The sequence below is a fragment of the Arthrobacter rhombi genome, from assembly GCF_039526245.1.
In the GTDB taxonomy this organism is placed as follows: domain Bacteria; phylum Actinomycetota; class Actinomycetes; order Actinomycetales; family Micrococcaceae; genus Arthrobacter_H; species Arthrobacter_H rhombi.
Map to the genome: position 1 here is coordinate 112,655 of NZ_BAAAIV010000005.1, position 57,671 is coordinate 170,325.

Here is a 57,671-nt window from a genome sequence, read left to right on the forward strand (position 1 = left end):
TCCACTCGGTGGCCAGGCCGGGAGTGGGCGCTCCGGTATCCGGGTCCACTCCCACCAGCGATTCGAAGACCTGCCGGGTGATGCGGAACGACTCGTTGTCCGCGGCGAGTGCAGGGTCCAGGGTGGCCGGGGCGGCGGGGGTCCCGAAGCGGAATTCCAGGTCCTTGACGATGGTGGCCGACGGTGCCGCGCTGCTGGGAAGATCCTCGGGTGTCGTGGCCTTCGTGCAGCCCGCCAACCCGGCAACGGCCAGTGAACCGAGCCCCAGGACGGTCCGTCGCGACGGACGGGTGGTTCCCTCGAGGCCCGAAGGTCCCTGGGCCCGGCGGCCTACGGTGTCCTGGGGGACATCGGTGGACTCCACGCTGGTGTGCTCCTTGCCTGCGGGGCTCCCGCGGGATCTTGCGGGTCGGCCATGGTTTGTGCAACGTGCAGACCTGCTGCGTGCGTCGTCTGCTGGCCCCATCACATCGTGCGAGCGGGGGGACTTGAACCCCCACGTCCGAAGACACTGGAACCTAAATCCAGCGCGTCTACCAATTCCGCCACGCTCGCTAGCACCATCCGCGCACGGAAGGCCTCAACCAGTGTAGCGGAACGGGTTGCACGTTCCGTGGAACCGGTGGCGCGGAATTACGCGGCGTCAAGCCCCAGATCGCGGCGCAGCTTGGCGACGTGGCCGGTGGCACGCACGTTGTACTGGGCCAGTTCGACGGTCCCGTCCTCGCCGACCACGATCGTGGAGCGGATGAGCCCCTCGTAGGTGCGTCCATAGTTCTTCTTCTCGCCCCATGCCCCGTAGACGGCGGCGACCGAGTGGTCCTCGTCGGCCAGCAGCGGGAAGGTCAGTTCTTCCTTGTCGGTGAACTTGGCCAGTTTTGCCGGGGCGTCGGGGGACAAACCCAGCACCTGGTAGCCGGCGGCGGCCAAGGAGCCGAGCGAGTCGCGGAAATCGCACGCCTGCTTGGTGCAGCCCGGGGTCATCGCTGCGGGGTAGAAGTAGACGACCACTTTGCGGCCGGCGTAGTCGGAGAGCGAGACGCTGCTGCCATCGGCGGCCGTGAGCGTGAATGCGGGGGCGGTGTCGCCGACGGCGAGTCGCTGGGCAGTGGTGGTCATGGCTTCCTCCAGGTGTCCGGATATACAGAAGGAGGCCAGCCTTGCGGCCGGCCTCCTTCATCTGATGTGCACCCCCCGGGACTTGAACCCGGAACCTACTGATTAAGAGTCAGTTGCTCTGCCAATTGAGCTAGAGGTGCATTGTTGTTTCCATCCGATCCCTTGCGGGACCGTGCTTTGCAACGACATGAAACATTACCAGCACTTTTCCGACCGCGCAAAACAGGATCCGCGATTGCGGTTGACGTCACATTTCCAGCGGTTTCCGCGCCGGATTCGCCGAGGCGCCGGCAGGGAATCCTAAGCTGGGGGAATGGAGCCCATCACCGCATTCACCGTCCCTGACCAGTCACTTCTCGATGCCTGCTCGCCACTGCCCGACGGCGTGCGGTGCGGCATCTGGGATCTGGAGGGTGACCCGCAGGGAATCGGCCTCGACGAGATCCAGGCCGTGGTCCTGCCCTACGCGATGCACTCTCAGGATGTACTGCCCCGGGTGCGCCGTGCGTCGAACCTCCGGCTGGTCCACACCCAGTCAACGGGGTACGACGGCGTCCGCGAGCGGGTGGGCGATGACATCGCCATTGCCTCTGCCCACGGAGTGCACGCCGCCGCGACAGCCGAACTTGCCGTCGGGCTCGCCCTGGGCGCCCTGCGCGGCATGGGCCAGGCCGCGCAAAACCAACTGACCGGCACCTGGGACTCGAAGCGTTGGCCCGGTCTGGCCGACCGCCGGGTCGGCCTGCTCGGTGTGGGCGGCATCGGCGAGGAGATCCGTCGCCGGTTGGATCCGTTTGAGATCGACCTGGTGCGTATCGGCACCCGCGCCCGCACCGATGAGCATGGTGAGGTCCACGGCATGGACGAGCTGATGGACTTGGCGCCGGGGCTCGAAGTTGTCATCGCCATCGTGCCGCTCAACGATTCCACCCGCCACATCATCGGCCAGGAATTCCTGACTGCACTGCCCGATGGCGCAGTCGTCGTGAATGTGGCGCGCGGTCCCGTCGTCGACACCGACGCGCTGACGGCCGAAGTCGCATCCGGCAGGCTGTACTGCGCGTTGGACGTCACCGATCCGGAGCCGCTGCCAAGCGACCACCCGCTGTGGCGTCTGCCCAATGCGTTGATCACCCCGCACGTCGGCGGCAATACGGAGGCGTTCCCGCCCCGTATCGCGAAGCTCGTTCGTGAGCAGTTCGCCACGATGGCAGCGGGGGAGAAGCCGAAGAACCTGGTTCACGAGGGAGAGCGGCTTCTCTGAGGGAGCCGTTCACGTCTCCGGGGACGGCCTGCGGTGTGGGCAGACTGATTCCTACTTCGACGTGGACTTCTCCTTGAGGAACGGTGAATCGCAGGCAGGTCCGTCTGGGTTCTCCACACAGTTCCGGTCAACCAGCAGCTTCTTGGTCCGCCAAACGCTCATCGGCATCGGCTCGCTGGGTACATTCGCGGTACCCAGAACTGGTTGCCAAGGGGCGCCATCGACGGAGTACTCGCCTAGGTAAACGGTGCTGAGCCGGATTTGGTAGTCGCCTGTTTTCGAATAGACGTGGCTAGTGTCCGTGACTTGGTCAAACGTGTGGTTCGGCATGGGCTTCCCGGGGCTCACCGTACGCTTGCTCTGCCCATCGCCGTAGTTCCAGACATACGATGCAGGCGTCGCGCGAATTCTGACGGGCTCCTCATAGATGTCTACATCGAAAGTCTGCGGGTTCGGCACCGCATACATGTGCGCGTTGCCATTTCGAAGCGAAAACCCCTTCGGCTGGCTTAGGACCTTAGATGGCTGAATGGGAAAGCTCTGGAAATCTGCAGGAGATACCTCGATGACCTTTTGCATCTGTATGGCCCGAACGATGTCGGCAGGATTCCCGGTTGAGTTTTGGGGCAGTTCAGGTGATGGCTCGATGCTGCAGAACGCGTCCCGCGCGACTAGTTTGCCTGACAGCGTCCGTATGGTCCGGACTCGGAGCGGGTCATTGTTCGGGCAAGGGGGTTCATCGAATGTGAAGCAGTTTCCTTTGCCGTTGGTAGTAGCAACGCAAGTCGTGGAGTAGGAGACCTTATATTTTGAAACCAACTTTTTGATTTTTTGTTCTCGCCGATGTACTCCGGCTGCCTCTTTGTGCTTTGCCTCAAGGGCTTTCCTTTGTCCTTTCGTGCCATGCCGGGGCGGTTGCGCGTTTTTGGAAGCTGCAGCCCGAACAGCTTCGACTTTTCTAGCGTTGAGGCCGACATCTTGAGTTGCGCCGGCATCCTTTTTTTCGGATGGCAAAGCCAACGCCTGGGGTGAGGACCCGATTGAGAGCATTACAAGTATCGCGCCCGTCGAAGCAAATTTTGATAAATCGGAAAGTTTGAACATGGCATTCTCAGCTACGTGGTCGCAAGCTCGACTGAATTTACTTGCCACCCGTGGTTCCATTCCAAGTAGAACGAACCGACTACGGGGTCTGAAGTCTCGTGCAAGATCCGGTTGAGAACCTTGTCGGGGTCATACACGCGACTCTCGTCTTGGAGATACTTAAACGAGACCCATACTTCTTTGGTGCCTTCCTTTTGGGCGGAGCTAATACTGGGGTGGAATTTCCCGCCAGTGATCCAACCGCCATTCTTCGCATTTTCGATGGCGGGCTTAATGATGTCGTTTTGGCATAAGTCGCAATCGGATGACGATACTTTCCGGATTGGTGCGGATTCATTTGTGACGGAAGTGTATTCAATGAGCTCAAAGTAATATTCGGAAAACGCTCCGGCGCCTTTGAGCGTGTGCTTCTTGGCGGCCTCCGGCATTTTGGGCACGGGCCAATTCTTTGCGGGGCCCTTTGAACTGGCAGGAATCGGCGTCGGGGACGCGCTCTTCGATGTGGGGGCCGGGGAACTTCCACCGGCTACCGCAGACGATGATGCCGCAAGTGTTCCGGAGCCCGAAGAACTCGGCCCATCAGAACCGTTCGAGGGGGAGCACGCGCTTAAAGCCAGGGCGAGAACTCCGGCGATGGCGAGACCGGCACGGGTTCTGCGAGTGATCGTGACCGGCATGTTGCCTCCGGATTCGACGGTGAATAGTGGGCGTTCGAACACCCTAACCCGAAAATCAACTCGTTTGAATAGTTATCCACAAGCCGTGCTGTCGGAGGATTTCAAGCCCCAAACGCTATTCGGGAGCAGTCTCTTCTGTATCCCCGAAGCCGGAAACCAAGGTCAGGAATTCGTCGAAGAAGTCGGAGAAGTCCGCCGCGTCATCATGTTGGTTCAGGCGGACGCGCGTCTCAGGATGGCTGGTCGCCGACGGCGGTGCGTCGATAGTCGTCTCCGGGGCCACCTCGAACCTGAAGACCCGACCGGTGCTGGTTCCGACCTCGTGGCCTCCGGCGCGGTCCTCTGCCAAATGACTGAGATTGGTGAGGTTGATGGCGGTTGCCGGCTCGAGCGATGCCAACGTCCAGGCGTGCAGCGGGGCGACGATGATTTCCATCGGCTGGCGGCGATATCCCACGACGTACTTGCCACCTTCGCCGGCGCGACCCGTCGCATAGACCAGGTTGTAGCTGCCGAAATTGGGGATCTGGTGGTCGAAGGCGTGGTGTAGGTGGGCTTTTAGCGTGCCGTCTTCTTCGGGCATGCTGGCGCCGTTGTCTGCTATCCCCATGTTTTTCAGTCTAGGGGGAGGGCCCTGATAGTTCGGCACAAATGTTTCATCAGCAGGTCACGGGTTCGTTGCGGTTGGTGTGGAGTTCTAGACTCGGATCTATGAGCCAGGACAGCACCATTGACATCAAGCCACGCAGCCGCGCCGTCACCGACGGCATCCACGCCGCCCCGGCCCGCGGCATGTTCCGCGCGGTCGGCATGGGGGACGACGACTTCGCGAAGCCGCAGATCGGCGTCGCCAGCTCGTGGAACGAAATCACCCCTTGCAACCTTTCCCTGAACCGGTTGGCCCAGGCCTCCAAGGAGGGCGTCCACGCCGGCGGCGGTTTCCCGATGCAGTTCGGGACCATCTCCGTCTCGGACGGCATCTCCATGGGCCACGAGGGCATGCACTTCTCGCTGGTTTCCCGCGAGGTCATCGCCGACTCCGTGGAGACCGTCATGATGGCCGAGCGCATCGACGGCTCCGTGCTCCTGGCCGGTTGCGACAAGTCGCTGCCCGGCATGCTGATGGCCGCGGCCCGCTTGGATCTCGCCAGCGTGTTCGTCTACGCCGGTTCGATCATGCCGGGCACCGCCAAGCTCGAGGACGGCACCGAAAAGGAAGTCACCCTCATCGACGCCTTCGAGGCAGTCGGGGCCTGCGCAGCCGGCAAGATGAGCGAGAAGGACCTGGACACCATCGAGCGGGCCATCTGCCCGGGCGAAGGCGCCTGTGGCGGCATGTACACCGCCAACACCATGGCCTGCATCGGCGAGGCCCTGGGCATGTCACTGCCGGGCTCCGCAGCCCCGCCCTCCGCTGACCGCCGCCGCGACATGTTCGCCCGCAAGTCCGGCGAAGCAGTGGTGGAGATGCTGCGCAAGGGCATCACCGCCCGAGACATCATGACCCGCAAGGCCTTCGAGAACGCCATTGCCGTCACCATGGCCTTCGGCGGTTCCACCAACGCCGTCCTGCACCTGCTGGCCATCGCCCGCGAGGCGAACGTCGACCTCAAGCTCGAGGACTTCAACCGCATCGGCGACAAGATCCCGCACCTGGGTGACCTCAAGCCCTTCGGCGACTACGTCATGTACGACGTCGACAAGATCGGCGGCGTGCCGGTGGTCATGAAGGCCCTGCTCGACGCCGGCCTCATCCACGGCGACTGCCTCACCGTCACCGGCAAGACCGTGGCCGAGAACCTCGCGGACATCAACCCTCCGGAACTGGACGGCAAGGTCGTGCGCAAGCTGGACAACCCGATCCACGCCACCGGCGGCATCACCGTCCTCACCGGCTCCATGGCCCCCGAGGGCGCCGTCGTGAAGAGCGCCGGCTTCGACGCCGACGTCTTCGAGGGCACTGCCCGTGTCTTCGAGCGCGAGCAGGGCGCACTGGACGCGCTGGACAACGGCGCCATCCACGCCGGCGACGTCGTCGTCATCCGGTATGAAGGCCCCAAGGGTGGACCGGGCATGCGCGAAATGCTCGCCATCACCGGCGCCATCAAGGGTGCGGGACTGGGCAAGGACGTCCTGCTGCTCACCGACGGCCGCTTCTCCGGAGGCACCACCGGCTTGTGCATCGGCCACGTGGCACCAGAGGCCGTCGACGGCGGCCCGATTGCCTTCGTGAAGGACGGCGACCGGATCCGCGTGGACATCGCCGCCCGTTCCTTCGACCTGCTGGTCGACGAGGAGGAGCTGGCGTCCCGCCGGGAGGGCTGGGAGCCGCTGCCGGCCAAGTTCACTACCGGTGTGCTCGGCAAGTACGCCAAGCTCGTCAACTCCGCGAGCACGGGAGCCTACTGTGGCTAGCTAATACGGCAGGACACGGCGTCCAACGAGGCAGAGATGTCCAAGAGTTGGACGCCGTGTCCATATGCTGAGACGGCCAGTGTGGTCCGTTGACAGTCCCCCCGCCTCCGGGGAAACTGAAGACATGCAGATCCGAACCGAAGTCCTACTAGTTACACAGCGCGGAGCCTAGCCCTCGTTTGTAGGACACGGTGACGCGCGAACCCCACTGAAGCCACGAGGCCAGCGGGGTATTTTTATGCGCAGAACTAGAGAAGAGAAGGATTATCCGATGAGTAACGGAACACCCATCAGCCCGTCGCTGGTGGCCGCCAAGGCCGCCGGCCGTGCCAAGGATCAAGCTCCTGTCTCTTCCAACGTGGATGCCTCGAGCCCGGTACAGGGTCCGAACAACACCGTGGCACCCACAGAGATGACTGGCTCACAAGCCATCGTCCGCTCGCTGGAAGAACTGGGCGTCACAGACGTCTTCGGGTTGCCTGGAGGGGCCATCCTGCCCCTCTACGACCCACTGATGGACTCGACCAAGATCAACCACATCCTGGTCCGCCATGAACAGGGCTCCGGCCACGCAGCACAGGGCTACGCCATGGTCACCGGACAGGTCGGGGTGTGCATCGCCACCTCCGGCCCCGGGGCCACCAACCTGGTCACCGCCATTGCCGATGCCCACATGGACTCGGTTCCCCTGGTGGCCATCACCGGCCAGGTCCACTCGGCCTTCATTGGCAGCGACGCCTTCCAGGAAGCAGACATCGTCGGCATCACCATGCCGATCACCAAGCACTCCTTCCTGGTCACCAACCCGGACGACATCCCGCGGGTCATGGCCGAGGCCTTCCACATTGCAGGTACCGGCCGGCCCGGCCCGGTCCTGGTGGACATCACCAAGGACGCCCAGCAGGGCACGGGCAGCTTCGCCTGGCCGCCGAAGATCGACCTTCCCGGGTATCGCACCGTCACGCGTGGCCACGCCAAGCAGGTCCGCGAGGCGGCCAAGCTCATCGCTGCGGCCCAACGCCCGGTCTTCTACGTCGGTGGCGGCGTCATCAAGGGACACGCGTCAGTGGAACTGATGGAACTGGCCGAACTTGTCGGTGCCCCCGTCGCCACGACGCTCCAGGCCCGCGGCGCGTTCCCGGACTCGCACGAGCAGCATGTGGGCATGCCCGGCATGCACGGTGCCGTCTCAGCGGTCACCGCGCTGCAGCAGTCGGACCTGCTGATCACCCTCGGCGCCCGTTTCGATGACCGGGTCACCGGCGTGCTCTCCACGTTCGCGCCGAACGCCAAGGTCATCCACGCCGATATCGATCCGGCCGAGATCTCCAAGAACCGCACGGCAGATGTGCCGATCGTCGGTTCGGTCAAGGAGATCCTGCCCGAACTCACCGAGGCCTGCAGGGCCCGGTTCGCCGAGGACGGCCGCCCGGATCTGGCTCCGTGGTGGTCCACCCTGAACCGCCTGCGCGAGACCTACCCGATCGGCTACACCGAAACCGAGGACGGCCTCACCGCCCCGCAGCGCGTCATCGAACGCATCGGTGCCCTGACCGGGCCCGAGGGCGTCTACGTTGCCGGCGTCGGCCAGCACCAGATGTGGGCCGCCCAGTTCGTGAAGTACGAGCGCCCCCACCAGTGGCTGAACTCCGGCGGCCTGGGCACCATGGGCTACTCCGTCCCGGCGGCCATGGGCGCGAAGGTCGGCAACCCCGACCGCGTGGTCTGGGCCATTGACGGCGACGGCTGCTTCCAGATGACCAACCAGGAACTCGCGACCTGCGTGATCAACAAGATCCCGATCAAGGTCGCGATCATCAACAACTCCTCGCTCGGCATGGTGCGGCAGTGGCAGACGCTGTTCTACGACTCCCGCTATTCCAACACCGACCTGAACACCGGCCACGGAACCGCACGCGTGCCGGACTTCGTGAAGCTCGCCGATGCGTACGGCTGCGCCGGACTGCGTTGCGAACGCGACGAGGACATCGACGCCACCATCCAGCAGGCGCTCGACATCAACGACCGCCCGGTCGTGATCGACTTCGTCGTCAGCCGCGACGCGATGGTGTGGCCCATGGTCCCCTCCGGCGTGAGCAACGACGCGATCCAGATCGCCCGCGGCATGACCCCTGAATGGGAAGAGGAGGACTAGGACCATGGCACGCCATACCCTTTCCGTGCTCGTGGAGGACGTCCCCGGCGTCCTGACCCGCGTGTCCGGCCTGTTCGCCCGCAGGGCGTTCAACATCGATTCACTCGCCGTCGGTCCCACCGAAGTCCCCGGGATGTCCCGGGTGACCGTGGTGGTCGACGCCGAAGGAGACTTGCTGGAACAGGTGACCAAGCAGCTCAACAAGCTCATCAACGTCATCAAGATCGTGGAATTGACCCCCGATACGTCCGTGCAGCGCGACCACATCCTGGTCAAGGTCCGCGCGGACGCGGCAACCCGTCTGCAGGTCACCCAGGCCGCCGACCTTTTCCGGGCCTCGGTGGTGGATGTTTCCACCGATTCACTGATCATCGAGGCCACCGGAACCGCCGAAAAGCTGGACGCGCTGCTCGCCGTCCTCGAGCCTTTCGGCGTCCGGGAAATCGTCCAGTCCGGAACCCTGGCCGTCGGCCGTGGTTCCAAGTCGATGTCGGACCGCGCGCTGCGATCCGCCTCCGCCTGACCTGCACCCACCAGACCCAACACACCTCACACACGAAAACCAAGGAGTTATCACCGTGACCGATATGTACTACGACGACGACGCAGACCTCTCGATCATCCAGGGCCGCAAGGTAGCCGTCATCGGCTACGGCTCCCAGGGCCACGCCCACGCGCTGAGCCTGCGCGATTCCGGCGTCGACGTCCGCATCGGCCTCAAGGAGGGCTCGAAGTCCCGCGCCAAGGCCGAGGCCGAGGGCCTGCGCGTCGTCTCCGTGGCCGATGCCGCCGAGGAAGCCGACGTCATCATGATCCTGACCCCGGACCAGGTCCAGGCCAAGGTCTACCAGGACGAGATCGCCTCCCACCTGAAGGCCGGCGACGCCCTGTTCTTCGGCCACGGCTTCAACATCCGCTTCGGCTACATCCAGCCGCCGGCAGATGTCGACGTCGCCATGGTCGCCCCCAAGGGCCCGGGCCACATCGTCCGCCGCGAATTCGAAGCAGGCCGTGGCGTTCCCGACCTGATCGCCGTGGAGCAGAACCCCTCCGGCACGGCCAAGGAGCTCGCACTGTCCTACGCCAAGGGCATCGGCGGCACCCGCGCCGGCGTCATCGAGACCACCTTTACCGAAGAGACCGAAACCGACCTCTTCGGCGAGCAGGCTGTCCTCTGCGGCGGCGCTTCGCAGCTGGTGCAGTACGGCTTCGAGACCCTGACCGAAGCCGGCTACAAGCCGGAGATCGCCTACTTCGAGGTCCTGCACGAGCTCAAGCTCATCGTCGACCTCATGGTCGAGGGCGGCATCGCCAAGCAGCGCTGGTCCGTCTCCGACACCGCAGAGTACGGCGACTACGTCTCCGGCCCGCGCGTGATCACCCCGGACGTCAAGGAGAACATGAAGGCCGTTCTCGCCGACATCCAGTCCGGTGCGTTCGCCAAGCGCTTCATGGACGACCAGGCCAACGGCGCCAAGGAATTCCTCGAGCTGCGCAAGAAGGGCGAGGACCACCCGATCGAGTCGACCGGCCGCGAACTGCGCAAGCTGTTCTCCTGGATCGAGAACAACGACGACTACACCGAGGGCGTCACCGCGCGCTAACCCGCACGCAGACGTTCCGGGGGAATCCCCACCGAGTACGACGGCGATGGCCTGCACTGTTTCGACGGTGCAGGCCATCGCCGTGTCCGGGAGGGGCGGCAGCTGGACGTGTTGATCAGACCCTGCTGATGCCTGCCATGGTCCATTGGCATTCCTGCTGCTACTGTCGGTCAAATATCGGGGTACCGGAGCGGGGGAGCTGTGGAACAAGATCCAGAAGCGTCAGCTGAACTAGAGGAATTCACTGTCCTGACGGACGCATCCTCCATTGAACTGGCGCCGGAGCATGAGGGTACTAACGCCTCGCGCTTCGCGATCATGGCAACGCTTGGAGCCGGTGCCCACCGGGGGCTCGACGGTGAACTGGCAGGTGTGACTCCGTCCAATTTGGAGCGTTTCGGCATCGATCCGGAGGTGGCCTACAGGGGTGAAGGGCGTGGAGGCTATGAAGCCTCCTTCGCTGAGGCGGTGTACCTGCTGGAGGCCTTTGCGAGTGGTTGGAGTCCGGAAGAGGTTCGCTACCGCGCGTTCAGGGCACTCAATGAGGATCAGCAGACCGCGGCGCGTCTTCCGTTGCTGGCAGCTGGATTGAGCAGCCCACTGGAACGGGAATCAGCCATCGCCGCATCGGCGCTCATGAATTCGGTGTCGCCGTTCCCGGAAGACACTGAGGTGTCGGGCGAATGGCGAGGCTGGCCGTTCCGTTTCATGGACCGCAGGATCGATACGTATCGTCTGGGAGGTCCCGCACTACTCCGTCCGGTCGATGACGAAGACGGTACACCGGGCACGCCGTTGCCGTGGGTGGGTGACGAATGGCGGAATTACTGCACCTACTGGCTACGCGACGTCTTCTCCGAGGGGAATCCGACGTCCGTTCTTGCGGCCCTTCACTTCCTTGCGGCCGTTCGGGTGGACCTGGCACTGCGCTCGGCCGATCCCATCGTGCGCGAGTTGGGGCGGGCCGCCTCCTTCAGTGGGACGGACGACGGGGACAGTGATCCCCGGGATGGATCAGCGGGGCCCCTGGATGGGGATCGTGAACGTGTTTCGACCATGGTCCACGGCACGTGGGGATGGAAGGGAAGCTGGTGGTACCCCGGTGGCGACTTCCATGGATATGTACAGCAAGGTCACCGGCCCGGCCTGTACGACGAAGGCCAGGAGTTCTCCTGGTCGGGGGCCTATAGCAAGACGCAGCGGCGCCTCGGTGGTCGACGATTTGAGCGTTGGGCTCGCTCTGCCGGCGGCGCCAGCGGCCTCGAGACCGTCTTTGGCCACAGCTACGGCGGTGAAATCGTCGCCCATGCCGTGAACGCCGGCACCCTGATCGACGAGGTCGTGTTGCTCAGTGCGCCCATCCACGCAGCTCACCGGCAGATGGTTGGCCAGGTACGCCAAGTCCTTGACGTTCGTCTCGATTTCGACATCGTCCTGACCGCAGCACGTGCGGCCCAGTGCCTGCCACTGGCGCCAAATGTCGTCGAGCACCGAATCCTCAGTTCGTTCTGGAGCCACTCGGCCACGCACAACCCCACCGTCTGGAATAGCGAAGGCATCGCCGTGGCTATTGGCTTGTAGGTGGTGGCGTGGCCGTTCCTGTTCGAGAGGTAGGTGGGATAGGGCGCGCGCCGAGGCGTACCCGCCCGTAATATCCGTACGCCAACAGGCGGGACCCGGCCTCGGGGCGATATTCTGGCGGCTGGGGGCCGGAGAAACCCCGGCCCCGAACCAGCATCCGTCAATCGCAAAGGTGCCACCTCAGTGTCAGAAACCAAGCCCGTTGTTCTCCTCGCCGAGGAACTTTCGCCAGCTACCGTCCAGGCGTTGGGTCCTGACTTCGAGATCCGCAGCACCGATGGTTCCGACCGTGCCCAGCTGCTCGCAGCCATCGCCGACGTGGACGCCATCCTGGTCCGCTCGGCCACGAAGGTCGACGAGGAAGCCATCGCAGCGGCCAAGAACCTGAAGATCATCGCCCGTGCCGGCGTCGGTCTGGACAACGTCGACATCAAGGCCGCCACCCAGGCCGGTGTCATGGTCGTGAACGCCCCGACCTCGAACATCATCTCCGCCGCCGAGCTGACCGTGGGGCACATCGTTTCCCTGGCCCGCCGCATTCCTGCTGCCAATGCCTCCCTGAAGGGTGGCGCCTGGAAGCGCTCGTCCTACACCGGCGTCGAACTCTTCGAAAAGACAGCGGGCATCATCGGCCTGGGACGCATCGGCGCCCTGGTTGCCGCCCGCCTGCAGGGGTTCGGGATGGACGTCGTCGCGTACGACCCGTACGTCACCAGCGCCCGCGCGCAGCAGATGGGCGTGCGCCTGCTCGAGCTCGACGAGCTGTTGGCCACCTCTGACTTCATCACCATCCACATGCCCAAGACCCCGGAGACCCTGGGCATGCTCGGGGCCGAGGCGTTCGAGAAGATGAAGGACAGCGCCTACGTCATCAACGTCGCCCGCGGCGGACTGGTCGACGAGGACGCCCTCTACACCGCGCTGAAGGAGCAGAAGATCGCCGGCGCCGGCATCGACGTGTACGTCACCGAACCGAGCACCGACCTGCCATTCTTCGAATTCGAGAACGTCACCGTCACCCCGCACCTGGGTGCCTCCACCGATGAGGCGCAGGAGAAGGCCGGCGTGTCCGTCGCCAAGTCGGTGCGCCTGGCGCTGTCCGGCGAGCTGGTCCCCGACGCGGTGAACGTTGCCGGTGGGGTCATCGACGAGTCCGTCCGTCCGGGCATCCCGCTGATCGAGAAGCTGGGCCGCATCTTCACCGCCCTGACCGTCGATTCGCTGACCTCACTGGACGTCGAGATCGCCGGGGAGATCGCCGAGCTGGACGTGAAGGTCCTGGAGCTCTCCGCGCTGAAGGGTGTCTTCCGCGACATCGTCTCCGACCAGGTCTCCTACGTGAACGCCCCGGTGCTCGCCGAGCAGCGGGGGATTACCACCCGCCTGGTCACCACCGCCGAATCACCGGAGTACCGCAACGCCTTGACGCTGAAGGGTGCGTTGTCCGACGGGCAGCAGATCTCCGTCACCGGTACGCTGACTGGCCCGAAGCAGATCGAGAAGCTGGTGGGCATCGGCGGCTACGAACTCGAGATCCCGATCGCCGAGCACATGATCGTCCTGGTCTACCAGGACCGCGCCGGCGTCATCGGCACCCTCGGCAGCACGTTGGGGGAGCACGACGTCAACATCGCGGCCATGCAGGTGGCCCGCAATGAAGAAGGCGGCCCGGCCCTGGCAGTCCTCGCCGTCGACACCGCCCTGCCGGTCGGCGTCCTGGATGCCGTGCGCGATGCCATCGGTGCCACCACCGCTCGCGAGGTCAACCTGGCCGACTGATCGCCGTGCCGAGAGGGCGTGGGGCCGGTATCCGCCGGCCCCACGCCCTCTCGCCATGTGTGGGTGGTTCCTGGCGCGGGGCTGAGGGGGACCTGTTGGAGCGGAGTCCTCGGGTCTAGTATCGGCACATGCAGCGTAGGCGGGGAATTCGCCGGGGGACCGTGGCCGTCGGCATCGCCGCGACCCTGTTGGCTGCCGGGTGCTCCGCAGCGGATCCCGGTGTCGTGTCCTCATCCGGCGCCGCAGCAACCAGCCTCCGCCCGAGCTCCCCGGGCTCCCTTCCGGCGGCTACGGCACGGGCGGCCGTGGGACACATCGTGATCATCGTCGAGGAGAACCACTCGGTGTCCACCATCCTGGGCGATGCCGCCGCCCCGTATATCAATTCACTGGCCGACAGGTATTCGTTGGCCACGAACTACCACGCCATCGCACATCCGAGCCTGCCCAACTATCTGGCCTTGATGGCCGGGACCACTGCGGGAATCACCACGGACTGCACGCCGGGCCCCCACTGCGTGGCCGGAGTCCCGAACATCACCGATGCCCTCGAACGATCCGGGCGGACCTGGAAGATGTACGCCGAGGGCATGCCGGCCCCCTGCACGGCCGCCAACTCCGGCCGTTACGCCGTCAGGCACAACCCCTTCATGTACTTCCCGGGTGTCACCTCCGACCCGGCGGCGTGTGCGCAGCATGTGGTTCCGTTCACCCAGCTCGCCCGGGACCTGAAAACCGCTGCGAGCCTGCCCGATTTCGTCTTCATCAGCCCAGACACCTGCAACGACATGCACGACTGTCCAGTGGCCACCGGCGATGCCTGGCTCGCCCGCGAAGTCCCGAAGATCCTGGACTCGCCCGCCTTCACCCGCCAGAACTCCCTTCTGGTGCTCACCTGGGATGAAGATGACCACACGGACCGGAACACGGTCGCCACGCTCTTTGCCGGTCCGGCCGCCCGCCGGGGCGCCACCTTCTCCCGGCTGTATGACCACTACTCACTGCTGCATACGGTGGAGGATTTGTGGGACCTGCCCCCACTGACGGCGAACGATCGGGATGCGCCGGTCATGGGTGACCTGCTGCGATGACTTCGGGCTCCCGTCGGGCCCACGGTGGGGCACTGACCGTGGGGACAGAGGTGGTGCAACTCCGCGCGAGGGGTGCTGTTTCGCTACCCGGATGGGCGGCGGAGGCCCGGGGTGCGGTAGATTTCTCGGGTGACTTCATCCCAGGACCAGACCCCGTTTTACATCACCACCGCCATCTCGTATCCGAATGGCCTGCCGCACATCGGGCATGCCTACGAGTTCATTGCCACGGACGCGATGGCCCGTTTCAAGCGCCTGGACGGTGGTGACGTCTTCTTCCTGACCGGCACGGATGAGCACGGCCAGAAGATGCTGCAGACTGCCGAGAAGGAGGGCATCACGCCCCGCCAGCTCGCGCAGCGCAACTCGGACGTGTTCCAGGAGGCCCAGGACGAACTGGGCATCAGCTACGACCGCTTCATCCGCACCACCGACGCGGATCACCACGATGCGGCCCAGGCCATCTGGCAGCGGATGGAAGCCAACGGCGACATCTACCTCGACAAGTACGCCGGCTGGTACTCCGTGCGCGATGAGGCCTTCTACGGCGAGGACGAGACCGAGGTCCGCGAGGACGGGGTACGCTACTCCACCGACTCGGACACCGAGGTGACCTGGACGGAGGAGGAATCCTACTTCTTCCGGCTTTCCGCCTACCAGGACAAGCTGCTGGAGCTCTACCGCAACGAGCCCGAATTCGGTGCGCCGCGGTCCCGCTTCAACGAGGTCATCCGTTTCGTCGAGGGCGGCCTGAACGACCTGTCGATCTCCCGCACCAGCTTCGACTGGGGCATCCCGGTTCCGGGCAACCCGAAGCACGTGATGTACGTGTGGGTCGACGCGCTGACCAACTACCTCACCGGCGTCGGATTCCCGGACATGAACTCGGCATCCTTCCGCAAGTACTGGCCCGCCGACGTGCACGTGATCGGCAAGGACATCTCGCGGTTCCATGCCATCTACTGGCCGGCGTTCCTGATGTCCGCAGGGCTTGAATTGCCGCGCCGCGTCATGATCCACGGACACCTGCACAACAACGGCGTGAAAATGTCCAAGTCCCTGGGCAACACCGTCTCGCCGGCCGATTGGGTGGAAGGCTACGGCCTGGACCAGACCCGCTACTTCCTGCTGCGCGAGGTCCCCTTCGGTGCCGACGGGAACTACAGCCACGAGGCGATCGTGGGGCGCATGAACTCCGACCTCGCCAACAATCTGGGCAACCTGGCCCAGCGGTCGTTGTCGATGGTGGCCAAGAACTGCGAGGGCAAGGTCCCGACTCCTGGGGAGTTCACGGACACGGACCGCGCGCTGTTGGACGACGCCGCTGCATTGTTGGACCATTCGCGGGCGGCCTATGACCGCCAGGAGTTCAGCAAGGCGCTGGAGGCCATCTGGCACGTCCTGGGCGACACCAACGCCTACTTTGCCGAGCAGGCGCCCTGGGTGCTGCGCAAGACGGACACGGCGCGCATGGAGACGGTGCTGTACGTGACGCTCGAGGTGCTGCGTCGCGTCGCACTGCTGGTGCAGCCGATCATGCCGACCGCTGCCAGCCAGCTGCTGGATGTCCTGGGCCAGGAAGGGGGAGCGGCGCGCACGTTCGCCGCTTTCGACTCGCCGATCGAGACCGGACACGAACTGCCGACGCCGACGCCGATCTTCCCGAAGTACGAGGAACCGGCAGAGGCCTAGCCGCGGTGCCGTCCGCCGCCGGCGTGATTTCCGTCGATTCTCGGCGGATTACTAGCACGACGTAGCGGGCGGCACGGCGGATCATGTGGTGAGTCAGGGCACGGAGGCGTGCGATTTCCGTCACGCCATCTCAGGGAGTGCACAGGTGTGCCCCAGCTGGACCACAGGCGGGAATTTGCCCCGCAGTGCGCCGCCGGGCGGTCTTGGGGGCCGGCCGGAAATACACATCGACGGCAGGTGGCCTCGGCCAACTCCACGTTGACAGGCCCCGAGCCGCCAGTAAAGTGAATCCCCGAACCGATCTGTCCCCGATTGTGTGATTAAGGACTTTCATGAGCACCCCACCGGCAACAAGCGGTGAGCAAAAAACCGCGGAACCACAGGTTCCCCGAACGTCAGGCAAAACGCCCATCATCCCGGCCCCGCGTGTTTTCTGGCCGGCGCTGACGGTCATCGTCGCCCTTGTGGTGATCGCCATGGTCGCCCCCGAAGGCACATCCAAGGTGTTCACCAACCTGCAGAATGGTGTCGTCAAGGGCCTGGCACCGTACTACATGCTGGTCGTCGGCGCCTTTGTCGTCTTTGCGATCTGGATGGGTATCAGCCGCTACGGAAACATCACCCTGGGAGCGGATGACGAAAAGCCCGAGTTTTCCCTGCTCTCCTGGTTCGCCATGCTCTTCGCCGCAGGTATGGGCATCGGCTTGGTCTTCTGGGGCGCCGCCGAACCTTTGACCTTTTTCGTGAACCCCAAGCCCGGAGTCACCGGGGACCAGGCCCAGATCGCGCAGGCCGCGATGGGCCAGACCTTCATGCACTGGGGCCTGCACGCCTGGGCCATCTACGCCGTCGTCGGCCTGTCCATGGCCTACGCCATTCACCGCCGCGGTCGCCCCATCTCTATCCGCTGGGCGCTTGAACCCCTGTTGGGGGACCGGGTGAAGGGCGGATTGGGCGACACCATTGACGTCATCGCCGTCGTTGGCACCCTGTTCGGTGTGGCGACCTCGCTGGGGCTGGGTGTGCAGCAGATCTCTGCCGGCCTGGCACACATGCATGTCGTCGGCGAAGTCAACAACGTGTTGCTGGTCGTGCTGATCATCATCATCACGCTGATTGCCCTGTTGTCAGCCGTGAGTGGCGTCGGCAAGGGCATCAAGTGGCTCTCCAACATCAACTTGGGCATGGCCGGGGTCTTCATGATCTCGATCCTCCTGCTTGGCCCGACCCTGTACATCTTCCGTGATCTGGTCTCCTCGCTGGGCTACTACCTCCAGAACATCCTGGGCATGACGCTCGACACCGCCACCTACACCGGTGCCGATGGTCTGAGCTGGCTGGGCGACTGGACCATCTTCTACTGGGGCTGGTGGATGTCATGGGCACCGTTCGTCGGCGTCTTCATCGCCCGGATTTCCCGCGGACGTACGGTGCGCGAGTTCGTCATGGGTGTTCTGGCGGTGCCGACCATCGTCAGTTTCATCTGGTTCGCCATCATGGGCGGAACGGCCATCCACGCCGCGTGGGGCGACATGAACGGTGGCCTATTCGACGCGAAGGAAGGCATCGTCTCGGAAAACGTCCTGTTCAACATGCTGGCCCAGCTGCCCTTGGGCGGCGTGCTGTCCGTCATCGCCGTGCTGCTGGTCACGATCTTCTTCGTGACCTCCTCCGACTCCGGATCCCTGGTCATCGATATGATCGCCTCCGGTGGCGACACCAACCCGCCCAAGTGGAGCCGCATGCTGTGGGCCTCGTTGGAGGGCGTCGTGGCCATCGCACTGCTCCTGGCCGGCGGGCTGGGTACCTTGCAGACCGCATCGATCCTCACCGCCTTGCCGGTCAGCATCGTGATCATCGGCATGTGCATCGCCACCTACAAGGCGCTGCACGCAGAGCACCAGGTGCTGTTGCGGGCAGAACGTCGTCAACGACGTGCAGAATTGGCGATGGAAGTCGAAGAGGGCATCACTGACCACCTGGCGGAGAACTTCGACCAGCACTTCGGTGAACAAGTCGATGACCGCATCGCCACGGCACTGCCCGACAACGTCAAGACGTCGCCGCGCCCTTGGTTGCCGCGGCCCAAGAAGCGCCGCTGAGCGCTGACGCGGCCGAGCGCACCGACGCCCGCTGAACACCGGGCAAAAAACAGCAGGGATCCGATCCGGATCCCTGCTGTTCTTTTGCCGTTGCGGTTGCCAGCGCCGGGCGGTCGGTGAAACGGGCTATTCGGTGGCCAGTCCCTCCACGGGGGAGAGTCGTGCCGCGCGGCGGGCCGGGACGATCGAGGCGGCCAGGGCCGCGAGGACGCTGACTCCCAGGACCAGCAGCAGCTGGCCCCACGGCAGCGAGAGCGTCACCGTGGCGAAGGAACCCACCGCGGACTGGGCACCGAGTGCCCCATAGGTGGTGCCCAGCACGATGCCCAGCAGGGCGGCGACCCCGGCGATCAGCACGGCCTCGAGCGCGAGCATGCCGCGTAGCTGTCCGCGGGTCAGGCCCAGTGCCCGGAGCAGCGCCGATTCGCGGGTGCGTTCGAGCACCGAGAGGCTCAGCGTGTTCGCCACGCCGATGAGCGCGATGAACACGGCGACGGCGAGCAGGCCGGAGACGACCAGCAGCAGCGTGTCGATCACCTGGGTGAACAGTGCCTTCTCCATCGCCCCGCCGGCGACCTGGTAGTCGGAGACCCGCAGGTCGGACGCCAGCGACTTGCCCAGGTCCTGCAGCGCGGCGCTGTCCAGCCCGGGGGCCGCCTTGATCCACAGGGTCGGGTAGGCGGCCATCTCATACGATCCGGCTTCGGTGCTGGTGTTGGCGACCGAACCTGCCCCGGTGTAGCCCGGCAGCTGCTGTGCGGTCGCCGTGGTCATGATCGCCATGGCGGCGTCGGACTGCGACCGCTTCACGGCCAGCGTGCTGGTGTCCTTGCTGCCCAGGGCGTGGACCGTGAGCTTCTTGGACTTCTCGGACTGTCCGGCGAGCACCTCGCCGTCGGCGGGCACCAGCGAGGGGTCGTTAAGGACCTGGGCGAGCACGTCGGGATCCGCGGCGTAGAGCGTGGCTCCCTGGGCGTCCTGCGCCACAGGCTTCAACAGGGCGACGGCGGACACCCCGTCGACCGCGCCGGCCGCCTTGGCCTGGGAGGCGCCGAGCTGGGCCGCATCAGGGGCCGGGGTGGAGCTGCCGGATCCGCCCGAGCCCTCCGGCAGCGGGGCGCCGCCGAAGGCCTCCCCGTAGGCTGCGGGGGAGTCGACGGTGAAGTCCACCAGGAAGTTCCGTCCGAGTTCGTCGCCGAAGGACTGCTTGGTGGTCTGCGCGCCGACCATCATCATCGTCACCAGGGTGACCCCGATGAGCAGCGCGGTGGCCGTCGCCGTGGTGCGGCCCGGGTTGCGGACCGCGTTCAGCGACGCCAGCTTCGCCGGCACGCCGGTCCCGCCGAAGAGCCGGCCCACGGCCCGCACGGCGCCGGGCAGGAACAGCGAGGCGAGCATCAGGATCCCGATGAAGGAGAGCAGCCCGCCGGTGAAGCCGATGAGCAGCTGGTGCGCGACGGCACCGAACACCAGCAGTGCGCCGCCGCCGACGGTCAGCAGCGCCCCGAACACCAGGCGCAGCTTGCCGATGCGGTTGTGCACCGAGGCGTCGTCCGCCGGGCGCAGGGCGGCCAGCGGGGCCACCGACATGGCGCGCCGGGCCGGAGCCCAGGCGGCGAGCAGCGTCATGAGCGTGCCCACGCCCAATCCGGCGATGACCGAGATCGGCGAGATGGCCAGCACCGCGAAGGATGCCGAGGGCAACGTGGACACGTAGCCCACCAACCCGGCCATGACACCGATGGCCAACAGCACGCCCAAGGCCGAGGACACCACGCCGATGACCAGCGCCTCCACCAGCACGGAGCGGCGCAGTTGGGCGCGCATCGCGCCAAGGGTGCGCAGCAGGGCGAGTTCACGGGTGCGCTGGGCGACCAGCACGGCGAACGTGTTCATGACCACCAGCCCGGTCACCACCAGGGCGATGAGGGCGAAGACCAGCAGGATGACGGTGAACTGGTCCTGCCCGCCGGTGTAGCCGGACAGCTCGGTGACCGTGCGTTCCTGCGAGGTCATGACCGAGGGGTTGGTGATCCCGTGGGACTTCAGGGCGTCGGCCGCGGCGGTGGTGACCGTTGCCGCGTCGGCGCCGTCATCCAGGCGGAGCTTCAGCGACTGGTAGGAGGGGGCGGATCCGGCGAAGGCGCCGTACTTCTTCGGTGAGACGGCCACCTGCAGGTTCGAGCCCAGGAACGGGCTGTTCGAGGAGGCGGTGATGCCGGTGATGCGTGCCTCGTAGTCCAGTGCCGACCCGTCGGGGGAGGTGCCGGTCACCCCGACGATGTCGCCGGTGTGCAGGCCGTAGCGTTCGGCGTGGTCGGCATCCACGGTGAGCTCGGACCCGCCGGTGGGGGCGTTGCCGGACACCAGGGTGGTGGTGCGCAGTTGCGCGTCGGCGGCGTAGGGCTGGACCACTGCCGTGTAGTCGCCGCTGCCGGTTCCGATCCGTGCCCCGGAGGTGGTCTGGGGTTCGACGGCGGCTACCCCGGGGACCGCTGCCACGGCGGCGAGCTGCTGCGCGCCGAGCACCTCCTCCTCGGGGACGGGCTGGTTCAGGTCGATGCCGGCGACCAGGTCGGCGTTCTGGTAGGCCTCGCCGATGCTGCGCTCCAGCGACGCGGTGGCCGAGGAGTTGACCATCAGGGTGGCGGAGAGGAAGGCGGTGCCGATCATGACCGCCAGGGTGACGGCGATGAAGCGGCGCGCATAGGTGCGGATGTTGGCCAGGGCGAGTGAGAGCATGTCAGGCCCCCAGTGAGGCCAGCGCCGCGGTGACGGCTTCCGGCGTCGGATCGGAGAGCTGGCCCACCAGTTCGCCGTCGCGCATCAGCAGCACCTCGTCGGCGTAGCTGGCGGCGACCGGGTCGTGGGTGACCATGATGATGGTCTGGCCCATCTCCTTCACCGAGGAGCGCATCAGCGAGAGGACCTCGGCGCCGGTGCGGGTGTCCAGGTTGCCGGTGGGCTCGTCACCGAACACGACGGCGGGGCGGGTGAGCAGGGCGCGGGCCACCGCCACGCGCTGCTGCTGGCCGCCGGAGAGCTCGTGCGGCTTGTGGCGCAGCCGGTCCCCGAGGGACAGGGTGGAGACCACCTGGGCCAGCCAGTCGGCGTCGTGCTTGGCGCCCGCGAGTTGCAGCGGGAGCAGGATGTTCTGCTCGGCGGTGAGCGTGGGGACCAAGTTGAAGGACTGGAACACGAAGCCGATCTTCTCGCGGCGCAGCCGGGTGAGGTCGTTGTCGTTCAGTGCGGTGATGTCCTGCCCCGCAATGGTGATGGAGCCGGAGGTGGCCGAATCCAGGCCGGCCAGGCAATGCATCAGGGTGGATTTGCCGGAGCCGGAGGGGCCCATGATGGCGGTGAAGCGTCCAGCGGTGAAGGACACGTCGACGCCGGCCAGGGCGTGGACCGCGGTGGGGCCGGAGCCGTAGACCTTGGTCAGGCCCCGGGCTGAAACGGCCTGGGTGGTGGAGTGGGTGTCGGTGATCGTCATGCTCATCAATCTATGGCGTGGGTGTCCTGTGGGGGATCAGCCCGGCGGAGGGTCTTTGCGCGGGGTGGGGTCATACCGGGGTATGACCTCGGTTGTGGCGGGCGTCGGGAAGGGTGTGGCGGTCGCGGGGCGCGGGGGCGGCGGGCGTCACAATGGACGCATGACCCTTCGCCCGAGAACCGCAGCCGCCGTGCTCGCCCCCGTGTTGACCCTGGCCCTGCTCACCGGCTGTTCCAAGCCGGCCGAACCCGCACCGAGCCAGGCACCGACCAGCGCAGCGTCGACCTCGGCTGCGCCGAAGCCGGCCATCAAGACCGCGGGTCTCTCCAAGGAGCTGACCTCGTTCGCGACGGCGCTCTACACCGGGAAAACGGTGCCCACCAGTGGCCCGGCCACCGCGGCGCTGAAGCACGTGAAGGCGGCCGACGGCACCCCGGAGGTCAAGGGCACCGCGGGCACCTGGAATAAGGAGCACTTTGCCGTGCTCACCAGCGGCAAGGACGTGACCCTGGCGGTGAAGCACCAGGGCAAGTGGACCGCCGTCGGCGGCTGGTGGCCGTCGCTGGGCATCCAGGACGCCGCCCTGGGCGGCAAGCGCCATGTGCTGCTGATGGGATCGGACGCCCGGGAGAAGAAGGGGCAGAAGGTCGATGGCAGCCACGCCGACGCGCTGCAGGTGGTCGGGGTCGACGGCCACGGTGGTGGCGGCGTGCTGGGCATCCCGCGCGACCTCTGGGTCACCCAGCCCGGCGGCGGGAAGGCCAAGATCAACGACGCCATGGAAAAGCACGGTCCCGAGGCGGAAGCCAAGCTGGTCGCCCAGGTCACCGACCTGCCGCTCGAGGGCTACGTGCTGACCGGCTTCACCGGCTTCCAGAAGATGATCGACGAGCTCGGCGGCATCACCGTCAACGCTCCCATGAAGGTTCGCGCCGTGGAGAAGGGCAAACACCACGTCGACGGGTACGACGCCTTCTGGTTCTCCCGCGAACGCAAGACCCTGCCGAAGGGCGACTTCGACCGCAGCTTCAACCAGGGCCTCACGCTGACCGGCATCGGTGCCTACGCCATCGCGAAGGGCCCCGCCGGGCTGGCCACGGTGCTGGATGTGGCCAACAAGCACTCGACCACCAACCTCTCGGCCGAACAAGCGCTGACCTTCGGCGCCTGGGCCTACCAGGCCGACCTGAAGAAGGTGGGACACCAGGTCCCGACCGCCACCTACGGGTGGAGCGCCGACCGGCAATCGATCTTGAACATCACCGACGAAACGCGCTCGGTCTTCAAGGATTTCAAGGACGGAAACCTGCCCAGATAGCACGACGGCGGTGCCTCACCGAGGCCCGGACGATGCCGGATCGTGACTCTTTCGTTATGATGGGATGAGTGCCACCCGGCACCCGGACGCCCCGAGGAGGCAGATGCGCCACGTAGCACGGCATTCCACGCAGCGCACTGCCCTGCGGTGCGCCGCTGTGCTCGGCACCGTCCTGGTCGTCGGTTCGCTCGGTGTTTCCGGGGCAAGCGCGGCGTCCGCCGCGCCGGTCGAAGGATCCTCCCAGGGGCCCATCGAACGCACCGCCACCGTCGTCGGTGACGTCGTGGGTGCCACGAGTTCCATCATCGCCGACGGACCAGCGCCGCCCGGTTCCACGCCATCACCCGGAACGAGCGCGCCCGGTACTGGCTCCTCGGCCCCCACCGAGCCGGCTTCGACGACTGATCCGGCCGTCCCCACCGATCCGTCGCCCACTGAGCCGACGGATCCCACATCGCCCGGATCCTCGGAGCCGGCGGGCCCCAGCGAACCCCCCACGGATCCGCCGACGCCGCCGACCGATCCCACACCGACGCCCACGCCGACTCCGACGCCGACCAAGTCCTCGGATCCTGCACCGGCGCCGTCGACCGAACCCACGCGCCAGCCCACCAGGCCCTCGACGCATCCGCAGCCCTCGCGTCCCCGGACGGCCCACGCACGCCCCTCGACGGGCGGCGCCGCCTCCGGCAACGGAGGAGCGGGTTCCGGTCGGGACTGGTCCTCGGCATCGGGTGGCCGGCAATACAGCAACAACGGCCCCCGGGCCATCCAGCAAGGCGGGAAGCGGGACGCCCGGACCGGATTCCAGGTGGATCCTGCCACCGGCTTTGCGATCCACCCCGGGACCGGCCTGCTGATCGACCCCTCGACCGGCCGGATGCTCACGCGCGGTTCGCTGGAATCGAGCGATTTCGCCTACGACTTCGCCACCGGTGAGATCCGGCTGGCCACGGCGCACAACGCCGGCGGCGTCGATGAGGCCGATCCCACCGCTTCGTCCTCCGCGGCGAAAGCCACCGGCTCGGAGCACTCCACCGCGGCGGCCGGCTACACCGGAGACGGCCCACGGGCCGAACCCGCGGATTCGTCGCCCACGGCGAACATCGGGATGTCCCCGTCCATGATGACCATGGTCTTCGGCGCGCTGATCGTGTTCGGCGGGCTCTGGTACTTCTTCGTCTTCGTCAGGAGTCCCGGGCCGAAGCCGCAGCACCGCGACTGAGGCGTGGCGCCGGACTACGGCGTGACCACACCGGTGGCGTAGGCAATCACCACGGCCTGGACGCGGTCGCGGGCCTGTAGCTTGGCCAGGATGCGTCCCACGTGGGTCTTGACGGTCGCCTCCGAGAGGAACAGCCCGGCGGCGATCTCCGGGTTGGACCGGCCCAGGGCAATCAGTTCGAAGACCTCCCGTTCGCGCGCCGTCAGCGAGGCCACTGCCTGTTCGTGCACCGAGGCATCCTGGGCCGGGCGGCGGAGCATCGGGGCCACATGGTCCAGCAACCGGCGCGTGGTCGACGGGGCGATCACGGCGTCACCGCGGTGCACGGTGCGGATGGCCTCGAGCAGCTCCTCTGGCGGCGCGTCCTTGAGCAGGAAACCGCTGGCCCCGGCCTGGATGGCGGACAGGGCGTACTCGTCCAGATCGAATGTGGTGAGCACGATGATGCGCGGACCGCCGCAGGGCTGGCCCTCCAGGAGCTTCCCGGTGGTTTCGATCCCGTCCATTTCCGGCATGCGCACATCCATGAGGACGACGTCGGCGTGGGCCAATGCGGGGGAGGCCAGGGCCTCGCGCCCGTTGGTTGCCTCGGCCACCACCTCGAGGTCGGGTTGGGAGTTGATCAGCATCCGGAAGCCGCTGCGGACCAGGAGCTGGTCGTCGACCAGGGCGACGGTGATCGGGTTGGTGCTCTCGGTGTCCACTTAGTCCTCGGTGTAGGGGATGAAGATGCTGGCGGAGAAGCCGCCATGGGGTCGGGGCCCGGTGCTGATACGTCCATCGTAGAGGGCGACCCGTTCGGCCATGCCGACCAGCCCCTGCTGTGCCCCGACGTTGTCGTCGGTCGCGCCGGCGCCGCGCCCATCGTCGGTGACCTCGAGCTCCAAGCCGGAGCTCGTCCACGTCAGCCGGACGTCGGCCCGGGCCGCCGGGCCGGCGTGCTTGATCGTGTTGGTGAGCGCCTCCTGGACGGCCCGGTAGCCGGTGAGCTCCGCTCCGGGCGGCAGGTCACGCCGGGGCGCACCCTGGACCTCGTAGCGGACCTCCAGTCCCGCTGTCCGCGTGGCTTCGAGCAGTTCGGGGATATCCTCCAGCGTGGGGAGGGGGCGCGTGGAGGCCTGCTCATCGCCGCGCAACACGCCCAAGAGCCGACGCATTTCCCGCAGGGACTTCCGTCCGGTTTCCGAGATGGTGGCCAGGGTCTCGCGGGCGATCTCCGGATCCTTTTCGCTGGCGTACCGTGCGCCGTCGGACTGGGTGATGATGACGGAGAGCGAATGGGCCACGATGTCGTGCATCTCCCGGGCAATCCGCCCCCGTTCATCCGACGCGGCCAGTTCGCGTTCCTGCTGCCGCTCCACCTCGAGGCGGGTCGCGCGGTCTTCCAGTGCCTGGACGGCCAACCGGCGGGTGCGTGCCAGGTCCCCGAAGGTCCAGCAAACCAGCACGAGCAGGACCAGGCCGACAAAGCTGGGAAGCAGGTGCAGCCCGATGGCCTGCCCTTCAACGATGCCATAGCGCAGCGTCGCCAGTACCGCGCCGACCATGCCCGCGCACAGCCCGGCCATGGACTGCCAACGACGGGCGTACTTGGCCAGACCGTAGACCGTGATCAAGACGGCAACCTGCGAACCGAGGTACGTCGGGACGAAGGCCACCTGCAGCAGGCACCCGAGGACGACGACGGCGGCGCTGCGCCCCGGGTGCGTCCGACGCCAGATCAAGGGCAGGAGTTGCAGGGAAACGCAGACGAGCTCAATCGGGCCGTGGCCGAATCCGGCGAGGACCACCGGCACGACGCCGAAGAGCAGCCAAGCAGCCAAGCCGGTGATCAGGTCGACCTTGCGGGGGTTTTCCCGCAGCCAATGGTCAATGGCACGGTGCGGAGTCATGATTCCACTCTACTTTTCGGCGGTGGTACCCCGCGTCATACCAGGGGCGGGGATGGATCCGTGCCGGAGAGTTGTTCAGCGGATGCTGAGGTTCCCGTAACCGGTCAAGAGCGGCAGGAGGCCCGCGCTGTTGTTGATGCCCAGCCGGGCGGACCTCCGGACGGGCCCATGGTCGATGCGCACGTGGAAGTCCACCGGCTTATCGGCAGGGAAGGAGTTCCGCAGGGACGGCGGGATGTCGAAGGACCACGTCTGCGGACTTTGGCCACTGGAAGGGACGTCCAGCGTTGCGGCGCCGACGGGTGCCTGCCGGCCCTTGAGAATCAAGGCCACGGTCGCTTCGGCGGGTACTCCCCGACCACGCAGGGTGAGGTTGATCCCTCCGTCGTCCGCGAAAGCCAGGGCACCGACTGAGAAGGCGGCCTCGGCGATTTGTTGGCGTCGAGGCGCTTCGGCCCGGGCCGTTTCGAGCTCGCGGGTCCATTCCCTGAAGATCATGGGGCCCGTGTACGACTGTGCCTCCTCGAACGCGGCACGGGACATGCGCTCATGGAGGGATTCGTCGGCCAGGAACTCGGCCATGCCGGCGGACATGGCGTCCAGATCGTCGTAGTCGGCCAAGACACCGGAGACACCAGGCGTGATGACATCGCGGGGGCCGAAGCTGATGTCGAAGGCCACGGGAACGCAGCCGTGGGCCTTGGCCTCCAGCAGCGCCAAGGGCTGGCCCTCGAACTTGCTGCAGAGGATCACCGATCCCGCCTCGTCGAGTCGGCGCGGAACATCGGATACGTATCCGGTGAAGTGGACATGATCCTGGAGGCCCAATTCCCCGGCCAGAGCTTCAAGTTCGTCACGTTTGGGCCCGTCCCCGATGATGTCCAGGGTTGCGGGTGTGCCGGCCCTCACCAGGGAATCGAGGACGCGGATGGCCTTGTCGACGTGCTTGTCGGGTGCCAAGCGGCCGACAAACAGCATCTTGTACCGGTCGCGCTCTTCCCACGAGGGATAGGAGGTAGGGCCGTCCACAGGATTGCTGATGACCGTGATGTTCGAGTTGTCCCCGAGGCGCTCCCGGAATGCTTCGGCCTGCCCGTGGGTCAAGAGGACCATCCGGTCCCAGTCATCTCGATGGTCGACGATTCCCTGCTGGTTTTTGTTCAGCGGCCCGGTCATCAGGTCATGGCCGGCCTTCACATGGGTGCTGTGCAGGACGGCACTCTTGGTCGCTCCTGGGTGGTTCCAGCGCCACAACATGGAGGCCATGAACTTGCTGTCGATGACGACGTCCACCTCAAGGTCTCCGACGATTTCGGAGAGCCAATGGCGATAGAAGACCCCAGCACCCTTGAACTCGCGCGCAGGACGACCGTCGCTGCCGATCAGTTGGAGGACCCGTCGTGCCGCGCCGGCCGGGGTCGTAGACGGCAACTGGCAGTCCAGCAGGTAAAGGGATCCGTCCTCGCGGTAGTACTCACGACGACGAAGCGTCTCGGTGGCGACGTCTGTGAACTCCCGGACGGACAACGATGGCGTGTTTGCGCCGCTCGATTCGGAGACAAGGGTCCACTCCAGCTGATCGGTGGCCGTGGCCGTGAAACCGGATGTGCGGGGTTCTCCGTTGCGACTGGAGTAGTAGAAGTGCACGTTTGCGCTGTCCACCTCGCGCGAGAGCTTGCCGGCGTGCACGGCTGCGGCGACGTGGGCTTCCTGGTCAGGGTCGAAGTGGAAGGTCACTACTGCACTCGGCGTGCCCTGGTCCTGGAAAATCGACGCGCGTTTCAGGCACATCGTCGTCATGCCACCGAAGCTCTCTTCGACTGCCCACGTGACCATGAGTGCCGGGCGAGGTGAACTTGCAGCTGTGGCCGCGGGGAGATTCCAATGTTTGGCGAGCGGTTCGTTCACAGCATTCGTCATGGTGTACGTATTATCCTTACGACGCTCGTTGCCTGCTTTCTCGTTCAGCAGTCTAACTGAGACGTTCATGTGAAGACCTACCAATAGAGGACGGTATCCCTTGCCGAGTAGCGACGAACTCAAGGCCGCGCTGAGACGTAGGACGCGTCAGGCCGTGGGCAAGGCCAGCCGCCGCCCACAGGTCAAGAAGGCCCTCGTGTGGACGGGCCTGCGGTCCGGCCGAGCGAATGACAATGAAATGGCCGGAGTCCCGGTCCCGGCGCGAGTGGTGGCGTATTTCGGTGACGGACCCGACAAGCTCTACCAGCTCATCCAATGGCTGCCCGTCCTGGAAAACCTGAACCGTGTGGAACCCGTCGTCGTGGTTTTCCGCAAGATGGAATCCTTCCGTGCCGCCAAGAAGCTGACCACCCTGCCGCGGGTCTTCATCCGGAGATTCTCGGGGCTGATGGGTCTGTATGAGGGCAACGACTTCGAATTGATCCTGTACGTCAACAACGCGATGTCCAACTTCCAATCGTTGGAGGACCCGAGGCCGGTTCATGTCCACATCAACCACGGCGAAAGCGACAAGCTCTCCATGGTTTCCAACCGGGCCAAGGCCTACGACTTCGTGTTCGTGGCCGGCCCCGCGGCAGTTGAGCGCCATCAGGCCAGGTTGATCGACTTCAACCTCGACAAGTTGATCACCACGGGTCGCCCGCAGCTGGATATCGACTTCGCGTCGGAACTGCCATCGAGTGGGTTGCGGACCGTCATGTATGCGCCAACCTGGGAAGGCGAGAACGACGAGAACAACTACACGTCGGTCGACGTCTACGGGGTCCAGATCGTGGAGAACCTGTTGGCGCTTCCCCAGACCCGCGTGATCTACAAGCCGCACCCCCGCGTCCAGGGGTCGCAGGAACCCGCGATGGCGGCCGCGCACACGCGGATCTGCGAGTTGATCGAGGAGGCCGGTGCCGAGCACCAGGTACTGATCGAGGGGAACATTCTCGCCATGTTCGAGAATGTCGACGTGCTCGTGACCGATATTTCGAGCGTGGGATTGGATTTCCTCTACCTGCACCCCGAAAAGCCGCTGGTTCTGACTGATCGGCGCACGGACCCGGAGGGGCGGGCCATCGACGCTCCGATTTCGCGGTCGTGCCAGGTCATCGACGAAACCAACGTCGGGTTCTTGGGCCAGGTGCTGGAGTCATGGTTCGCCGATGCCGAGGGTGTGGTCGACCGCCAAGTCGCGCGTGAACTGTACTTCGACGGCATCCGCCGCGGGGAGTCGACCGAGCGATTCCTCTCCCAAGTTTCGTTCCTCATCGAGGACCGGCGGAGCCGACTGTCGAATTACCGTGCGTGGCGGTCCGCCGATGACGGTGGCGAAGAGGTTTAGCCACTTTTCGGATGCCGGACACTGTCTCATATGTCGAGACGGTTTGTCCGGCATCCGGACGCGGTCCTAATCTGGAAAGCATGAACAATGTGATCGATTTGGCCGTCATCCCGGGCGACGGCATTGGACCGGAAGTCATTGCAGAGGCCATCAAGGTCCTGAAGAAGGCCACGGACGGCGGTGACCGCTCGTTGCGCATCACCGACTACCATCTGGGTGCGCAACATTGGCTGGAAACGGGGGAGGCGCTCACCGAGGAAACGCTGGCGTCACTGCGCCAGCACGACGTCATTCTCTTCGGCGCCGTCGGAGCTGCTCCCGGCGATACGCGCATTCCCTCGGGCCTGATCGAGCGCGAGCTGCTGCTCAAGCTGCGTTTCAGCCTCGATCACTACATCAACCTCCGGCCCGCGAAACTCTACGAAGGAGTTCCGAGTCCCTTGGCGGCTCCCGGGGACATCGACTTCGTCGTCGTCCGTGAAGGCACCGAGGGCCCGTACGTCGGCAACGGTGGTGCCTTGCGGGTGGGCACCGAACACGAGATCGCCACCGAGGTTTCGGTGAACACCGCCTACGGCGTCGAGCGTGTGGTGCGTGAGGCCTTCCGCCGCGCCGCCGAGCGTCCGCGCCGTCACGTGACCTTGGTCCACAAGCACAACGTGCTGGTGTATGCCGGCCACCTGTGGCGCCGCACCGTGGAAGCGGTGGCAGTGGACTTCCCCGACGTCACCCATGACTACATGCACGTGGACGCCGCCACGATCTACATGACCACAGACCCGGCCCGCTTTGACGTCATCGTCACCGACAACTTGTTCGGCGATATCCTGACCGACTTGGCAGGAGCCGTCACCGGAGGCATCGGACTGGCCGCCTCGGGAAACATCAACATGGCAGGCACCGGCCCGTCCATGTTCGAACCCGTCCACGGGTCTGCCCCCGACATCGCCGGGCAGCAGAAAGCCGACCCCACGGCGGCCATCCTCTCGGCAGCACTCCTGCTTGACCACGTGGGCCTGGCCGACGCCGCGCGTCGTGTCGAGGCCGCCGTGGCGAAGGACATCGATTCCCGTGCCGAGCTCACCGATTCCCGCACGACGGCGGAGATCGGCGATGCGATCACGCTGGCCCTGTCATAAGCTGGGGCTGATAGATCGCCGCACGTGACGAGCGGCACGAAAACTTTGCAGAGGAAGTGCGCAGGCACCATGGAATTCTCCCAACAGCTCTCCACCACCCCCAAGAGCGCCGAAGAGCGCGCCAAGGTCCTGGCAGATCCCGGGTTTGGCGACTACTTCACCGACCACACCGCAGTCGTGGACTGGACCCAGGACGCTTCGGGCAAGGGCACCTGGCACGACGCGCGCATCGAGCCCTATGGCCCGATCATGATGGACCCGGCCGCCGCGGTACTGCACTACGGCCAGGAGATCTTCGAGGGGCTCAAGGCCTACCGCCACGCCGACGGCAGCGTCTGGACCTTCCGCCCCGAAGCCAATGCCGCCCGGTTCAACGCCTCCGCCCGCCGGCTGGCCCTGCCGGAACTACCGACCGATGTCTTCATCGATTCCCTCAAGAAGCTGGTCGCGGTCGATGAAGCGTGGGTGCCCTCCGGCGACGGGGAAGCGCTCTACCTGCGCCCCTTCATGATCGCCACGGAGGCGTTCCTTGGGGTCCGCCCGTCGCGCGAAGTGTCCTACCGGGTCATTGCTTCACCCGCCGGCAACTACTTTGGTGGCGAGCTGAAGCCCGTGTCCATCTGGTTGTCCACGAACTACGCACGCGCCGGCCACGGCGGCACGGGTGAAGCCAAGTGCGGTGGCAACTACGCCGCATCCCTGGCGGCCCAGATCGAGGCCGAGGCCAACGATTGCAAGCAGGTCCTGTTCCTGGATCCGACCAATGACAATGCCGTGGACGAACTGGGCGGCATGAACGTCTTCTTCGTCTTCAAGGACGGAACGCTCGTCACCCCCGAGCTCAACGGGAACATCCTCCGCGGCGTGACGCGCTCGTCGGTCCTCGAACTGGCCCGAGAGCGCGGACTGACGGTCCAGGAGCGGAAGATCACGATCGATGAGTGGCGCCAAGCGGCCCAGGACGGTTCCCTCTCCGAGGTCTTCGCCTGCGGTACCGCGGCGGTCATCACCCCCATCGGCGAGCTGAAGACCGCAGAGGAATCGATCACTACCCCGGAGGCGCCGGCCGACTCGGTGGCCATGGGGATCCGTACGCAGTTGCTGGGAATCCAGACCGGTGCCGTCGAGGACTCTCGCGGCTGGCTGACGCGGCTGGTCTAACACCGACCGAATCACTGGCGCTGGCCGGCTTGCCTTCACGGCGGGCCGGCCAGCGCCATCTCCGCAACCGGATGCGGCATTTGGGCCCGGACATCCTAAAGTTGTGACCATGCGCATTCTTGTGACCGGCGGTGCCGGATATATCGGATCCCACACCGTCCTCCTGCTCCTGGAAGAGGGACACGAGGTCCACGTCCTGGACAACTACTCGAACTCCTCGCCCGAGTCGCTCCGCCGAGTTGCCGAGCTGACTGGAAAACACGCCACCGTCCATGTTGCCGACCTCTTGGACGAGGCCGCGCTCGGCCGTGCCCTGGACGCGAGCGGTGCCGAAGCCGTGATCCACTTCGCGGGGCTCAAGGCCGTGGGGGAGTCGGTGGCGCAGCCACTGGCCTACTACCGCAACAACGTGGTGGGTACGCTGAACCTGCTCGAAGCCATGGACGCGCGTGGAATTCGCACGCTGGTGTTCAGCTCCTCGGCCACCGTCTACGGCGATAGCCAGAAGCTGCCCTTGACCGAGGACCAGCCGCTGTCGGCCACCAACCCGTATGGGCAGACCAAACTTCAAATCGAACTCATCCTCGATGATCTAGCCGCCTCGGACGCACGATGGAACATCGCCAAGCTGCGCTATTTCAACCCTGTCGGTGCCCACGAATCCGGCCGCATTGGCGAAGACCCGCAGGGCATCCCCAACAACCTCATGCCCTTCGTTGCGCAGGTGGCCGTGGGGCGCCGGGAAAAGGTCAACGTCTTCGGCGACGACTACAACACGCCGGACGGGACCGGCGTCCGCGACTACATCCATGTTCTCGATCTGGGGGCCGGGCACCTGGCAGCCCTGGAGTACCTTCTGGACCACGGCGGCCTCCACGCATGGAACCTGGGGACCGGGAACGGTTCCTCCGTTCTGGAGGTCATTGCTGCCTTTGAACGTGCGGCCGGCAAGCCCATCGCCCACGAAATCGTCGACCGTCGCCCGGGTGACGTCGCGGCCTCCTATGCCGATCCGACCCGGGCCCGCGAGGACATCGGTTGGAAGGCCGAACGAGGGTTGGAGGAAATGGTGACCGATATGTGGCGCTGGCAGTCCAATAACCCGCAGGGGTTCCCGGAGGAGCCAGAGGCAACGCAGCCGGTCGAGGACGAGGATCTGCCGGGCGCTGAGGAGCGAGGCGCGGTGAATGCATCGAATCAGCGCGAACGGGAAGCCGACGGTCGCAGGACGCGGTAGCCGCCGACCGATCGCGGGGCGAGCAGTTCGTCTACTAGGCTGTAGCCCATGCGTATTGCTCGGTTTGTTCTAGACAATGACCCCATGTATGGCGTAGTTGACGGCGAGGAGGTTGCCGTGATCTCCGGTGATCCCTTCTTCCAGGGGATCCAGCCCACGGGGGCGCGCCACCGGCTCGAGGATGTCCGCCTGCTGGCGCCCATCATCCCGCGGTCCAAGGTCGTGTGCTTCGGACGCACCTATGCCGAACATGCCAAGGAACTCGGTAACGAGGTCCCGGTGGCGCCATTGATGTTCCTGAAGCCCAACACGGCGGTGGTGGGGCCGGGGGATCCGATCACCCTCCCGGCGTTCTCCGAGGAGATCTCCTACGAAGCGGAACTCGCAGTTGTCATCGGACGTATCTGCAAGGACGTTCCTGCGGAAAAGGCAGGCGACGTTATCTTCGGCTACACGTGTGCCAATGACCTGACGGCACGGGACGCGCAACGGACGGACAACCAGTGGGCCCGGGCCAAGGGCTGGGATGGCTCCTGCCCCATCGGCCCGTGGATCGAAACCGAGCTGGACGTCGAGGACGTACGAATCCAAGGACGCCTGGACGGCGAGACGGTCCAGGATGGCGACACGTCGCTGATGGTCTGGAGCGTCGCGGAACTGGTGTCCTACGCGTCCCAGGCCTTTACCCTGCTTCCCGGTGATGTCTTGCTGACCGGTACCCCTGCAGGTGTCGGACTGCTTCGGGAAGGGCAGCGCTACGACGTCGAAATCGAGGGCATCGGGACCCTGACGAACACTTTCCGACGTTAGGACCGGCGTGTACGGAAAGCGCCGGGTTGGACGCACGATGCGCGAGGCCATGACCGATGTCCAGCGCACCAGGGCCGCCCGGCCCCGATGGCAGAAGCGGCTGACCACCCTGTGGGGCATTGCCTGGGCGCTGGCCATTTGCTCGCGGATTTCCTACCGCATGCACTGGCCGGTTCCGATGACTGCCACCTTGCTCGCGGTGGCCATCATTCTGGCCGTCGCCTTGCTCGTCCGTCGCATTGTGGCTGCCGTGCGCGGACAGCGGAAGAGCAACGCAGACTGACCGTAACGACGGGCGTATTAGGATGGGAGTCATCATGACTGAGCCATCCCCCTTTCCCACTGTGACCGACGAAACCCCTGTCCGCGTCCGCTTCTGCCCGTCTCCGACGGGTACGCCGCACGTTGGCCTCATCCGTACCGCGCTGTTCAACTGGGCGTATGCCCGGCACACCGGCGGAAAGATGGTCTTCCGCATCGAGGACACCGACGCCAAACGCGATTCCGAAGAAAGCTATGAGCAGTTGCTTGACGCGCTCGACTGGCTGGGCATCACGTGGGACGAAGGCGTGGCCGTGGGCGGACCGCACGAGCCCTACCGCCAATCCGAGCGTGCCGATATCTACCAGGATGCGATCGCCAAGCTGCGGGGTGCTGGTCATCTGTACGAGTCGTTCTCCACGCCGGAGGAAGTCGAAGCGCGCCATCGGGCGGCTGGACAGGACCCCAAACTCGGGTACGACAATTTTGATCGCCATCTGACCGACGAGCAGGTTGCGACCTTCCGTGCCGAGGGACGTGAACCGGTGCTTCGGCTCCGCATGCCGGACGAGGACCTGACCTTCACGGACCTGGTCCGCGGTGAAATCACATTCAAGGCGGGAACCGTTCCGGACTTCGCTGTCGTCCGAGCCAACGGCAAACCCCTGTATACGCTGGTCAACCCCGTGGACGACGCATTGATGGGCATCACCCATGTCCTGAGAGGCGAGGATCTCCTCTCGTCCACACCCCGGCAAATCGCCCTCTACCGGGCCATGATCGACGTGGGCATCGCCCAGTACATGCCCCTCTTCGGGCATTTGCCCTATGTCATGGGTGCGGGCAACAAAAAGCTCTCCAAGCGTGACCCGGAATCCAGCCTGTTCCTGCACCGTGACCGCGGGTTCATCCCCGAGGGGCTGCTGAACTACCTGGCGTTGCTCGGGTGGAGCCTGTCCGCGGACGAGGACATCTTCAGCCGCGAGCAGCTGGTGGAGGCCTTTGACGTCCACGACGTGCTGGCCAACCCGGCGCGCTTCGACTTGAAGAAGGCAGAGGCCATCAACGGCACCCATGTGCGCCTGCTTGAGGCACAGGACTTCCGCGATCGACTGGTTCCCTACTTGAACCGTGCAGGGTTGACAGGCGCCACATTGACCGACGATGAGGCCCGCATTCTCGACGAGGCGGCGCCTCTGGTCCAGGAACGCATCACCTTGTTGGGTGAGGCTCCCGACATGATCGAGTTCCTCTTCCGTGGCGATGATGAAATCGTCATCCACCAGGATGCCTTGAAGGGCATGCCCGGTAACGCCGACGAAGTGCTGGACACCGCTGTTGGCGCGTTGGTTGGACTGGACGCCTGGGATGCCGAGTCGATCCAGGGTGTGCTCCGCTCGGCACTGATCGAGGGAATGGGCATCAAACCTCGCCTTGCCTTCGGTCCGTTGCGCACCGCAGTCTCGGGAAAGCGCGTATCACCGCCACTGTTCGAGTCCATGGTGATCCTGGGCAAGGAATCCTCGCTTGCCCGGCTGAAGGCCTTCAAGGAAACGCTGGTCTGACGTCCGCCGCGGCGGTGGCCGTAGACGATTTTGGTTTTGCCGGGACCCTCGGGTAAAGTAATTACTCGTGCTGAGGCACCGGGAACAGCCCGAAAGGGCAGGGAACGGGTCCCGGCAAACCATTGGGATATGGTGTAATTGGCAACACATCGGTTTCTGGTACCGACATTCTAGGTTCGAGTCCTGGTATCCCAGCGCTACAGCCGGAGCAGATACTGCGCCGGCTGGCATTGTCCGGGGAGTATGCCGGGCAAGCTATGGCCCCATCGTATAGCGGCCTAGTACGCTGCCCTCTCACGGCGGTAACGCGGGTTCGAATCCCGCTGGGGTCACGTTCGCAAGAACAGGGAAGCATCGCCCCGTAGTGGATGCAAGCTATGCGGCCCCATCGTATAGCGGCCTAGTACGCTGCCCTCTCACGGCGGTAACGCGGGTTCGAATCCCGCTGGGGTCACGTGAGTGAAATCGCAGCACGCCTTCTCGGTGTGCTGCGATTTCTGTTTTTCGACACCGGGTTATGTCATCGCCCCGTGTCATTGCAGCGCCTGCCAGACTGATCTTCACCGGTTTGGCATGATGTACCTGTGAATACCGACGAGAGTGCTGGCCACGCTGCTGAAGCAGCTGTGGGTCTTTTGCAGGATTGCCTGGACGTTCTGCATGACGTCCGCCTTCCGTTGGAGCTTCCGGGCGCGGTCGAAGTACGGCAGGCGTTGTCTTCCGCGGTGGTGCAACTCGACGATTACATCCTGCCCCGGTATCGGAGCCTCGAGGCTCCGCTGTTGGCTGTCGTCGGCGGGTCCACGGGGGCCGGGAAGTCGACGTTGGTGAATGCGTTGGTCGGCCACCCCGTCACGCGCTCCGGTGCCATCCGGCCCACCACACGCCAACCAATTCTTCTGCACCATCCTCACGATAGGGGCTGGTTCGAGGGCGACCGCATCCTACCGGGCCTGCCGCGGATTACCGGCTCCGTGGTACCCGGTGGTGCACTGCCTGGAGCCGACGACGGCGCGATCTCGGATCCGGGCGGCCAGGAACGGATCGGCGGACAATCTCTGGTGTTGGTGGGCCAGGGGTCGGTGCCACAGGGCATCGCCTTGCTAGATGCGCCCGACATCGATTCGGTATCCGACGCCAACCGGCAGTTGGCCGGGCAATTGCTCGCCGCGGCCGATTTGTGGCTTTTCGTCACCACCGCCAACCGTTACGCAGATGCCGTTCCGTGGCGGGTGTTGGCCGAGGCTGCCTCCCGGGAGATCACGTTGGCCATCATCCTGGACCGCGTCCCGTCGGGGGTCGGGGACGAAGTCGCTGCGGATCTCCGCTCCATGTTGGATCGGCAGGGCCTGGCTGATGCAGTGCTCTTCACCGTTCCCGAGTCAGATCTCGACGCCGTGGACATGCTGTCCACGGACGCCGTGGAGCCGATTCGCGCCTGGCTGACGGCCATCGCTGCAGACAGCAGCGGCCGGGCCGCCATTGCCCGGAAGACCCTGACCGGTGCTGTAGCGCAACTGGGGCAGCAGATGTCGGAGATTGCCAGCGCCGAACGTGAACAACGCGACGTTGGAAGGGAACTGAGCAGACGGGTCGCCGAGGCCTACGACGCGGCCTCCCAGCGCATCGGGGTAGCGACCACGGAAGGCACGCTGCTCCGGGGTGAAGTGTTGGCCCGGTGGCAGGATTTCGTGGGGACCGGAGAATTCTTCAGGTCACTGGAAACAGGGATCGGAAAACTCCGGGACCGTATCGGTGCCTTCTTCACCGGTCGTCCGCAACCCGTAGAGAACGTGGAACAAGCCATCGAAACCGGCCTCCATGCGGTCGTCGTCGACGAAGCCGCCAAGGCAGCAGAACAAGCAGAGGCCTTCTGGCGATCGGATCCTGCAGGGCGCACTTTGGTTGCCCATGCGGACCTGGGAACTACGTCTCCGCATTTCGATACCCGAGTTGCGGCAGAGATCCGCGATTGGCAGGGCGAGGTCCTGGGCCTCATCCGTGCCGAGGGCGCGGGTAAACGATTCACCGCCAGGATGGTGTCCTTCGGTGTCAACGGCGTCGCCGTGGCCCTGATGGTTGTTGTCTTCGCCTCCACGGCTGGACTGACCGGGCTGGAAGTCGGCATTGCCGGCGGAACCGCGGTGGTAGGCCAGAAGCTCCTGGAATCCATCTTCGGTGAAGACGCCGTCCGCCGCCTTGCCAAGGAAGCCAGGGCCGGGCTCAACAAGCGCGTGGCAACTCTGTTGGCAGGGGAGGCCGAGCGCTTTCTGGCCACCTTGGAAGACGTCCCCTCGTCAGACGACATTGACGAGGTCGAATCAGTGGCCGGACGGCTGTCCCAGCTGGCACGGCGGAGCCGGGAGGCGACGGCATGACCCGGTCGAACAAGGCCGCGGATTCCATCTCATTGGCCGAACGCATCGAAGCGCTCCGGGAAGCGACCGATCTTGGCCAGGACCGTGTATCCAATAACGCCGTCGTGCAGGCAGAGCATGTTCTGGAACAGGTGGGCACCCGCAGGTCGTTGTCCGCGGAACACACCGTCGTCGGGTTCTTCGGTGCAACGGGCAGCGGTAAGTCCTCGCTGTTCAACGCAGTCACCGGCCGGGAGCTTGCCCGCGCGGCTCCCACCCGTCCGACGACCAGCCATACGTTGGCCGGGGTCTGGCAAGCCGAGGGAAGTGGCGACCTCCTGGACTGGCTGCAAGTCACGGAACGCCACCAGCTGGATACGCCGTTCCAGTCGGCCACGACCGGAGTCTGGCGGCGACGGAGCGAGGAAGCCAGCGGACTGATCCTCCTTGACCTGCCGGACTTCGACTCGACAGCCACGGCGAACCGTGAAACCGCAGAACGGTTGGCAGGACAGGTCGACGTATTGGTCTGGGTCCTCGACCCGCAAAAATATGCCGACGCCGCGGTCCATCATGACTTCATCCGGCCGCTCGCGGCGTACGCCGGCATTACCCTGGTCGTCCTCAACCAGATCGACCGCCTGCGCGCAGATACTCGCGCTCCCGTCTTGGAATCGCTGCGGGGAATCCTCGCAGCCGATGGGCTACGACGTCCTCGTCTTCACGCGGTTTCAGCAACGACCGGTGAGGGCATCGATGATTTGCGCGAAGCCATCGCCGGCTTCGCGGTGGCAAGGGCCGCTGCTACCGATCGAGCACTGCAAGACGTCTCCGCGGCGGCGCGCGGGTTGTCTGACGACGCTGGTGGCCAGGACGACTCGCCAGCGCTGGGACACGGCCTGTCAGAGCCCCGAGCCACCGATGTAACGCGCCTGGCCGGCGAGCTGGCACAAGCCTCGGGCGTGGAAACCGTCGTGAATGCAACCCGGAAGTCCTACAGATTGCATGCGACGGCCAGGACCGGGTGGCCCGTCACGCGCTGGATTGGACGACTGCGACCAGACCCGTTGCGGCGCTTGAACCTGAGGCGTCGCGACATCAATCCGGAAATGAACCGGACATCGCTTCCCGTGCCCGGCGCCGCCCAACGTGCCCAGGCCGATTCGGCAGTACGTGCCTTCGCGGACGGCATCAGTGTCGGAGCACCCGATACCTGGCGGGGATCGATCAGACGAGCGGCCCGTTCCAGCTCGCGGGAGCTGCCCGACGCACTGGACCAGGCCATTGCATCCACTGACATTTCGGCTGGCCGTGGTTCCTGGTGGTGGCCCGTCATCGGCATCGTCCAGTGGCTGGCCTTGGCTGTTGCCGTAGGTGGAGCCGGGTGGCTGGGAGCATTGGCGTTGATGGGTTACCTTCAACTCGACGTTCCGGCAGCTCCCCGAGTCGAAGGTTTTCCGGTCCCGACGATCATGCTCATCGGAGGGCTGCTTTTGGGTGTTCTGCTGGGCCTGACGGCCGGCTTCCTCGCCCGCGCCGCTGCCGCCGGGCGGGCACGTACAGCACGGAAGAAGCTCAGGACTTCGATTGCGTCAGTGGCGGAGCGTTCCGTGGTCGCCCCCGTCCGTGATGAGGTCCGGCGTTTCAATGAGTTCACATCTGCAGTCGCGAGGGCACGTGGATAGGCCGCAGACGTCACCGGGCATCACCGTCGCGGGAATCGGGGAGTCAGGACTGCTGGAACGGATCCTCCCTCGATTGCAAGGCGCGCCACCGTTGCTGGGGCCAGGTGATGATGCAGCGGTCATTGCAGCGCCCGGAGGCCGCTTCGTCTTTACCATCGACACCATGGTCCAAAATCAGGATTTCCGCTTGAACTGGCCCAGCGGCCATGGTTCGACAGGCTTCGATGTGGGTTGGAAATCTGCGGCGCAGAACCTTTCTGATGTCAACGCCATGGGCGCCATCGCCACCTCCGCTGTCATCAGCCTCACGATTCCCTCCACGACCGAGGTCCGATGGGTTGAGGATTTTGCCGACGGATTCAGCGCGGCAGTCCGCGAATTGGGCGCCGGCGAGTGCGTCATTGCCGGCGGCGACTTGAGCCGGGGTGGTGAGCTCTCCGTGACAACTGCAGTGACGGGGCGGATCGTCACGACAGATCCAGTGCTGCGCAGTGGTGCACAAGTAGGTGACGTGGTGGCCGTCGGCGGAATGCTGGGTGCAGCAGCGGCGGGATTCGAGCTCTTGGAGTCCAGCGAACCGGAGGGCCCCGAGCCAAATGACTCGCATCTCTTCATCGCCGGGCAGATGCGCCCTCGACCCGATTTGTCCGCCGGCCCGGAGGCAGCGAGGCACGGCGCTACGGCGATGATGGATATTTCTGATGGACTCCTTCGCGATCTTCCCCGCCTGGCCCACGCCAGTGGCGTGGCCATCGATGTGGTCCGGAATCAGCTGGTCGATGCGGCAGCAGGGGGCGTCATGGACTGGGCGCGCCGTGCGGGCCGTAATCCTGAGGAATTCGTCCTCCAAGCCGGGGAGGACTTTGCGCTGCTGGCGACTTTCCCGCCCTCGACATCGATACCCGGCGTCTTCACCCCGATTGGGCGTGTAGTGCAGCGGACGTCGGGTGGATTCCTGTTTCTCGATGGAGCACGGGTGGACGCCACTGGATGGGATCACTTCGAATAGCCACGCGTTGGTGCGCAGACGCCTGGCGACCCGGGCCTTCTGCTCTATGAGCGCAAGCGGCGGGCATCTCGAGAGGAAGGCCCAACGACGATCTCCAGCAGTACGTCGCCGCCCCCCCCGGCAGAAGTTTCAGCATGGAGGACGCAGTGCATACCAAGAGGGTGCTGACCGCGCTGATCACCGTGGCACCGGAACGGGCTAGGCGGTGGGTTTCTTCAGCGCCTCACTGAGTTGCGCTGCAATCGCGCAGACAATCCCTGAGTGTGCCTTGCCCGGTTGACGAGTCAGCCGCTCGATGGGACCGGAGATCGACACGGCCGCGATCACCCGGCCGGACGGCCCGCGAACCGGTGCCGAAACCGAGGCGACGCCTTGCTCGCGTTCCCCGAGTGACTGCGCCCAACCGCGACGGCGAACACCGGCCAGGATCGTGGGGGAGAAACGTGCATGGTTCAGACCGTGGAGCAAGCGCTCGTGGTCCTCCCACGCCAGGAGCACCTGTGCGGCGGAGCCGGCCTTCATGGACAGCTGTGTTCCCACCGGAATGGTGTCGCGCAGGCCCACCGGTCGTTCGGCCGAGGCCACGCAGACGCGGTGATCGCCCTGGCGCCGGAATACCTGTGAACTTTCCCCTGTCGCGTCGCGCAGCTGGATCAGGAGCGGTCCGGCCGCGGCGATGAGTCGATCCTCGCCGGCAGCGGAGGCCAGCTCCACGAGGCGGCTGCCCAACATGAACCGTCCGTGGATGTCCTTGGCCGCTAACCGGTGATGAACCAGGGCCTGGGCGAGCCGGTGCACCGTGGGACGTGACAAGCCGGTCGCCGCCACCAGTTGGGCGAGGCTGATGGGGCCCGCTTCGAGCGAGTCGAGCACGAGCGCTGCCTTGTCGATGACTCCGACTCCGCTGGGTGTGTCCATGATCTGATACTACCGTCTCAGCATTTGAGATGCACGCCGAAGTGCTGGCACGCCATGCAAGCGCGGTGGTTTCCTTGTATGGAGGCAAGATTTCAGGAGGAAAACCGATATGTCGTCACCGCAGGTATCCGTCGGAACGTCCCAGACGTTGGCCGAAAAGGTATGGAACGCCCACGTGGTCCAGGAAGGTGGCGGAGAAGGCGAGGCCAAGCGGCCGGACCTCATCTACATCGACCTTCACTTGATTCACGAGGTGACCTCTCCTCAGGCGTTTGAGGGACTGCGGTTGGCGGGACGACCGCTGCGTCGGCCTGATCTGACGATCGCCACCGAGGACCACAACACACCCACGCTGGATATCGACAAGCCGATCGCCGATCTGACGTCCCGTACTCAGATCGAAACCCTGCGCACCAACTGTGCCGAGTTCGGCGTCCGCCTGCACTCACTGGGCGACAAGGAGCAGGGTATCGTCCACGTGGTCGGGCCCCAGCTCGGTCTGACCCAGCCGGGCGTCACCGTCGTCTGCGGCGATTCGCACACCTCCACGCATGGCGCCTTTGGTGCGTTGGCTTTCGGCATCGGCACGTCCGAGGTCGAGCATGTCATGGCCACGCAGACGCTCTCGCTCAAGCCGTTCAAGACCATGGCGATCAACGTCGAGGGGGCGCTGAGGCCCGGGGTGACCTCCAAGGACATCATCTTGGCCGTCATCGCCAAGATCGGCACCGGCGGCGGGCAGGGCTACGTGCTCGAATATCGCGGTTCTGCCATCCGCGCACTTTCCATGGAAGCACGTATGACCATCTGCAACATGTCCATCGAGGCAGGGGCCCGTGCGGGCATGGTCGCGCCCGATCAAACCACCTTTGATTACCTCGAAGGGCGTCCTCACGCGCCGCAAGGCGAGGACTGGACTGCCGCGGTCGAGTACTGGAAGACGCTGCGCACCGACGACGATGCCGCATTCGACGCCGAGGTTAACATCAATGCCGACGAGCTCGAACCCTTTGTTACTTGGGGGACCAACCCGGGACAGGGCGTTTCGCTGTCCCGTCCGGTCCCTGCCCCGGAGGACTTCGAGGACGAGAACGCCCGCGCCGCCTGCGAGCGTGCCCTGGACTACATGGGCCTGACCGCAGGAACGCCGATGAAGGACATCCGCGTGGACACCGTATTCCTGGGCTCCTGCACGAACTCCCGCATGGAGGATCTGCGCACCGCCGCGGACATCATCCGAGGCCGGCAGAAGGACCCGGATATCCGCATGATCGTCGTTCCCGGTTCCGCCCGGGTCCGGCTGGAGGCCGAAGCCGAGGGGTTGGACCAGGTCTTCAAGGACTTCGGCGCCGAATGGCGATTCGCCGGATGCTCCATGTGCTTGGGGATGAACCCCGATCAGCTGGCGGAGGGCGAGCGCTGCGCGTCCACCTCCAATCGCAACTTCGAGGGCCGCCAGGGCAAGGGCGGGCGCACCCACTTGGTTTCCCCGCTGGTCGCCGCCGCCACCGCGGTCCGCGGCACGCTCAGCTCACCCTCCGACTTGGACCCGATCGACGGCGCTGCCGCCGCCACGGCCGCGTAAGGACACCCGAACATGGAAAAGATCACCACCCACACCGGCGTCGGCGTACCGCTGCGGCAGTCCGACATCGATACCGACCAGATCATCCCCGCCGTCTACCTCAAGCGGATCACTCGGACGGGCTTCGACGATGCGCTCTTCGCCCGCTGGCGCAAGGACCCGGAGTTCGTGCTGAACCAGGAAGCTTATTCAGCCGGCTCGGTGCTGGTCGCCGGTCCTGACTTCGGCACTGGTTCCTCCCGCGAACATGCGGTCTGGGCGCTGAAGGACTATGGGTTCCGTGCCGTGCTTTCTTCCCGGTTCGGTGACATTTTCCGGGGAAACTCCGGCAAGCAGGGGCTCGTTGCCGCGCAGGTTGCCCAAGGCGATATCGAGCTCATCTGGAAGGAGCTGGACAACCACCCTGGCACCCAGGTCACCGTGGATCTCGCATCGCGGACCGTGACGTGCGGATCCATCGTGGCCCCCTTCCAAATCGACGACTACACGCGGTGGCGCCTGATGGAGGGGCTGGATGACATCGGGCTGACCCTCCAGCAGGAATCCAGCATCACTGCCTACGAGGAGACACGGCCGGGCTGGAAGCCCCGGACGCTGCCCGCGCAATACTCCTGAGGGTCGCCGGCCACTTCCGCCGACAGCGAATCGCGGCGCGGGCACGGCCCGTTGTGCCGGGGGCGCGGGGGGTGGTGGCTGTATGCTTACCGGGAACCTTCGGAGATCTCGAAGAACCCAAACAAGTGTGAGGTTTTGATACATGGGCAAGGTCCTGACTATCCACGGCGGAGTGCCGCTGAAGGGGAGAGTAAAGGTCAGGGGGGCCAAGAACCTGGTACCGAAGGCGATGGTCGCCGCGTTGCTCGGAAATACGCCGTCAGTACTGCGCAACGTCCCGGAAATCAAGGACGTCGAGGTCGTTACCAGCCTGCTGAAGATCCACGGCGTCAAGGTCAGCAAGGACCCGGAGACCGGCGACCTGACCATGGACCCCCAGGGTGCCAAGACGGCCCCGTCAAACGAGATCGACGCCCATGCCGGTGACTCTCGCATTCCCATCTTGTTCTGCGGACCACTGATCCATAGCATCGGTGAAGCCTTCATTCCAGATCTGGGCGGCTGCCGGATCGGCGACCGGCCCATTGACTTCCACTTGGAAGTCCTGCGCAACTTCGGCGCCGTGGTGGATAAGCGGCCGAATGGCATTGCCATCAGCGCCCCGCATGGGCTCAAGGGCGCCAAGGTCTCCTTGCCCTACCCGAGTGTCGGCGCCACGGAGCAGGTCTTGCTCACGGCAGTCCGCGCCGAGGGCATCACCGAGCTCGTCGGCGCAGCCGTCGAACCGGAAATCATGGACCTCATCGCCTTGTTGCAGAAGATGGGCGCCATCATCACCGTGCAGACCGATCGGGTCATCCGCATCGAGGGTGTCGACCAGTTGCATGGCTACAACCACAAGGCCATCCCTGACCGCAACGAGGGCGCCTCATGGGCTTCCGCGGCGCTGGTCACCCGTGGTGACATCTACGTGGAAGGCGCCGACCAACAGGATCTCACCTCCTTCCTGAACACCTACCGCAAGGTCGGCGGCGACTTCGAGGTCCACGACGACGGCATCCGCTTCTTCCACCCCGGCGGTGAACTTAAGCCGTTGGTCCTGGAAACCGACGTGCACCCCGGTTTCATGACCGACTGGCAGCAGCCGTTGGTAGTGGCGCTGACCCAGGCCCACGGGGTGTCGATCGTCCACGAAACCGTGTATGAGAATCGCTTCGGGTTCACCGACGCGCTGGTGCGCATGGGGGCAACCATCCAGCTGCACCGCGAATGCCTCGGCGCGGTTCCCTGCCGCTTTGGCCAGCGCAACTTCCAGCACTCGGCGGTCATCACCGGGCCGGTGCAGCTTGTCGGCCGGGATATTGACATCCCCGACCTGCGCGGCGGTTTCTCGCACCTGATTGCGGCCCTGGCCGCCGACGGGACCAGCCACGTGACGGGCATCGAGTTGATCAGCCGCGGCTACGAGAAGTTCCTGGAGAAGCTCCATGGCCTGGGTGCCCGCGTCGAAATCGGCGAAATCGCCTAGGCACTGATGAAAGGACAACCGGGGCAACGCCTGGTCTTCGCTGTGATGGCGGGTATCGCCAGACCACTGATGAACCTGCTGCTGGCCAAGACGTGGCACGGGTTCGAGAGCCTACCTGAGGGTGGGTTCATCGCCTGCCCGAATCACGTGACGGAAATCGATCCAGTCGTCGTCGGGCACGCCTTCTACAGCAACGGGCGACTGCCGCGGTATCTTGCCAAGGAATCGCTGTTCAAGGTGCCGGTTGTTGGCCGTGCACTGCGCGCTTCGCGCCAGATCCCGGTGACCCGGTCAACAGCCAACGCCAACCGATCCCTGGCAGTCGCCCGGGAAGTGCTCGATGCTGGTGACGTCATCATCATCTATCCAGAAGGAACGCTGACTCGGGACCCGGACGAATGGCCGATGCGCGGGCGTACCGGCGCTGCCCGTCTGGCCTTGCAGACCGGGGCTCCCGTGGTCCCGATCGCCCATTGGGGCGCGCAGCAGGTGTTGCCCCGCTATGGCAAGTCATTGAAGATCTTCCCCCGCAAACGCGTCCACGTCCTGGTGGGCGAACCGGTAGACTTAGCCGACCTTCGAGAGCGGCCGCTGACCCGAACTGTTCTGGACGAGGCAACCACCCGGATCATGAAGGCGCTCACTGAGCAGGTCGCCATCCTGCGCGGCGAAACGCCGCCGCCCACTTTATGGGACCCTAGCGCCCATGGACAGGCCGCCACCGGCCGGATGGCACTAGACGGCAAACACGCTGATGACGAACAGGGAGGAACTCGTTGAGGCCCGCACCACGCAAGATCGCCGTTCTGGGCGCCGGAAGTTGGGGAACGACGTTCGCCAAGGTCCTGGCCGATTCCTGCGCCAACGATGGGACAGTGGTCCAGCTGTGGGCTCGTCGCCCCGAGGTCGCCAACGAGATCACCACTCGGCACACGAATGCGACCTATCTCAAGGAAACCCGACTCCCGGAGAACATCACTGCCTCCACGGATGCCGCCGTCGTCCTAGAAAACGCGGAAATGGTGGTTCTGGCAGTCCCGGCGCAGCAGCTCCGCGGACAACTGCGGGAGATCGGGAACCTGATCCCCGCCGGTGCCGTGATCGTTTCGCTGATGAAGGGGCTCGAGCGCGAGACCGACGCGCGGATGACCGAAGTAATCGCCGAGGAGCTCGACTGGCCACAGAATGCGATCGCCGTGGTATCCGGTCCCAACTTGGCGATGGAAATCGCCCGGCAGGAGCCGACGGCCTCGGTCGTGGCGTGTCCCGACGAGGACACGGCCGCTTGGATTGCCAATGCGTGCTCACCGGATTACTTCCGGCCGTACACGAACACCGACCTCATCGGTGTGGAAATCGGCGGCATCGTCAAAAACGTCATTGCCCTTGCCGTGGGCATCTGCGACGGCCGCGGCATGGGTGACAACACCAAAGCCTCCGTCATCACCCGCGGTCTGGCGGAAACCACCCGGCTGGCGCTGGCCATTGGCGGAAAACTTGAAACCATGTCAGGGCTGGCCGGATTGGGCGACCTTGTTGCCACCTGTTCATCGCCCCTGTCACGCAATCGGACGGCCGGCCGCCACCTGGGGAGCGGGCTCAGCCTCGATGAGGTCAACGAGGTGATGACCCAGACGGCTGAAGGCATCAAGTCCGCACGTGCTGTCCTGGATCGGGCCCGCAGCGTCGATGTGGAGATGCCCATCACCGAAGCGGTTGTCATGGTCCTCGAGGGCCAGCTGACAGTCTCCGATATGGCAGAGCGCCTTCTGGGACGGGAACTGAAATCCGAAGGAGAAGCCTCATGAACCAGGAGAACGAAACCAGGACGCGAGTGGCGCTGCTCTTCGGCGGTCGCTCACCAGAACACGCCGTCAGCTGCGTCACGGCTGCCGGCATCCTGCGTGTACTGGATGACTCGAAATATGATGTCCTGCCGATTGGGATCACCCGGCAGGGCCAGTGGACGATCACCGAAACCGACCCCGAGTCCTGGTCGCTGAGTTCCGGGAACTCCCCGGAGATTGAACCCAGTGGTGAATCCTTGCAGCTGGCCCGGACCGACGGCGGCAGCGAGCTCATCGGCCACAGCGCCACGGGCGCGTTCCGGAGCCTCGGTTCCGTGGACGTCGTGTTCCCCGTGTTGCACGGCTCCTTCGGCGAGGATGGGACGGTGCAGGGCCTGCTCGAGTTGGCTGATATTCCCTACGTCGGCTCAGGAGTAGCCGCCAGCGCGATTGGCATGGACAAGCACTTCGCCAAGCTCGCTTTCGAAGCTGCTGGGCTCGACGTGGGTCCCTACGAGGTCATCACTGACAAGCAGTGGCAGCGCGACCGTGACGGCGCCCTGGCCCGTGTATCCCGCCTGGCCTACCCGCTTTTTGTTAAGCCGGCACGTGCAGGATCTTCCGTCGGCGTCAGTCGCGTCGCAGACGATGCGGGGCTGGTAGAGGCCATTGAAGCGGCCCGGGAGCACGACCCAAAGGTCATCATCGAGGAAGGAATCGTCGGGCGCGAGATCGAATGCGGCGTCCTCGAGGGACGCGGTTCGGAGTTGCCCCGGACTTCACTGCCGGGTGAAATCGCCGTCACTGCAGGTTCCGATACCTTTTATGATTTCAACGCCAAGTATGTCGACGGGGGAGCAGCGGAGCTGAGCTGCCCGGCTGACCTACCGGCAGACCAGGTCGCCGCGATCCGCGATCACGCAGCCGTGGCCTTCGACGCCATCGGCGGGGAGGGGCTGGCCCGGGTGGACTTCTTCTACACCGAGGATGGCCGGTGGGTGATCAACGAGATCAACACCATGCCCGGATTCACTCCGATCAGCATGTACCCGCGGATCTGGGGTGAGACCGGGATTAACTACGCCGATCTGGTCGACGAGCTGATCTGGCTCGCGATGAACCGGCGTACAGGCCTAAGGTAGTCGTTCCGAAAATTCAGAGAACGGTGTAGTTGCTGAGTCGGGGACCCATTATCGGGTTGCACAATCGAGTTTTGGAGAACACTAGGAGCTAGTCTGCTGAGGGTTATACCAAAGCACAGTCGGGGGGGGATGCGGTTATCGGTGCCGTGGTTTTTGGGAGTTCACTTGTCAGAAGCGCAAGACTGTGGTGCTTTCGTTTTTTGTCCTTAGGTCAACGCGCCGCCCTAAGCAATGCTGCCTATGGAATGCTGGCTCTGGTTCGCCGATTGCGTGCGAGGCACAACGTACTCTTGGGAAATCGGGGGTGTAGTTCAGGCGGACGCTTTCATGTAGTTGATCGTGCCTACGACTCGATGGCCGTCGGTGCAGAAAACCTTGCGATTATCCAAGAATCGCTTTCTGCAGCCGGCATCGAATATGTGACCGTTCCATCCGCTGATGCTTTTCGCTCCACAGTTGTAGTTCGGCGCGAGAGTTCTGCTTCGATTGCCTCGACTCTGTCAGAATTGACCGGCACAGATGGCTGGTTTGTGGACAGGCAAATTGCCCAGATATTGCCATCGGCTTTCACGGGCAGTAGCCGATTTGAGCAAAAGCGCGGCGTTGTTGCTTATATCGCGGGGAGGCGCTGCATTACTAGACGGGGAGTAACCCTGTCCAATCACCGCGAATTTGTGAGCATTCAAGTCTGGACCAGCGTTTCTTCCGCAGCTGGGGGCGGTGAAGTCGCAGATGGCTGCTCGGGAAGGCTATTTTCTTCGCCGTCGCATGAAAAGAGCATAGTCAGTTCCCTTAGTACCTCACAATGGAACGACGCCCAAACCAGTCCTGGCCACTTCCTGGAACTTGGGGGTCCGCTCCTGATGCAGGTTACGGAACCGATAGATGTGGTCTATACATGGGTCGACGGATCCGATCCCCTTTGGTTGGAGCGCAAGCAGGCGGCGCTTTCTTGGACCGATGTTTCCGCGTTCCACGAAAGCGCAGCTTCTCCCTCGAGGTATTCCAGCCGGGACGAACTGAAATATTCCCTTCGTTCAGTCGAGATGTACGCAAATTGGGTTCGACACATTTACATCGTGACTGATGGACAGATTCCGCCTTGGGTGGATGCAGCTCATTCGAAGATCACCATCGTGGATCATAAGGAGATTTTTTCGGATTGTGAGGGGCTGCCCGTATTCAATTCGCATGCGATTGAGTCGCAGCTTCACCGAATACCGGGACTTTCCGAGAAGTATCTATACCTGAACGATGACATTTTTTTCGCTCGTCCGGTCTCTCCTACGCTATTTTTCACGAGTAGTGGATTGTCCAAGTTTTTTCCGTCTCAGGAAACACTGGACCTGGATCGAGCGAGCGAGATCGATATGCCAGTTGCTGCTGCGGCCAAGAATAACCGAGAGTACATGCTCGGAGAATCGGGCAGAGTACTTACAAACAAGTTCAAGCACACGCCGCACGCCCAAATACGGAGCATTCTGGAACAGTTTGAGGAAGACGAGCCCCGACTATTTAACAGAATTTTGAATTCACGCTTTCGGCATCCGGACGATCTCTCAATCGCGTCGTCGCTATATCACTATCTGGCTTATGTGAAGGGGAAGGCCGTTGAAGGGCGAATCAAATACGCATACGTGGACATTGGTCGCTCGGACACGGCTTTCCGGCTACGGCGTCTTGGAAACCGACGTGACTTGGATGTCTTTTGTCTCAACCTGACTGCGGCCTCCAAAGCGAGTGCTGATGAGAACGATCGGGTCGTAGAGGATTTCTTGAACGAGCGATTCCCCGTACCGAGCAGTTTCGAACTGCTCTAGATCTCAAGATGGCCATAGGCGCCCACTCGTTGGTCCTGGAAAGCTTGGCAACCTACGGCAGGTCCTCGGACTTGCTGAGGTTGGTGCACTGACCCTCCGCAGGAATCCGTTCCGCGGCGCTGGAAAGCTGCGTGAGGACGGAACTTGAGGGGACCTCGTTGGGGTTGAAAAGTACCTCGGTGGCCGGTGTCCGGCCGTAGGTCGTCAATGTCCAGGCCACGTCGCCTTCCTTGGCCACCCAATCAACGCCGTTGACGGACACGCAGGGGTCGGTGGTGGGACCTGGAACATTCACTCCACATCGGAGGATGATCTTCGACGGATCACCCCAGACTGCTGTTGCCTGGCTGGTGGTGTCCCGCAATTTGTAGCCAGCGAGGTCATCCGGCATCGTCACCATCATGTCGGCACACCGCGGGTTCGACGCGTCACCTGCGGATTCTACATTGGCCGGGGATGAACACCCGGCCAGTGCCAGACCAGAACAGAGAAGGACCAGGGCAGAAATCGCCCGGCGGCGGGCAGGAAGATCAACAGGCAAACGCACCCATCCACTGTATCGCGTCTGGTCACCGCTAGTATGGTACCGCTAGCATGGCTACGAAAGGCTGACATGTCCGAAGAGAACATGGATTACGACTACGGGCAACCGGAGCGCAAAAAGAAGCATCCGGTCCGGGCGACCATCATCACTCTGTTGTCCCTCGTGGTCATTGCGGCGGTCATCGCGGGTGGCTATCTTTTCACCTTGGCGAAGAGCTTCGACGACAAAAGCCAGAAGATCGAATCGGCGTTTCCAGCCGAGACGCAGCGTCCCCAGAAGAAAGATGATGGCTCCAAGAACATCCTGTTGCTGGGGAGTGATTCCGGTGGCGGCTCGGGCGAGAAGGAAAACCTGAACGGGGTTCCAAACGCTGGACGCTCTGACACGATCATGCTGGTCCACGTACCGGCAGACCGAAAAGGCGTATTCGTCACCTCGATCATGCGCGATACCTGGGTGCCGATCCCGGGCAAGGGAACCCACAAAATCAATGCAGCCTTCTCCTATGGCGGCGTCCCCCTGGCGGTTCAAACCATTGAAACGCTGCTGGACACGCGAATCGATCATGTGGCGTCCGTTGACATGAAAGGTTTCAAGGGCCTGACGGAAGCCATTGGCGGTGTCGACGTCAACGTCCCGTCGAGTTTCACTTCAGGATATGGACATTACGACTTCACTCAAGGGCAGACCCATCTAGAGGGCGACAAGGCCCTGGCGTTTGTTCGTGAGCGAAAGTCATTCAAGGACGGCGACTACCAGAGAGTCAAGAACCAGCAGAGTTTCATCAAGGCCGTGGTGGCGAAGCTGATGACTCCAGAAACCTTGGCGAACCCTTCCAAGCTCTCTGACGTTGTCAATGAGATCTCCCCTTACGTTGCCGTGGACGATAGCTTTGGAGCTGCCGAGGTGGGCAAACTCGGGGTGTCACTCGCCGGGGTCCGCAGCAAGGACATGCATTTCTTTACCCTGCCAAACCTTGGTACCGGACGTTCGTCCGACGGACAATCCATCGTGGTCCCCGACGACGATGCCATCAAGGAACTGGCAACCGCGCTGGGCGACGACAACGTCGACCAATTCGTGCAATCGCACGGCCTCTAACTGTCCCGTGAGGGGAACTAACATGACCGGCAAAATCGCCACGGGAGTGGCTGCGGCTGCAGGCTGGCTGGAGTCCATGGTGAGTTCGCTGGCCAATCACAGCGATCGGCTGGATGCCATCAATATTTTCCCGGTGGCTGACGGCGACACGGGATCCAACCTCTACCTCACGGCCCGCACCGCGCACGACGCGATCTCCGTTTTGCAGACCGATGACCTCGGCGAATTCCTGGCCACGGCTGGTCGTGCCGGGATGGAATCGGCTCGCGGCAACTCCGGGACCCTGCTGGCCGTGTACCTCATCGGATTCTCCGAGCCGCTGCGCGGACACCAACGCCTGAGCGGTCCATTGCTCGCCTCCGCTCTCGAACGAGGGCGCGTCCGTGCCTGGTCGGCCTTGAGCGATCCGGTACCGGGCACGATGCTCTCGGTGGCGGCTGCTGCTGCCCGTGCCGCAGGCGAGGTCATCTCCACGTCGACGGCCGACTCATCCAGCCGTGCACATCTCCGAGAAGTCCTCGATGCCGTCCACGCGGCCGCATTGACGTCCGTGGTCAGCACCGAGAGCCAGCTCGGTCCGTTGACGAACGCCCGGGTGGTCGACGCCGGGGCCGTCGGGATGATGCTCGTGATCGACACACTCCATGCGGCAGTCACGGGAGAACCCCTCGATGAGTCCCGCTATACGCCACTTCATGGTTATGGCATCCAAGATCCGCACATCCATGCTGCCACTACCGCGGAGGAGGGGGTAGAGGTCATGTGCACCATCGCCCTCGATGCCCTCGAGGCGGCGACGTTAAGGGCCCGCTTGGACGCCATCGGGACATCCGTGGTGATGAGTGCTGTCAGTGACGGAGCCGATGGCTACCGGTGGCGCGTCCATGTCCATGTCCCCCAGGCGGACGATGCCCTCGGAGCCATCCGCCAAGCCGGTGACCCGGTCAATATTTCAGTTACGGACCTGTACACCCACGATGCCTGAATCGACCGCATTCGGCCCGGCCACCCCACTTCGGAATGCCGTGGGCGAGAAGTCAGCCAGCTCCGTCCACAAGGCGTTTGGATACGAAACGTGCGGAGACTTGCTGCATCACTTTCCCCGCCGCTATCTTGACGTCGGCGAGCTGACCCGCATCGTGGAGTTGCCACTGGGTGAACCCGTGACGATCGTGGCCCGGGTCGTCACCTCGGAACAGCGCAGGATGCAACGTCGCAAGGGCATGCTCTTGCAGGTCACCGTCGAGGACGAACTCGGCCAGGCCCATGGTCGCCTGACCATGACCTTCTTCAACGGCTACAAGGCGGCCAAGGACCTGGTTCCCGGAACAGTGGCCATGTTCAGCGGCAAAGTCGGGATGTACCGGCACGCGCTCCAGCTCGCCCAACCCGAATATGCGCTGCTGGACACGGCCGAGGAGGCAGACCCCCGGCCCATCCCGATCTATCCCGCTACCGCGGCGGTCCCCAGCCAGACACTGCGCGCCATGATGGCCCTGGTCCTGGCTGGCGTTGATGCCGACACCTACCCCGACCCGGTCCCGGGTTTCCTCCGGGCGAGACACCAGCTGCCCGAGTTGGCCCGCGCGCTGCACACGGTCCACGACCCGGAGACCGTGGGCGAAGGCGAAGCCGCCAAGAACCGGTTCCGCTACGACGAGGCCCTCGTACTGCAGTCGGCCCTGGCCGAACGTCGCGCCCATCGATTCCGACAACCGGCGACCGCACGTGTCGGGGGCATGGATGGGATCCTGAACCGGTTCGAGGACTCGCTGCCCTTCGCACTCACCGAGGGACAGGTCACCGCAGGGCTGGAGATCTCAGCCGACCTGGCCCGAGATCGGCCCATGAACCGGCTCCTTCAAGGTGAAGTCGGTTCCGGCAAGACCATCGTCGCCCTGCGCGCCATGCTCCAGGTCATTGATTCTGGAGGACAGACTGCCCTGATGGCACCGACAGAGGTCTTGGCTCAACAGCACTACGCATCCATCTCGCGTATGCTCGGGCCCCTTGGCCGTGGTGGCCAGTTAGATGGCGACTCGGATGGCACGCGGGTGGACCTGCTCACCGGGTCGATGCCAGCTGCCCGCCGTAAGGAGGTCCTGCTGCGTGTGGCGTCCGGTGAGACCGGGATCGTCATCGGTACCCATGCCTTGCTCTCCGACAATGTGTTCTTCGCCGAGCTCGGCTTGGTCGTCGTCGATGAACAACACCGCTTCGGTGTCGAGCAGCGCGACACCTTGAGGGCCAAGGGAAAACTGCAACCCCACATGCTGGTGATGACGGCTACCCCGATCCCGCGGACCGTCGCCATCACAGCATTCGGAGACTTGGAGATCAGTAGCCTCTCCGAGCTGCCGTCGGGCAGGGCACCTATCAGCACATATCTGGCAAACCTCTACGACGACAGGTACCGGGACCGGATGTTCGCGCTGATGCGCGAGGAAGTTGAGAAGGGCCACCAGGTCTATCTGGTGTGTCCGCGCATCACGGAGCAGGCTAGTGAAGAGGACATGGCTGCTGAGGCGCCAGGGGAGCGCGGCACGGAAAACGACGACGGCATGCCGGACTCTCCGACACCGCCCAAGGCCACCGTCGAGGAGATGTTTGAACGCATCAGCACCATGCCCTTGTTCTCCGGCATCCGCGTCGGCATGCTGCACGGACGGATGTCCGCCGAGCAAAAGGCAGAAGCTATGTCCGGCTTCGAATCGGGGGAGACCGGCATCCTGGTGTCCACCACGGTCATCGAAGTCGGCGTTGACGTCCATAACGCCACCGCCATGATCATCTTGGACGCGGATTCCTTTGGAGTCTCCCAGCTGCATCAACTTCGTGGTCGCGTGGGCCGCGGCGGGTTGCCCGGCACCTGCCTGCTGGCCACCTGGCTGCCACCCGGACATCCCTCCCGCAGGCGATTGGAGGCGGTGGCCGCGACCACCGACGGATTTGCACTGGCGGAAGTCGACCTTGCCGAACGCCGGGAGGGTGACGTCCTGGGGTCCCGGCAGTCCGGGGGACAGAACACCCTGAAGATCCTCCGGGTGGTCCGCGATCGCCGGGTCATCGAAGCCGCCCGCATCGATGCGGAGGAGATTGTCGCCAGCAGCGGTGGGATGGCGGCACATCCTGGGTTGGTGGCCATGGTCCACAGTTGGGTGGACGAGGATATGCAGGCATTTCTGGAACGAGGATAGGCGAACGTGGGACGGATTATTGCTGGGGCAGCCGGTGGGCTAAGCCTCAAGTCGGTGCCGGGTGACGCGACCCGGCCTACCACCGACCGTGTCAAGGAAGCGCTTTTTTCCCGGTTGGAAAGCCGGGATGAACTGGACGGCTCCCGTGTCCTGGACCTCTACGCTGGATCGGGCGCACTCGGAGTGGAGGCGGCGAGCCGCGGAGCTCGCGCTGTCGTCCTAGTTGAGCAGGCACCCAAGGCGATTGGCATCTGCCAAGCCAACGCGTCCCTGGTGAACAAACTGCTGCGCTCCGACACCGTGACTGTCCGACGCGGAACGGTGAACACCTTCCTCGCCGCGGAAACGGAGACAGGCAGGGGCTGGGATCTGGTATTCATGGACCCGCCCTACCCGTTGACCGAGGATGAACTGGCCACAACGCTGCAGTCCCTGGTGCCGCTCCTGAATGTGGGGGCGCTCGTTGTGTTGGAACGCTCCAGCCGGTCGCCAGAACCAGTGTGGCCAGATGGGTTGGTGGCGGTGTCGTCGAAAAAGTACGGCGAAACCATCCTATGGTTTGCGGAACCCGTCTAGTTCGATGCCGGTCAGCACACTGCCGGGATGTGGGCCGAGAGCCCGCAGGGCATTGATCCGCTCCGCATCCCATGGCGTGTCGGTTCCCATCAGAATGAAGTTCCCTGGATAGTTGCGGTCAAACAGCTCTGTCGGCGCAGCAACGGTGACCTGTTGGAACGTTTCCTCCATGGCAGATATTTGCTGGCGCAGGAAGGCCAGAGGCGGATCATCACCCACATTCACCAAGGCAATGCCGCCGGGAGTCAGACCCCTCTGGATCTCGAGATGGAATTCGTCTGCGCGCAGATGCTCGGGGGCATCGGCTCCGGCGAAGACGTCCAGGACGACGGCCTCGAATCTCTCGCCGGCAAGCTCGTCAGCGAGGACCTCCCGGGCATCGCCGATGACTAGCCGAATCCTGGCTTCAGCAGGTACCGGGAGAGTGTCGAGGACGAATCCAAGCAGTTCACGTTCGGAGTCGACGGCCACTTGTTCGCTTCCCGGGCGCGTCGACTCCAAGTAACGGGCCAACGTCAACGCTCCCGCTCCCAGGTGTAGGACCTTCAGCGGGGCGTCGGGCTCCGCGAGGAGGTCCAGGTGGTTGGCCAGCCGGCGTAGATACTCGTAAAAGATGTCGGCGGGGTTGTCGAGGTTGACGTGTGATTGCTCGGCCCCGCCAATTGAAAGTACCCATGCCCCGGGCACCCATGCGTCCGGTTCGATGTGTGCGTGTTCCCCGACACCGGCCAGCCACCGCCGTTGCATATTGCCGTGCGGCCGACTCACGCGAGTCGCGCCTGTGGGAGGCCGGCCAGGCGTCGGGTTGCTTCGGTGAGGACATCGCGCCGCTTGCAGAAGGCGAAGCGCATCAGCGTTCGAGTTGCCTCGGCGCCCTCGTCGTGGCAGAAGACCGACAGGGGTATGCCGGCGACTCCGATGGCCTCCGGCATCCGGCGGGCCAGGTCCGCGGCGTCGTCGAATCCGAGCGGGGCAACATCGGCGACCACGAAGTATGTTCCCCGGGGACGGTAAACGGCCATCCCTGAGGCCTCCAGGCCGTCGGCCAGCTGTGTGCCGCGTTCGCCCAAGTCTGCGGCGAAGTCCGCGTAGTAGCTGTCTGGAAGTTGGAGTGCCTGGGCCACGGCCGGCTGGTACGCGGGACCTGAACTGTAGCTCAGGAACTGCTTGACGGTGCGTACCGCCGCAATGAGGTCCTCCGGGCCAGTGGCCCATCCGACCTTCCATCCGGTGAAGGAAAAGGTCTTGCCGGCAGAGGAGATGGTGATGGTTCGGTCCCACGCTCCGTCGACGGATGCCACGGGAACATGGGGATTGCCAAAGGTCAGGTGCTCATACACCTCGTCGGAGACGATGATGGCGTCATGGCGGTTGGCGAGCTCCACGATCTGCTCGAGGACATCACGCCCAAAGACCGTGCCGGTGGGGTTGTGGGGGTTGTTGAGTAGGATCATGCGCGTGTTGGCGGTGATGGCCCCTTCCAAGTCAGCCGGATCAGGCTGGAAGTCGGGAGTCCTCAGGGGCACTGTTCGGTGGATGCCCCCGGCCAGGGCGATGGTCGCACCGTACGAGTCGTAGAAGGGCTCGAAGGTCAGGACCTCATCGCCAGGGTTGACGAGGGCCAGGACCGAGGCCGCGATGGCCTCGGTGGCACCTGTGGACACCACCACGCCGGTTCCCGGATCTGGGGAGAGGCCGTAGAAGTGTTGCTGGTGCCCGGCGATGGCCTCTCGCAGTTCGGCGATGCCAGCCCCTGGAGCATATTGGTTGTGCCCGGAGCGGATGTTCATGGCAGCTGCTTCGGCCATGAACTCCGGCCCGTCGGTATCGGGAAATCCTTGTCCCAGGTTGATGGCGTCATGTCGCCCTGCGA

47 protein-coding genes and 5 tRNA genes (2 of these 52 running past the window's edge) are annotated in these 57,671 nt (G+C 64.5%); 36 read left to right on the forward strand and 16 right to left on the reverse strand.

The genetic code is table 11. The features are described from left to right. From ABD088_RS05065 to ABD088_RS05080, 4 genes are all read right to left on the reverse strand, one after another. Nucleotides 1-364: the 5' end (the start) of an ABC transporter substrate-binding protein gene (locus ABD088_RS05065; RefSeq protein ID WP_343900522.1), read on the reverse strand. The gene continues 1,499 nt to the left of window position 1, outside the view; the window shows 364 of its 1,863 coding nt (coding positions 1-364); it begins with the start codon at nt 362-364; its stop codon lies off the left edge, out of view. Between the two features lie 109 nt (nt 365-473). Then, a tRNA-Leu gene (locus ABD088_RS05070) sits at nt 474-555 on the reverse strand. A 78-nt stretch (nt 556-633) separates the two neighbouring features. Continuing rightward, nucleotides 634-1,119, reverse strand: coding sequence for a thioredoxin-dependent thiol peroxidase (bcp, locus tag ABD088_RS05075; RefSeq protein WP_343900523.1), 486 nt, complete (start codon nt 1,117-1,119; stop codon nt 634-636). Nucleotides 1,120-1,186: 67 nt separating this feature from the next. Then, nucleotides 1,187-1,259: transfer RNA gene (locus tag ABD088_RS05080), tRNA-Lys, on the reverse strand. Nucleotides 1,260-1,432: 173 nt separating this feature from the next. Between ABD088_RS05080 and ABD088_RS05085 the strand changes: the two genes are divergently transcribed. Next, nucleotides 1,433-2,383 carry a 2-hydroxyacid dehydrogenase gene (locus tag ABD088_RS05085; RefSeq protein WP_343900524.1) on the forward strand — a complete coding sequence of 317 codons (951 nt, stop codon included), beginning with the start codon at nt 1,433-1,435 and terminating at the stop codon, nt 2,381-2,383. A gap of 51 nt (nt 2,384-2,434) precedes the next feature. Here the strand turns inward: ABD088_RS05085 and ABD088_RS05090 are convergent, their stop codons facing one another. The 3 genes from ABD088_RS05090 to ABD088_RS05100 form a co-directional block, all read right to left on the reverse strand. Next, nucleotides 2,435-3,487, reverse strand: coding sequence for a hypothetical protein (locus ABD088_RS05090; protein WP_343900525.1), 1,053 nt, complete (start codon nt 3,485-3,487; stop codon nt 2,435-2,437). Between the two features lie 11 nt (nt 3,488-3,498). After that, nucleotides 3,499-4,164 carry a DUF6318 family protein gene (locus ABD088_RS05095; RefSeq protein ID WP_343900527.1) on the reverse strand — a complete coding sequence of 222 codons (666 nt, stop codon included), beginning with the start codon at nt 4,162-4,164 and terminating at the stop codon, nt 3,499-3,501. A 115-nt stretch (nt 4,165-4,279) separates the two neighbouring features. Continuing rightward, nucleotides 4,280-4,774, reverse strand: coding sequence for a hypothetical protein (locus ABD088_RS05100; protein WP_343900528.1), 495 nt, complete (start codon nt 4,772-4,774; stop codon nt 4,280-4,282). Nucleotides 4,775-4,875: 101 nt separating this feature from the next. Here ABD088_RS05100 and ilvD point away from each other — a divergent pair, with 101 nt between their 5' ends. From ilvD to ABD088_RS05145, 9 genes are all read left to right on the forward strand, one after another. After that, entirely contained in the window at nt 4,876-6,579 is a 1,704-nt protein-coding gene (gene ilvD / locus ABD088_RS05105; RefSeq protein WP_343900530.1) for a dihydroxy-acid dehydratase, read from the forward strand. A 271-nt stretch (nt 6,580-6,850) separates the two neighbouring features. Continuing rightward, nucleotides 6,851-8,734 carry an acetolactate synthase large subunit gene (locus ABD088_RS05110; protein WP_343900531.1) on the forward strand — a complete coding sequence of 628 codons (1,884 nt, stop codon included), beginning with the start codon at nt 6,851-6,853 and terminating at the stop codon, nt 8,732-8,734. Between the two features lie 4 nt (nt 8,735-8,738). Then, on the forward strand, nt 8,739-9,257 hold the full coding sequence (gene ilvN / locus ABD088_RS05115; RefSeq protein WP_343900532.1) for an acetolactate synthase small subunit: 519 nt from the start codon (nt 8,739-8,741) through the stop codon (nt 9,255-9,257). Between the two features lie 55 nt (nt 9,258-9,312). Then, nucleotides 9,313-10,338: a ketol-acid reductoisomerase gene (ilvC, locus tag ABD088_RS05120; RefSeq protein ID WP_343900533.1), complete on the forward strand. Its 1,026-nt coding sequence runs from the start codon at nt 9,313-9,315 to the stop codon at nt 10,336-10,338. 201 nt (nt 10,339-10,539) lie between these two features. Further along, nucleotides 10,540-11,919 carry a hypothetical protein gene (locus ABD088_RS05125; RefSeq protein ID WP_343900534.1) on the forward strand — a complete coding sequence of 460 codons (1,380 nt, stop codon included), beginning with the start codon at nt 10,540-10,542 and terminating at the stop codon, nt 11,917-11,919. A 183-nt stretch (nt 11,920-12,102) separates the two neighbouring features. Next, entirely contained in the window at nt 12,103-13,698 is a 1,596-nt protein-coding gene (serA, locus tag ABD088_RS05130; RefSeq protein WP_343900536.1) for a phosphoglycerate dehydrogenase, read from the forward strand. A 128-nt stretch (nt 13,699-13,826) separates the two neighbouring features. Beyond that, complete coding sequence (locus ABD088_RS05135) at nt 13,827-14,789, forward strand: alkaline phosphatase family protein (RefSeq protein WP_343900537.1); 963 nt, start codon at nt 13,827-13,829, stop codon at nt 14,787-14,789. A 129-nt stretch (nt 14,790-14,918) separates the two neighbouring features. Continuing rightward, entirely contained in the window at nt 14,919-16,481 is a 1,563-nt protein-coding gene (gene metG, locus ABD088_RS05140) for a methionine--tRNA ligase (RefSeq protein WP_343900539.1), read from the forward strand. A gap of 332 nt (nt 16,482-16,813) precedes the next feature. After that, nucleotides 16,814-18,583, forward strand: a complete 1,770-nt coding sequence (locus ABD088_RS05145; protein ID WP_343900540.1) for a BCCT family transporter — start codon at nt 16,814-16,816, stop codon at nt 18,581-18,583. A 126-nt stretch (nt 18,584-18,709) separates the two neighbouring features. Here the strand turns inward: ABD088_RS05145 and ABD088_RS05150 are convergent, their stop codons facing one another. Together ABD088_RS05150 and ABD088_RS05155 are read right to left on the reverse strand one after the other, a co-directional pair. Beyond that, nucleotides 18,710-21,325, reverse strand: a complete 2,616-nt coding sequence (locus ABD088_RS05150; protein WP_343900542.1) for an ABC transporter permease — start codon at nt 21,323-21,325, stop codon at nt 18,710-18,712. Between the two features lies 1 nt (nt 21,326). Then, the gene (locus ABD088_RS05155; RefSeq protein WP_343900544.1) at nt 21,327-22,076 is read right to left on the reverse strand and encodes an ABC transporter ATP-binding protein; all 750 of its coding nucleotides are present in this window, start codon (nt 22,074-22,076) and stop codon (nt 21,327-21,329) included. Nucleotides 22,077-22,236: 160 nt separating this feature from the next. Here ABD088_RS05155 and ABD088_RS05160 point away from each other — a divergent pair, with 160 nt between their 5' ends. Next, on the forward strand, nt 22,237-23,394 hold the full coding sequence (locus ABD088_RS05160; RefSeq protein WP_343900546.1) for an LCP family protein: 1,158 nt from the start codon (nt 22,237-22,239) through the stop codon (nt 23,392-23,394). 103 nt (nt 23,395-23,497) lie between these two features. After that, nucleotides 23,498-24,619, forward strand: a complete 1,122-nt coding sequence (locus tag ABD088_RS05165) for a hypothetical protein (RefSeq protein ID WP_343900547.1) — start codon at nt 23,498-23,500, stop codon at nt 24,617-24,619. Nucleotides 24,620-24,633: 14 nt separating this feature from the next. Here the strand turns inward: ABD088_RS05165 and ABD088_RS05170 are convergent, their stop codons facing one another. The 3 genes from ABD088_RS05170 to ABD088_RS05180 all read right to left on the reverse strand — a co-directional run bounded on the left by ABD088_RS05170 (nt 24,634) and on the right by ABD088_RS05180 (nt 28,431). Further along, complete coding sequence (locus ABD088_RS05170) at nt 24,634-25,323, reverse strand: response regulator (protein ID WP_343900549.1); 690 nt, start codon at nt 25,321-25,323, stop codon at nt 24,634-24,636. Further along, nucleotides 25,324-26,511, reverse strand: a complete 1,188-nt coding sequence (locus ABD088_RS05175; RefSeq protein ID WP_343900551.1) for a sensor histidine kinase — start codon at nt 26,509-26,511, stop codon at nt 25,324-25,326. It lies immediately after the preceding gene. 75 nt (nt 26,512-26,586) lie between these two features. Next, nucleotides 26,587-28,431 (reverse strand): glycosyltransferase, encoded by a 1,845-nt coding sequence (locus ABD088_RS05180; RefSeq protein WP_343900552.1) that lies wholly within the window; start codon nt 28,429-28,431, stop codon nt 26,587-26,589. A 100-nt stretch (nt 28,432-28,531) separates the two neighbouring features. Between ABD088_RS05180 and ABD088_RS05185 the strand changes: the two genes are divergently transcribed. From ABD088_RS05185 to thiL, 13 genes are all read left to right on the forward strand, one after another. Continuing rightward, nucleotides 28,532-29,821: a CDP-glycerol glycerophosphotransferase family protein gene (locus tag ABD088_RS05185; RefSeq protein WP_343900553.1), complete on the forward strand. Its 1,290-nt coding sequence runs from the start codon at nt 28,532-28,534 to the stop codon at nt 29,819-29,821. 80 nt (nt 29,822-29,901) lie between these two features. After that, nucleotides 29,902-30,960 (forward strand): 3-isopropylmalate dehydrogenase, encoded by a 1,059-nt coding sequence (locus ABD088_RS05190; RefSeq protein ID WP_343900555.1) that lies wholly within the window; start codon nt 29,902-29,904, stop codon nt 30,958-30,960. A 69-nt stretch (nt 30,961-31,029) separates the two neighbouring features. Beyond that, the gene (locus ABD088_RS05195) at nt 31,030-32,121 is read left to right on the forward strand and encodes a branched-chain amino acid aminotransferase (RefSeq protein ID WP_343900556.1); all 1,092 of its coding nucleotides are present in this window, start codon (nt 31,030-31,032) and stop codon (nt 32,119-32,121) included. A gap of 109 nt (nt 32,122-32,230) precedes the next feature. Beyond that, nucleotides 32,231-33,358: a UDP-glucose 4-epimerase GalE gene (gene galE / locus ABD088_RS05200; RefSeq protein ID WP_343900558.1), complete on the forward strand. Its 1,128-nt coding sequence runs from the start codon at nt 32,231-32,233 to the stop codon at nt 33,356-33,358. 48 nt (nt 33,359-33,406) lie between these two features. Beyond that, complete coding sequence (locus ABD088_RS05205; protein ID WP_343900560.1) at nt 33,407-34,168, forward strand: fumarylacetoacetate hydrolase family protein; 762 nt, start codon at nt 33,407-33,409, stop codon at nt 34,166-34,168. 7 nt (nt 34,169-34,175) lie between these two features. Then, complete coding sequence (locus ABD088_RS05210) at nt 34,176-34,451, forward strand: hypothetical protein (RefSeq protein ID WP_343900561.1); 276 nt, start codon at nt 34,176-34,178, stop codon at nt 34,449-34,451. 34 nt (nt 34,452-34,485) lie between these two features. Continuing rightward, nucleotides 34,486-35,994, forward strand: a complete 1,509-nt coding sequence (gene gltX, locus ABD088_RS05215) for a glutamate--tRNA ligase (protein ID WP_343900563.1) — start codon at nt 34,486-34,488, stop codon at nt 35,992-35,994. Between the two features lie 123 nt (nt 35,995-36,117). Continuing rightward, nucleotides 36,118-36,189, forward strand: a tRNA-Gln gene (locus ABD088_RS05220). A gap of 64 nt (nt 36,190-36,253) precedes the next feature. Beyond that, nucleotides 36,254-36,326, forward strand: a tRNA-Glu gene (locus tag ABD088_RS05225). A gap of 49 nt (nt 36,327-36,375) precedes the next feature. Beyond that, nucleotides 36,376-36,448, forward strand: a tRNA-Glu gene (locus tag ABD088_RS05230). 130 nt (nt 36,449-36,578) lie between these two features. Then, entirely contained in the window at nt 36,579-38,372 is a 1,794-nt protein-coding gene (locus ABD088_RS05235; protein WP_372710639.1) for a dynamin family protein, read from the forward strand. Continuing rightward, nucleotides 38,369-40,036, forward strand: a complete 1,668-nt coding sequence (locus tag ABD088_RS05240; protein WP_343900564.1) for a GTPase — start codon at nt 38,369-38,371, stop codon at nt 40,034-40,036. The genes ABD088_RS05235 and ABD088_RS05240 overlap by 4 nt, the downstream gene beginning before the upstream one ends. Then, nucleotides 39,999-41,045, forward strand: a complete 1,047-nt coding sequence (gene thiL, locus ABD088_RS05245; protein WP_343900565.1) for a thiamine-phosphate kinase — start codon at nt 39,999-40,001, stop codon at nt 41,043-41,045. The genes ABD088_RS05240 and thiL overlap by 38 nt, the downstream gene beginning before the upstream one ends. A gap of 198 nt (nt 41,046-41,243) precedes the next feature. Here thiL and ABD088_RS05250 read toward each other — a convergent pair whose 3' ends face one another. Then, a complete protein-coding gene (locus ABD088_RS05250) occupies nt 41,244-41,963 on the reverse strand; it encodes an IclR family transcriptional regulator (RefSeq protein WP_343900566.1) in 720 nt (239 codons plus the stop codon). Between the two features lie 109 nt (nt 41,964-42,072). Here ABD088_RS05250 and leuC point away from each other — a divergent pair, with 109 nt between their 5' ends. The 7 genes from leuC to ABD088_RS05285 all read left to right on the forward strand — a co-directional run bounded on the left by leuC (nt 42,073) and on the right by ABD088_RS05285 (nt 50,380). After that, nucleotides 42,073-43,548: a 3-isopropylmalate dehydratase large subunit gene (gene leuC / locus ABD088_RS05255; protein ID WP_343900568.1), complete on the forward strand. Its 1,476-nt coding sequence runs from the start codon at nt 42,073-42,075 to the stop codon at nt 43,546-43,548. 12 nt (nt 43,549-43,560) lie between these two features. Further along, nucleotides 43,561-44,163 (forward strand): 3-isopropylmalate dehydratase small subunit, encoded by a 603-nt coding sequence (gene leuD / locus ABD088_RS05260; RefSeq protein ID WP_343900569.1) that lies wholly within the window; start codon nt 43,561-43,563, stop codon nt 44,161-44,163. Between the two features lie 142 nt (nt 44,164-44,305). Next, on the forward strand, nt 44,306-45,631 hold the full coding sequence (gene murA / locus ABD088_RS05265) for a UDP-N-acetylglucosamine 1-carboxyvinyltransferase (RefSeq protein ID WP_343900571.1): 1,326 nt from the start codon (nt 44,306-44,308) through the stop codon (nt 45,629-45,631). 6 nt (nt 45,632-45,637) lie between these two features. Further along, entirely contained in the window at nt 45,638-46,411 is a 774-nt protein-coding gene (locus ABD088_RS05270) for a lysophospholipid acyltransferase family protein (RefSeq protein ID WP_372710636.1), read from the forward strand. Then, nucleotides 46,408-47,439, forward strand: coding sequence for an NAD(P)H-dependent glycerol-3-phosphate dehydrogenase (locus ABD088_RS05275; RefSeq protein ID WP_343900573.1), 1,032 nt, complete (start codon nt 46,408-46,410; stop codon nt 47,437-47,439). Before ABD088_RS05270 ends, ABD088_RS05275 begins: the two co-directional genes overlap by 4 nt. Beyond that, the gene (locus tag ABD088_RS05280; RefSeq protein ID WP_343900574.1) at nt 47,436-48,560 is read left to right on the forward strand and encodes a D-alanine--D-alanine ligase family protein; all 1,125 of its coding nucleotides are present in this window, start codon (nt 47,436-47,438) and stop codon (nt 48,558-48,560) included. Before ABD088_RS05275 ends, ABD088_RS05280 begins: the two co-directional genes overlap by 4 nt. Nucleotides 48,561-48,913: 353 nt before the next feature. Continuing rightward, nucleotides 48,914-50,380 carry a stealth family protein gene (locus ABD088_RS05285; protein ID WP_343900576.1) on the forward strand — a complete coding sequence of 489 codons (1,467 nt, stop codon included), beginning with the start codon at nt 48,914-48,916 and terminating at the stop codon, nt 50,378-50,380. Between the two features lie 52 nt (nt 50,381-50,432). On the opposite strand, the gene ABD088_RS05290 is transcribed toward ABD088_RS05285, so the two are convergent. Further along, on the reverse strand, nt 50,433-50,927 hold the full coding sequence (locus ABD088_RS05290; RefSeq protein ID WP_343900578.1) for a DUF3515 domain-containing protein: 495 nt from the start codon (nt 50,925-50,927) through the stop codon (nt 50,433-50,435). 66 nt (nt 50,928-50,993) lie between these two features. On the opposite strand from ABD088_RS05290, the gene ABD088_RS05295 reads away from it, so the two are divergent. Genes ABD088_RS05295 through rsmD form a run of 4 tightly spaced genes read left to right on the forward strand, consistent with a single transcriptional unit; the run spans nt 50,994 to nt 55,798 of the window. Then, a complete protein-coding gene (locus ABD088_RS05295) occupies nt 50,994-52,025 on the forward strand; it encodes an LCP family protein (RefSeq protein WP_343900579.1) in 1,032 nt (343 codons plus the stop codon). 22 nt (nt 52,026-52,047) lie between these two features. Next, nucleotides 52,048-53,010 (forward strand): DAK2 domain-containing protein, encoded by a 963-nt coding sequence (locus ABD088_RS05300; RefSeq protein ID WP_343900580.1) that lies wholly within the window; start codon nt 52,048-52,050, stop codon nt 53,008-53,010. Further along, nucleotides 53,003-55,222 carry an ATP-dependent DNA helicase RecG gene (locus ABD088_RS05305; protein WP_343900581.1) on the forward strand — a complete coding sequence of 740 codons (2,220 nt, stop codon included), beginning with the start codon at nt 53,003-53,005 and terminating at the stop codon, nt 55,220-55,222. Before ABD088_RS05300 ends, ABD088_RS05305 begins: the two co-directional genes overlap by 8 nt. A gap of 6 nt (nt 55,223-55,228) precedes the next feature. Next, the gene (gene rsmD / locus ABD088_RS05310; protein ID WP_343900583.1) at nt 55,229-55,798 is read left to right on the forward strand and encodes a 16S rRNA (guanine(966)-N(2))-methyltransferase RsmD; all 570 of its coding nucleotides are present in this window, start codon (nt 55,229-55,231) and stop codon (nt 55,796-55,798) included. Here rsmD and ABD088_RS05315 read toward each other — a convergent pair. Both ABD088_RS05315 and ABD088_RS05320 read right to left on the reverse strand, forming a co-directional pair. Next, complete coding sequence (locus ABD088_RS05315) at nt 55,775-56,566, reverse strand: spermidine synthase (RefSeq protein ID WP_343900585.1); 792 nt, start codon at nt 56,564-56,566, stop codon at nt 55,775-55,777. The two genes, rsmD and ABD088_RS05315, sit on opposite strands and share 24 nt — an antisense overlap. Continuing rightward, nucleotides 56,563-57,671, reverse strand: the 3' portion of a protein-coding gene (locus ABD088_RS05320) for an aminotransferase class I/II-fold pyridoxal phosphate-dependent enzyme (RefSeq protein WP_343900586.1). The gene runs 100 nt beyond the window's last position; the window shows 1,109 of its 1,209 coding nt (coding positions 101-1,209); its start codon lies off the right edge, out of view — the gene reads right to left on this strand; its stop codon occupies nt 56,563-56,565. Before ABD088_RS05320 ends, ABD088_RS05315 begins: the two co-directional genes overlap by 4 nt.

Excerpts from the sequence above, each read along its gene's own strand:
- ABD088_RS05095 (WP_343900527.1), bottom strand. The coding sequence starts at position 4,164 with ATGCCGGTCACGATCACTCGCAGAACCCGTGCCGGTCTCGCCATCGCC.
- murA (WP_343900571.1), top strand. The coding sequence starts at position 44,306 with ATGGGCAAGGTCCTGACTATCCACGGCGGAGTGCCGCTGAAGGGGAGA.
- ABD088_RS05100 (WP_343900528.1), bottom strand. The coding sequence starts at position 4,774 with ATGGGGATAGCAGACAACGGCGCCAGCATGCCCGAAGAAGACGGCACG.
- leuD (WP_343900569.1), top strand. The coding sequence starts at position 43,561 with ATGGAAAAGATCACCACCCACACCGGCGTCGGCGTACCGCTGCGGCAG.
- ABD088_RS05250 (WP_343900566.1), bottom strand. The coding sequence starts at position 41,963 with ATGGACACACCCAGCGGAGTCGGAGTCATCGACAAGGCAGCGCTCGTG.
- ABD088_RS05295 (WP_343900579.1), top strand. The coding sequence starts at position 50,994 with ATGTCCGAAGAGAACATGGATTACGACTACGGGCAACCGGAGCGCAAA.
- ABD088_RS05175 (WP_343900551.1), bottom strand. The coding sequence starts at position 26,511 with ATGACTCCGCACCGTGCCATTGACCATTGGCTGCGGGAAAACCCCCGC.
- ABD088_RS05110 (WP_343900531.1), top strand. The coding sequence starts at position 6,851 with ATGAGTAACGGAACACCCATCAGCCCGTCGCTGGTGGCCGCCAAGGCC.
- ABD088_RS05205 (WP_343900560.1), top strand. The coding sequence starts at position 33,407 with ATGCGTATTGCTCGGTTTGTTCTAGACAATGACCCCATGTATGGCGTA.
- ABD088_RS05180 (WP_343900552.1), bottom strand. The coding sequence starts at position 28,431 with ATGACGAATGCTGTGAACGAACCGCTCGCCAAACATTGGAATCTCCCC.
- ABD088_RS05090 (WP_343900525.1), bottom strand. The coding sequence starts at position 3,487 with ATGTTCAAACTTTCCGATTTATCAAAATTTGCTTCGACGGGCGCGATA.
- ABD088_RS05165 (WP_343900547.1), top strand. The coding sequence starts at position 23,498 with ATGCGCCACGTAGCACGGCATTCCACGCAGCGCACTGCCCTGCGGTGC.
- ABD088_RS05285 (WP_343900576.1), top strand. The coding sequence starts at position 48,914 with ATGGCCGTCGGTGCAGAAAACCTTGCGATTATCCAAGAATCGCTTTCT.
- ABD088_RS05300 (WP_343900580.1), top strand. The coding sequence starts at position 52,048 with ATGACCGGCAAAATCGCCACGGGAGTGGCTGCGGCTGCAGGCTGGCTG.
- ABD088_RS05240 (WP_343900564.1), top strand. The coding sequence starts at position 38,369 with ATGACCCGGTCGAACAAGGCCGCGGATTCCATCTCATTGGCCGAACGC.
- ABD088_RS05145 (WP_343900540.1), top strand. The coding sequence starts at position 16,814 with ATGAGCACCCCACCGGCAACAAGCGGTGAGCAAAAAACCGCGGAACCA.
- ABD088_RS05150 (WP_343900542.1), bottom strand. The coding sequence starts at position 21,325 with ATGCTCTCACTCGCCCTGGCCAACATCCGCACCTATGCGCGCCGCTTC.
- gltX (WP_343900563.1), top strand. The coding sequence starts at position 34,486 with ATGACTGAGCCATCCCCCTTTCCCACTGTGACCGACGAAACCCCTGTC.
- ABD088_RS05155 (WP_343900544.1), bottom strand. The coding sequence starts at position 22,076 with ATGACGATCACCGACACCCACTCCACCACCCAGGCCGTTTCAGCCCGG.
- ABD088_RS05305 (WP_343900581.1), top strand. The coding sequence starts at position 53,003 with ATGCCTGAATCGACCGCATTCGGCCCGGCCACCCCACTTCGGAATGCC.
- ABD088_RS05195 (WP_343900556.1), top strand. The coding sequence starts at position 31,030 with ATGGAATTCTCCCAACAGCTCTCCACCACCCCCAAGAGCGCCGAAGAG.
- ABD088_RS05270 (WP_372710636.1), top strand. The coding sequence starts at position 45,638 with ATGAAAGGACAACCGGGGCAACGCCTGGTCTTCGCTGTGATGGCGGGT.
- ABD088_RS05160 (WP_343900546.1), top strand. The coding sequence starts at position 22,237 with ATGACCCTTCGCCCGAGAACCGCAGCCGCCGTGCTCGCCCCCGTGTTG.
- ABD088_RS05135 (WP_343900537.1), top strand. The coding sequence starts at position 13,827 with ATGCAGCGTAGGCGGGGAATTCGCCGGGGGACCGTGGCCGTCGGCATC.
- ABD088_RS05190 (WP_343900555.1), top strand. The coding sequence starts at position 29,902 with ATGAACAATGTGATCGATTTGGCCGTCATCCCGGGCGACGGCATTGGA.
- ilvN (WP_343900532.1), top strand. The coding sequence starts at position 8,739 with ATGGCACGCCATACCCTTTCCGTGCTCGTGGAGGACGTCCCCGGCGTC.
- bcp (WP_343900523.1), bottom strand. The coding sequence starts at position 1,119 with ATGACCACCACTGCCCAGCGACTCGCCGTCGGCGACACCGCCCCCGCA.
- thiL (WP_343900565.1), top strand. The coding sequence starts at position 39,999 with ATGAGTTCACATCTGCAGTCGCGAGGGCACGTGGATAGGCCGCAGACG.
- leuC (WP_343900568.1), top strand. The coding sequence starts at position 42,073 with ATGTCGTCACCGCAGGTATCCGTCGGAACGTCCCAGACGTTGGCCGAA.
- ABD088_RS05085 (WP_343900524.1), top strand. The coding sequence starts at position 1,433 with ATGGAGCCCATCACCGCATTCACCGTCCCTGACCAGTCACTTCTCGAT.
- ilvD (WP_343900530.1), top strand. The coding sequence starts at position 4,876 with ATGAGCCAGGACAGCACCATTGACATCAAGCCACGCAGCCGCGCCGTC.
- galE (WP_343900558.1), top strand. The coding sequence starts at position 32,231 with ATGCGCATTCTTGTGACCGGCGGTGCCGGATATATCGGATCCCACACC.
- ABD088_RS05280 (WP_343900574.1), top strand. The coding sequence starts at position 47,436 with ATGAACCAGGAGAACGAAACCAGGACGCGAGTGGCGCTGCTCTTCGGC.